Origin of the sequence: Sulfurovum zhangzhouensis (assembly GCF_030347965.1) — a bacterium.
GTDB classification, from domain to species: Bacteria; Campylobacterota; Campylobacteria; order Campylobacterales; family Sulfurovaceae; genus Sulfurovum; species Sulfurovum zhangzhouensis.
In genome coordinates this window covers 1-56,232 of record NZ_JAQIBD010000002.1, presented here as the reverse complement: position 1 = coordinate 56,232, position 56,232 = coordinate 1, and the positions used below count along the sequence as shown (strand labels likewise).

The window sequence follows — 56,232 nt, the reverse complement described above, 5'->3', positions numbered from 1 at the left end:
GCCACCAGAGTATGTACCAAATAAACTTTGGATGAAGCAATTTGACAATGTAGAATCATCTGCATCTTTAACAATGGGAAAAGATATCCCTACAATAAGTGGTGCTACCTTATCGGCCAGGGCTATTAGTGATGGTGCTAGAATAGCTAGAGCAATATTTAATATTGTTTTGAAAAAGTAGTCTTATGAAGTTTTTAGTTACTAAAGATCTAAACTATTCACGGTTATATGCTTATCTTATAGCATCAGTTATTAGTGTTATTTTTATATATTTGATTCTTGATACAGTTTTACATGCTTATGTTATAGGTACAGATATATCTAGTATCAAAACTACTTTGCTTGGAAATGAAGAAAGTTTTGAGGAGCCTATACTCATTGATTCTATTTTGCTTCAAGTACATATCGATCTTTTTATGACACTTTTTTCCTTATTGATACTATCCTCAGTCTATATCCGTTTTAATGCTAAAAGTCCCATTGTGAAACCTTTAGTACATATACTTTTTTTACTAGGGGTTTTTACTCCAATTTTCTTACTTGGAGTATACTTTTGGAATGAAGTATTTATCTATTTATGGATAGCTGGCTTTTTGTTATGGCATGGTATGGGTACCATACTTAGCATTATAATACTAAGAAGTTTGGACTTTAAATGAAAAACATATCGCTATACAAGATCCCCATCATTTATATGCTTCTCTATATTATTTTGATTTTATTTACAGGGGTATGGCTCTTTCTTCTATCTCAAGGGTTAGATGGAACTGAAAGTGTTATCAAGACATTAAGAGGTAGTATCAATGCCCTTGAACCTAAAAGTCTACAGAACTTTATAGAAGTTACAACACCACATATATTTGCTATAGGCGTGAGTGTATTTATAGTGTCACATTTTATGTTATTTAGTACTAAGATATCAGAAAAAAAATCACTTGCAATTTTTTTATTGTTGTTTATCTTTGCATTGGTAGATATATTTTCTTACGGCCTGATCATTTTGGGATTGTTAGTGTCGGGATGGATAAAACTTCTGTCAATGTTTGTTTTTGTTTTCTTATTCTTACTTATGATTTCCATGGTTGCAGTATCTTTATAGTCTAAAAATTCAATGTTGACGAATTTATCCAGCTTTCCATAAATGATGCTGCTTTGAGCATCAACAAGGATAAAACCTATCTCATCCAAATTCTTTAAAAATGCAATAGCTTTTTCCTTTGGCATAACAGAGATCGCTGTTGCATACGCATCTATTTTTGCATTATTGCCTGTAGTGATCAAAGAAACGGAAACAAAATCATTTCCTTGTAAGGCGGTTTTGGGATTTATGAGATGGTGCTCTTCGGGTATCGTTGCATATCTTCTATATGGTCCGCTTGTTGAAATAGATAGATATTTGTCCTTACTGGTTATTTTTGCAAAAGTCTGAGGTGAATAGGGGGATTGCAAATATACTGTACAAGTATCCAAACACTGAATATCTCCGCTTAAAGCGATAATACCCTTAGTGATATTTTGCTCCTTTAAATAACTTGTTGTTTTATCAACTGCATAGCCTTTTCCCATACCTCCTAGATCTATGATGATATCTTCATCGCTTTGTATGGATATTTGATCTATATGGATACCTTCTATATTCAAGTGTGCTTTCTTTAGCTCTTCTTTTGAGGGAGAGTAGGTTTTTTCTTCACCAAAGTGGTACAGTTTTTTAGATATAGAACCGATTGTAATATCAAAGAAACCATCAGTTTCTACATAGTATGACTTTGATAACTTGATGGATTCTGCTAAAAAGTCATCATAAGGAACTTTATGGTTTTTGTTGAGTTTTGCTAAAGTTGCGTTTGGATCATATGTTGATAAAGAATTCTCTATACTTTTTATCAAGTCAAACGCAGATGAAATTTGATCATTGTATTTTGATGATAGAGAAATAGTTGCATAGGTTCCCATCAGGGATCTTGTTCTATTTATATAGTTTTCTTTATCTTCTATGGAATTATCTGGATTATTAGAAGAGGTATTTGTATAACTGGTATTTTGTTCACTAAAAGAATCAAGTGCAAATACAATATTTATTTGCATAAGAAAAAAAATCAGTAAAAACACAATCCTTAATTGCATATTTACCTCCTTCTTTCTACTTATACTTGTTCTTTTTGAATTTGTAGCTTATTTTACTAGATTTTAGTGTTTTTATTGCAAATATAGCTTCTATATAAAGATATTCTTTTGGCAGACTCTGCCAGATTTATCCTGGTTTTTGCTAGAAATAAAGAAATATTCTGTCATTGGAGGTTATACACCCTCCATTAGTCAGTATGGGATCTCTGGGATTTAGTAGAGGAAAAGTAACATATAAGGTTCAATTGGATGGGTAACTATACCTTTGGTTCATTTGTTATTATGTTTCATCTGATATAGTGGCGAACAAAGATAAAGATACGAGTAAGCAGCTGGATTATATATAGAGACGGTTATTGTAATATTCAAATATGTGTAAGTTTTAAAAAAAGGAAGATCTATGAAAGAACTAAATAAAACCTCTGCAATGGTAGAGACGCTTCACGAACTTGCGATGTTGGCAGATTATTCACTCATGGATACACTAAGCGCTAATCCAGAGGCTACTTCAGATGGAGTAGATTACTCACCGAGAGAAGTTTTTTCTGGACACTATGTTCCTGTAAATCCTACTCCCATTCAAGAACCGCACTACATTGCACATAGTACAACTTTTTTTAAAGAACTTGGGTTGGATGACAGTTTGGCAACATCAGAGGATTTCATCCGGATGTTCTCTGGCGATACCTCACAGCTGCCAGAACCGTTGCGTCGTCTTGGTTGGGCAACAGGATATGCACTTTCCATCTACGGGTCCGAATACTATGAGCAGTGTCCATTTGGAACAGGTAACGCATATGGTGATGGTCGTGCCATTTCCATCCTTGAAGCAGTGATCAATGGGCAGCGCTGGGAGATGCAGCTTAAAGGTGGCGGTAGAACACCATACTGCCGTGGTGCTGACGGTCGTGCCGTCTTGCGTTCAAGTATTCGTGAATTTTTAGCACAAGAGCATATGCATGCCCTGGGCGTACCGACATCACGCTCTTTGAGTCTGTACACCTCAAAAACAGAGACGGTAAGGCGGCCATGGTTTACAAATGGATCATATTCAAGAGATCCTGAAGTGATGATCGAGGAGGCTGTTGCTATAACAACACGGGTTGCACCTTCGTTTATTCGAGTGGGGCAACTCGAACTTTTCGGTCGGCGTGCCCGTAAAAATGAGCATCCAAAAGCAATGGAGGAGCTTGAAAAAATTGTGTTGCACCTGATCGATCGTGAGTACAGTGATGTCATTGATGAGTCTTTACCTATCCAAGAAAAAGTGATCTTCTTAGCACGTGAATTTGGAAGTAGACTTTCCTCTCTAGTGGCAAACTGGATTCGTGTTGGCTACTGTCAGGGAAATTTCAATAGCGATAACTGTGCCGCAGGTGGCTTCACACTTGATTATGGACCATTTGGATTTATCGATATGTTTGATCCGAGATATCAGCCGTGGACGGGTGGCGGTGTTCACTTCTCATTTCTTAACCAGCCGCAAGCTGCCGAACGTAACTTTCATATGTTCTGCATGGCGTTGAAACCGCTGCTGAAGTCAAATAAGGATGCTCTGGATCAGTTGGATAAGATAAGAGAGGACTTTCCTCAAGTCATGCAGGAGCAAATGATAAAGATGTGGGCTTCCAAGCTTGGATTAAAAACTTTTAATGCATCACTCTTCAATGAGCTTTTGACGCTGATGATAGAAACCTCTGTCGATTATACGATCTTCTTTCGTGAGCTCTCTACGGTACCTGAAGATATCTTTCCGCTTACTAAAAGCTTTTACGGTGACTCCATATTAAATGAAAATATTATAAAAAGATGGTCGGAGTGGCTGGAAAAATGGAAATCACTCATCCATACTACAAACCCTGCCGACATCAACGCCACTTCGGAAGAATCACGTGAAAAGCTTTCTACGAAAATGAAAGCGATTAACCCAAAATACACTTTGCGGGAGTGGTTTCTTGTCCCTGCCTATCAACAAGCCACCAGTGGAGACTATACACTTATTAAAGAGTTGCAGAAAATTATGACAAACCCATATACTGAGCAATCTAAAGAGATAGAGGAGAAATACTATAGAGTAAAACCCTCTGAGTTCTTTAAAATTGCCGGCATATCCCATGTCAGCTGTTCGTCATGATTTTAAACTAGTCTGGATTTTATAAAAAATAGCAAAACAGGAGCATGTCAGGAGAGGGATGGAATACGTTTTCCAACCCTCGCTGTATGCCGGCAAAGCCCGAAATCATGGGTACTTCAATTCTTCACATTTAGATACTCTGCCAAATGTTTTATTAACGCTACCATGTATATAATATTAATAAATATATAATTGCCATAAGGCGTATTTAGACAGCATTGAGATAGTTGCTATTCCTTCTTTTATGTTTAGGAATGATTTATGTATATATCTACTTAAAACAGTCTGTAGTAGGGAGTCCATTTTGAATGCGTGTTTGGTAAATATATGTGAGAGATTTGAAGAAACAACGGATTTTTTCTCAAACAGGTCTCAAGAAAAAGAGGAGATCGTGACAAAACTCTTTTTTGATTTTTTAGAGTGTTTTTCATCTTTGAAAGCAGAAAAACTTGAGTACCCTAAAGAGTTTCAAAACGATGTAAAACTCTATTTGGCAGGTCATGTGATCTTAAAGAAAAAATTTGAAGATGTAGAGATCCGTTATTTGATGTTAAGTGATTTTTACGATTTTTGCAGATTAACAAAAAGGTATAAAAAATAGAAGAAGTCTTCTTTACTATTGAGAATCTTACCCTATGTGGTAGAGTTTTGAAACAAATTAAGAAAGGAAACAGATGTTAAATTTTGGGCCGTTTAAGTCTCTTTCAACGAAAGAGTTTCAACAAAAAAGAGAGGAAGGATTTCCAGTAATCGATGTTAGAAGAGCTGATGAGTGGGAAGAGTACGGTATCATCGAAGGCAGCCATATGATCACATTTTTTGATGAGATGGGGCAATACGACATTGATAAGTTTTTTGAAGCATTTACGAAGATAGTCGTGGACAAGGAACAGCCTTTTATCTTAGTATGCGCACATGCAAACAGAACAAAAACCATTGGTGAGTTACTGGGCTTAAAATATAAATATAAAAATGTATATGAGTTAGACGGCGGGATAAATTGGGGCTGGATCGATAAAGGTTTGGTAACAATAAAATAAATACAAAAAACGGATAGATATCGCAAGTGTTAAATCTGGTCTGGGTCTTAGAATTCTACGTACTCGCCAAATGTATACTACATTCCCATTGCAATAATGGGAAAGAATTAAGGTCATTCTAGATTGATATCTGTATCAGTATCGCTTATGTCGGTATCACTAGTATTAATATCATTTGAGTCAGTATCGTCTGTATCAGTATCACTTGTATCAATATCGTTTGTGTCATTTTCAGCCGTCTCAATATCATTTATATCGGTATCACTTGTGTAAACATCTTTTGTATCAATATCGCTTGTGAAGGTATCATTTGTATCATTAAGAATGACCGCATTACCATCATCCGAACTGTCTAGGCTGCTAGCATCACATCCAATCAAGAACAATGCACTTAATGTAATAATCAATAACTTAATTTTCATTTTTACCTCCTAACAAATTAATTAAGAAAATCATCTTAATTCAGCTTGTGTTCTCTCTAAGAAATACCTTATATAACAGAAATCCGGCTTAAAGAGTATTGTTAGATATATTTTTCAGGATTTCGTTTTAGATGTTCTTCAAAGAAAGACTCTGCTTCTTCTTTAGAGAATTGTTCTGCTAAACTTGAACGTACACACAGAATAATATCTTCATCATCTACTACCCCATATAATCGCCCAAATTTTTGATGACTATTGCATTCATATTCATAAACGGCAAACATTGCTTCATAGATATCATCAGTCATTTGAGCTCCTTATTTCAAAAATCACAATATGTGTGAAGAAGATCGTTACTGTGAAGTATGCATTTTTTACATTCATCTCAAGAAATAAATACTTTTAGTATGGTTTGTAGTTACGTTTTTTATTGATTACACAAAAAGGATATATTAAAATTTTAAAAACTATACTGTAATAGGGCATAGATCTAAAACATTAGATTTTCACTAAAAGAACTTCATTAAAATTATGACGTACTACACTATTGTTATCAAACCAAATACAAGTAACTTCGCTCTCATAAACAGCTTCTATAGTCATCAGAGGGCCACCTGAATTCAATTGAACAGTATCACCTATAAACATAATATTCTCCTATTCATTTTCATTATATAGTATAATAAAATGTAAATAGTGTCAATAAAAATTATTAATAAAGAAAACTTTTTTATAAATATATTTTAAAAACATTTGATAGTAATAAATATAGCTACTATCATTAATTTGTAAAATGATATTAACTATATAGAGAAGGCTTTTTCACTCCCTCGGCTACAATTGGTAAGTGTCCGATTCTTCTGAAGATAAAGCGATTATCAGAGCTAAGTACTTTATCGCCCAAAATGTACATCTGCTTTTGAATTACACGTATGATTTTGACGTACATCCTGACAATGATAAAAATCATCTACTTATCATACTCCATGTAGGATTTTAGAACCTGTACCTAGCAAAATAAAAAGTGGTGATACTGGTATGAATAGAGTATCACCTTTTTGAAACCTTATAAAATAGGGCGATCAGATATTTAATCATTTGGCAGAATCTGCCAAAATTATACGTCATTTTTTTGCTTATAGCGAACTAATCTTTTAGAGGGGCACAAAATAGGGTATTGTGTGAGAGATAGCAAAGTTTTCTAATCTCTCACTGTCAGCCAGCAAAGTCTTAAGTAGTAGACATTTCAAGCCTTTTAATTTAGACAAATAGCCAAAAAGACTATGTGATTAGATTGAAGTCTTTACTCCAAAAGAGAGAAATACTTTTAGTTATTTTATTGAAGATAATTAAGATGTAAGAAGAAAGTAAAGTCAGCCAGAAAGACTCCGGTTGACTTTTATTATATTAGAATTTGTAAGTTACACCATATGTTGTTGCAGTAAAGTCCAAATCACCATTCCAACCATAATATTCTCCTGGTTGAAATGCACCAAGGTCATTATGCATATAGTCTACAAAAACTGAAATATTTTCTGTAACGCTATAGCTTAGGCCTAGACCATAACCAAGAGTTGTTTTGCTTTCGTAAAAATAAGAAGGGTTATTAGCCAAATCAAGTTTTGTATTAGCAGCACCTAGATAAACGTATGGTGAGAAATCACCGATAGCATACATTCCTTTTACATAAAAACCTAAACTTTTGATTGACATATCATAGTCACCTTGAGTTGAATGGTCAGCATCTCCAGAACTTCTGATATATCTAACTTCTGCTGCAATATTTTCATTAAACTCATAACCTACTTGAGCAGTTAGACCTTGTGATTTGATTGTACAATCATCATACTCACAAACATTAGAAATTGTCATTGGTTTAGTATAACCAAGTCCAACATAGAAGCCATCAAAAATAGATGACTGAGCTTCTTGAGTTTCTACTACTGGTTCTACTGGAGCAATGTCACCACCTGCAAATGCGAATGTACTTACTGCCATAGCAGCTACGAATGAAGATGTAATCTTTTTCATTTTTAATCCTTTTTTCCTTTTATCCTTTTATGGATGTGAATAATATTTATTTTTTTCATAATAAGAACTTAAATATTAACAAAACATTAACAAATATTTAACCAAAGCATAACGTGTCCAAGAAAGTACCATAATAACCTGTTCAGCATCTCTTGGCAGAGTCTGCTCATTTAGACGTCATTTTTTGCATGCAGATGACAGTAAAATCGTGTATGACCTAGATAGAGCATGGAGAGAGGGATACCAAAACTTTCGAATCCCTTACTGTCTGCCGGATATAAAATCTTTAACTCAATCATGGAATCCATTTTACTATTCAGTATTAAGTCTACTGTCACTATAATCTCGGAAAAAACAGCATGATAAAAACTCTTCTGGACAAAAACAATAACACTGCCATACTTCTCGCCGGTATACTGGCTATCGTAGTAGGTATAGGTGTGGCACGGTTCGCTTTTACTTCACTTCTTCCTTATATGCTTGAAGACTTTTTAACCCTTTCTTATGCAGGAGTTTTAGCATCATTAAATTTTGCAGGCTATTTGGCAGGTGCTGCTTTTTCTATATTTATCAAAGATATCAATACCAAAGTAAAGTACTTTAGGATAGGTATGGTCCTGAGCATCGTTACGACACTGGTATTGGCTTTAAGCACTAACGAAGCACTATGGCTGGTTTCAAGAGTGATCGCGGGTTTTGGCTCAGCGATGGTCCTGATAGTCGGTGGTGCTATCGTCATGGTCAAGTTGAATTTTGAAAATAAAACAAAAGCTATGGGAATACACTTTAGCGGTATTGGTTTTTCTATCGTTATTTCTGAATTCATAAGCCAATATATTCTCAGAGACAGTACCTGGCATGAAGCATGGCTAGCCTTATCAATATTTGCTTTTGTGGTTACTTTTTATTCTCTTTATATTTTATCTTTTGATAAAGCGATAAAAAAAGAGTCTGTTAAACATCCACTGTCTAAATCCATCTTTTCTACCTATGTCATTCTTCTGATCTTGGCATATTTTACTGAAGGGGTAGGTTTTGTGGTCCAGGGAACTTTTCTGCCGGATATCATTAACTCGCTTGAAGGACTGGAGGGATATGGGAACCTTGGTTGGCTTATTGTAGGTATTTCGGGGATCCCTTCGTCAATACTCTGGATGCGATGGGCTCACAGATTTGGAAGTCTTAATATTATTATTGTCGCTATGGCACTGCAGATCATTGGTATTCTCATTCCTGCATTTACTACAAATATGATACTGAACTTACTTAGTGGTGCGCTTTACGGAAGTACCTTCATCGGTCTTGTAGCACTTTTTTTAAATCTTGGCGGTCTACTTGCCGGGAAAAACCCAGTAGTACTTATGGGAGCGATGACAGCAGCTTATGGGATAGGACAAGTGGGTGCACCACTCTATAGTGTAGCTTTGATAGATTATTTCGGTAATTATAATTCTACATTGTATGTCACGGCATTTATTGTCTTTATCGGGATATTACTTCTGGTGTATGCAAAAAGAATTGAACCGGTGAAGGCGTGATAAAGGCAAGGCTTTAAAGGGATTTTATTCCCTTACTCTCAGCCATCAAATTTTAGTATTTTAAGACTTGGTACTCTGCCCAAAATCAAACTTATTTTAGTTGTAAAGTTTATATGATTATTGATATAGAAATTATCTGTATGTGTGGATATGCAGGTGAATGATTTATATATGAATTATTGTTTCATTAGGTCTATCGTTTAAAAGTTTTTTGGCATTTTTTATTGCTAATCCTGATTTTGAACAGGCAATATCAAATGGTTCATTATTCTTTAAAAGTCTAACTAAAACTTTCAGTCTAGTTTGTGTTGATATATTATTTATAGACATATTTTCTCCTTTATTAAAGTATTGGTTGCGGAAGATGGATTTGAACCACCGACCTTTGGGTTATGAGCCCAACGAGCTACCAAGCTGCTCTATTCCGCGATAAATGTAATTGTGTTGGATGTAAATTATAGATAGGAAAGCTACAAAATAGTAACGAAGTATATCCATATAAACTTAGCTAAGAATAAATATTAAAAAAGTTTATAAATTAGTAGGTCAAGTCATTGCCAGAGTCTGTCATATTTTGTATGTGAGAGCACTTCTTCGATAGTTATTAGATATGTCTCAATAGCATGCATCCCATACAAAGACAACTAAGTATGTTTTTTATTTTATATGCTTTTTATATCTCTTTTTGCCTGTGCCCAATCATCAGGATTTTACTACACAGATAATGCACATCTATCGTATTATACTTTGAATTATGAAATCATTACAAGGAGAAGAAATGAAAAAGATTACACTATCACTAGTCCTACTAAGTACAATAAGTACATTTTCGATAGCAGGTGGTAATATCCAGCCTGTGGAGTCTATTGTAGAAGAAGTGGAGGAATCACCGGCCGGTAATTTCTATGTTGGTGCAGGTTATTCTCATTTGAATATGAATATTGAGGGATCACAAATGCTCAATAGTGTTTTCCATCCACCTGTACTAGGAGAAACCGATATTACCGGACATTCATTACTCTTACTTGCAGGGTATAATTTTAATCAATTTCTAGCTTTGGAAGGCAGATATAGTTTTTCGATGGGTAATCTGGATGTAGAAAATGATGCCGGCGACAGCGAACTTGATGCTGATATGTCTAATCTTGCTTTGTATCTAAAACCAATGTATCCAATAGGAAGTCTGACGCTTTATGCATTGTTAGGATATGGTCAAGTTACTCTGGATGATGGAACAGAGTATTCTGAGAACGGTTTCCAATGGGGAGTAGGGGCTACATATGATGTTTATGAAAATATTGGATTATTTATTGATTATACAAGACTTTACGATGATAAAGGATTTGATAATACCTGGATAGATCAAGACGTCGTTGTCGATGCTATAAATATAGGTGTAACCTATAAGTTTTAAACTTTTCTAATCTGGCAGATATTGCCGGATCCGTACATCATTTGTTTGTCCTATTATCTTAAAAATCACAATTTGACATATAAATGACCTATCCTTTTTTTTCATGCCACAATACTAAAAAAGTATTGAGGCGAACTATGAAAACTTCATCAAAAGAGATGCTTGAGAAGATGAGTGGACTCTTTTATGCCCGTTCAACTCATTATAGGTATAGTAAGCATCCGGAATTTAGTGAAAAATATCGTAATGGAAGATTAGCTGCCTATGATTATATCAGTGATCTTTGTTTTTATTTCCTCCAGGAAGAGAAGCATATCAATGACCGCTTTAAAGAACACATAGTAGAGCAAATGGAGAAATACTCTACTATGAACGATAGTGAATATAAAAAAGGCTTGTATGATGCTTTGAATGATGTATTGGATGAGCTTCACAAAATAAGTAGCATATAGTTTAACTTATACACTACAAATGTGAACTAATTGAAGTGGGGAAAAGGGGGATAAACCTCTTTTCCTTAATCTCCAGCCGGTCCGTCATGACAGTCGTAACAACTGACCTGGTGACCTTTGGTGAAGGCTTTATTATATAATGTTCTATCTGTAAACATTTTAGAGAGTACTGACCCCCGGTAGTCAGATCCATGACATGCTTTACATTGACCTGGCATATCTCCTCCTACATCTTGATGCGCGCTTACCCAGGATGCTCCAACCGGGTGCATTCCATGCGGCCCTCCTGTCACAGTATTTGGTACGGTGTTGTGACATGCGGTACACTCCGCGATAGTCCCGGTATGCCCCTGTATAGTCATACTGAGACGATTATCTGCTTCATGTGCCGGATAGATTGCATGAGTTGATCCATGACATGCTTCACACTGAAGGTTACCGTGTCCTGTACTGAATCTATAAAGACTTAAGCCGTTCATCGGTGTATTTGGATTAGTTGCAAACTTTGTATCCACAGCATTTCTCAAAGTATTGGTTGCAGGATCGATAGCACTTGTTTCACGCACACCGTCATGGTGACATGCTTGACAATTCGGTTCATTCAGCCATCCTTCTCTGTCTGTAGCTCCTACAGCATGCATAGATCCGTGACAGCTTTGACATTGCATCTGTGAACTTCCGTCAGGATTTTGTGCATCACCCATAGCACCTCTTAGACATTTTGTTGCTGCTCCGGGGTGGCAGGCATAACAAGCTGATCTATTTGTACTGTCACCAAGTTGAAGACCGGTATTAGGGTCTGTAACATTTGCATGGAAACCATGCATTGCCTGAGTAAATGGCTTAAGTCCGATACCGACACCCGGTAATGCATTGGATTTATGGCAGGCAACACAGAGTACCGGAGTACCGCTTCTTGCCGTCATTTCAAGCCCCTCACTATTATATTCATAGCCCTTGTTCGCAAGTTCCGTAGCATGGTCGCTTACAGCGCTAGGTTGTTTATCATCATGCAGTCTAAGAATATTGTATTTGTAGTCTTTTTCAGCATCTGGATCACCAACCCAGCCTGCATTCGGCTTGGCTGCTGCAACATTGTTACTGGTAGAATGACATCGTTTACAGTCCATTTCATCACTGACAGGAAGTACGGTTTCTACCTGTGCAAGTATATTTCCTTGTGTGTCTTTTGCCGTGACTTTAACCAATGGATAGTAATTTTTTGTACCGTCATCATTGTATGGTGTGAGGGGGATACCTTCAGCCTCCCACCAATGATGATCGTTGTTAAATGTCATTTGGGCAGGTGTTTTACTTGCCATAGGGTTGCCGGTAAGACCAATATCAGGTGCCAGATTCGCGCCAAAAAGATCGATGACATAGTCCCAGAAGTTTGTTTTGCTCTTTCCATCTGTTGTCTCTATACTGGTTGTATTCCATTTATTGTCCACACCCGGTGTTGCTTCATACGTTAGAATGATACCGGAGGTTACCAGATCACCGTTCTTATCTTTGATCTGTGCATGCAGGTTATTATATGGAGGGAGCACAGAGAATACTGAGAAATCTTTCCCATCCATACAGTGCATACCAAGATCATTCCACGCAGAAAGTACATAAGCACTTCCAGTAGTACCGCCACCGGTGCCTCCAGTATTTCCAGTATCTCCGTCATCACCGCTATCGCTGCCGGTACCTCCGCCTCCACACGCGATCAAAAAAGGTACTGAAAGTATCATTATGAATGTAGAGAGTTTTTTCATTCCAATCTCCTAGACTATTGTGATATGATGAATTATAAAATTGTATTATGAAGATTTGATGAACATTTGCATTTAGAGTGTCAATACCTCTCCAGTTGATAAGAGGCAAAAAGTATCATCTTCTTTTTCTGCAATATGCTGTATCCATTGAAATGGTTCATCGAGCGGTTCGTCACTGAGTTTGAATGTACCGTAGTGCATTGGAATCATGGTTTTTGCACGTAGTTGTTTGAAGGCCTCATAAGCTTCCTGTGGATTGAGATGATTTGCTTTCATGATAAAGTCTGGTTTATATGCACCGATGGGAAGCAGGGCAAAATCTATATCGTAGCGTTGGCCGATTTCTGTAAAGTGTGTTCCAGATGCCGTATCCCCGGCAAAATAGATAGTTTTATTCTTATAGCGAATAATATAGCCGCCCCATAAGATACGGTTGGTATCAAGTACCCCGCGTCTGCTCCAGTGTCTGGCCGGTACAAGTGTGATTGTAAGATCATCAATTTCAAAGTCTTGATACCAGTCCAGTTCCTGTGTAGATACCTGTGGAGCGATCTTATTGACAAGTGTACTCATTTTAAGAGGGATGATGGCTTGGGGAGATTTGGAAGCAATAGTTTGGATCGATGTTTTATCAAAATGGTCATAATGTGCATGAGAGATCAGCAGGTAGTCTACGTTACCTAACTCTTCTACACCATAGGGAAAATCAATCTGGCGTTTATAAAAAGGGATATTTCCAAAGACAGGATCTATCAGTATACGTTTCCCGCCTAATTGGATCAGAAAGGAAGCGTGTGAGAGCCAGCAGATAAAGTCCTCTGTTTGTGTGAGCTTATCAGGTTCACGGTTGACCTTTAGCGGTAATGTTTCAGGATTTTTAATAGTTTTCCGTGGTGCCTGAAGGACCTTCCATCGGAAGATATGCCAAAGATTAACTTCCTTGGAACTATCCAAAATACCGCCAAAACGTCCCTTTATATAGTGCTTCATTATTTCTCAAAAAGTGTTGAGAGTGTATCGGGAGCGATGAACTCGATGTCAGTGATCTTTTGGTTTTTTAGCTTATAGACCGTGATCTTGCCTTCTTGCTTGTCAAACTGTCCGCCAAAATCATCGTTGATCAACATGACGGAGAATGGATATTTCTTCATCTTAGGCATGGCAAACATTGAAGTAATGAAAGAGGGCATAGTGCTAATATCAGAGATATACTTGGTATGGTGAGTTTCCAAAAAAGCAGATGGCTGCTTTTTGAGGTAATCACTGATGGCAACTGATATATCCTTTTCAAATGCCATAATGATCATGGTATCTTTGTTTGAAACCGTGAACTCTTTGTCGAACTGATCTTTTAAAGTGATCTGCGGAAGTGTATCACCGATATTGAACTGGGCAAAGAGACCCATCGTTGAAAACAGGCTAATAAGAAGCAGCTTTTTCATAAGAATCCTTTTTTAGATAGAGTAAATAGACCAGTGCAAATGAAAAGTCCACTGCAGCGATGGCCAAGGCGATCCATCCAAGTATATTCGCTTGATAAAGAGCGAAAAATCCACCGGTAGTAATGATACGTATCGCCGAGGTCGAAAGAGCCATAGGGTGTGCATAGTGGTTATAGAGATAACCTATCAGGTGGGTAATACCTACTGCAGTTACAAATCCGAAGACAATGTACTGGTAGCCGCCGTAAAATGGTTGTTCGATGATATCATAAAGTGCCTTTCCAAAGAACAAAAGCATCGCACCTCCCAATCCGTCTGAAGCAAAAGCGATCAGATGATAGAGCTTGAGAGGTGTCAGTGTAGAGATCACATTTTGCACTGTACTGCGACGGAGATAGACACTCCAGAACAGAAGTGCTGCCAAAAAGAGCGCACCAAACAGGGCACGCCATTTCCACATCGTTTCAATATCTACATGGATGAAACCTGCCTGTGAAATACCGCTGATACTTAGTACTATTGCCATCAATCCCAGTAGCATAGTGAGGGTATAACGCATAGCTCTTGAAAACTTCACATAAGGCTCTATGATCGAAAGTGCCAAAAAAAGTACACCGATACCTACAGCGATATGGGCATGGCCTACCACAAGGTCGTTACGGTGAAAGAGTGCACGAAGTTCGGGGATAAAAAGGATATTACCCTCGATATCGACGAACAAAAATGCAAGTATGGATATCAATAGCGTCAAATCTGTCTTTATCGAGAGTCCGGCATCCTTCCACCAGTGGTAGAGTGTCGGAATATAAAACAGGGTAAGGTACTGTAAAAACCATTCTGCTTCATAGCTGAGTTTACCCACAAAACTGCGGTAGAGTACAGAGAGCAGATAAAAGCTCAGCGGAATGATCCAGAGGATATGCCATCTGGTTGTAAAGCTTGTATGAGGTGAGGCAAGTTTGATCGCCAGATAGTAGATCGCCATCAATGCAAAGCTCATCCCAAGGGTATTGTCCCCATGAGGTCCCAGATGCATCTGCTCTACCTGTCCATAGTTAGGATTCATCAAAAGCAGAAGCGTAAAGGGGCTGATGATGACCAGTGCCAATGATACTTTGACCCATTGGGGTTTGATCGTGTAATTTTTGATACTTTTAAAAATAGCAATAATATAAAACAGCCCTGCAAATGCAAGAATACCGTTGAGTTCGTAAGGAAAATCGTAAAATGGAAGTGACCTTGTATTGCCTGCAAGCAAAGCAAGTATCATAAAAACCAGAAAGATATACCAGAGTATAAAATACTTTTCCAGATAGTCTAGACTTTCAGCAGTCAGTACGTTTTCTTTGTCAAATAATGCAAAAGGCAGTAGTGAAAGCATCAATGGTATAAAGCCGTACAGCATGAGCGAGATATGCAGACTTCGTGCGATATCAGGACGTATCAGATCAGTAGCTATACCTATCAACTGTACAGCATAGATCACGCCGAACATCGCTCCCAGTATCAAGAAAAGATAGGAGATAGAGATATGTCTTTTTAGCATAAACGGCCGTCCTTAAGAGAAATGATCCTGTCACCTGGCTGGATGCGGGAGTGATCATGGGTGGCAACTACCACTGTTGCAGCCATACCGCGCAGGAGCTCAAAGACGATTTCGGAGTTTTTGGAATCGAGGTTTCCTGTAGGTTCATCGGCAAAGATAAACTCTGGTTGATTGATCATCGCTCTGGCGATCGCTGCACGCTGTCTCTGACCGCCGGAGATCTGATCTGGATACTTTCCTTGAAGATGTCCGATATCGAGTTGATCGAGAAGTACTTCAATCTCTAGTTTTGGGCGTTTTGTTACCATAGCGATGTTCTCATAGACATTCAGATGACTGATCAAATAGTGAAACTGAAAGATAAAACCTACCTTCTGATTACGGAAGCGGTTGATATCAGGTATCTCTTTACTTGAGACATCATTATAATAGATCTCACCTTCCGTAGGTTTCAGAAGAGTAGAAACGATAGAAAGCAGGGTTGACTTTCCGCTGCCGCTCTCTCCTGTAATAATATTGAAACTGCCTGTTTCAATCGAAAGATTGATATCATGCAGTATCTTTTCGTCTTCATAGGAGTGTGAAATATGTTCGAGTTGCAGCATTTAACTTCCTCTGTTTATAAGAATGATCGGATCGATACGTGAGGCGATCACAGCCGGGATTAGTGCACCTATGACGGCCATGAGAATAGAGCCTATCAAAAGTTTTACAAAGAGCATGTGATCGATCTCTCCACTTAGATAGCCCTGGAATTTTTCTACTTGTTGCAGTTGATCAAGCAGTACCAGACTTATCCCGTATGCGATAAAGAAAGCCAACAGTGTAAGGCCAATAACTTCGGTGATAGTCTCTATGATGATCTTTTTCTTGGAAAAGCCCATAGCACGTTTGATTCCAAACTCATAACGTCTGTCATTGATCATCATACTCATCAAACTTACTATGGCCAAAAATCCCATAAAAAAAGAGATAGAAGCGATCACACCGCTTGAGATACGGATGATCTTGAACTGGTTATAATTGTCAATGAACTCGGTTGTAGATTTGACATCGATATTTTGACTTAGCAATTTGATCTTTTCTATGATGTCGTTACTACTTAGGCTGATATCTTTGAGTGAGACAAGAAGGAACGATGCACTTTTTTTGAAAAGTTTCTCTGCATCTGTGATCGGGATGACAACACCGCCGTTTTCAAACCCTATCTCACTTTTGTAGATACCTGAAACATGAAAATCTGTGCCCAGCAGCTGGATATTTTGAGGGAAATCCAGAATCGAAGCGATGGTTTCACCAAGGATCACCTCGCCGTCCATCGGGTAGTCGCCTTTGCTCAACTGATAGTTTGACATTCGGTTTTGGGTGACACCGTATATACCTGCGATAGGAACTATATCTATTGCTCCGGCACCTACGATCACACCTTGTGCAGATGCTACACCGTCAAGTTTTGATATGGGCTCTATCAGGGTACGGTTAACGTCACTGAAGAAAGTATCTGCCACTCCGCGCTGCATGACGATGATATCACCGTCAGTTTTGAGCATAGAGGCATACATACTGATGATCCCGTTTCCAAGCGACGTGATCAGAAAGATCGATGCAATAGCAGAGATGGCTGATATCAGTATCAGCATCGTTTTGTACTTATAGCGTAAAAAGGATTTGAACATTGTTCTTTACTTGTTTTTGAAATCTACATTGATTGTAAGATCTACTTGGTCACGAACCGTTAAAAAAAGCAATTTAGGCGGTTTAACTCCATAATTTGACATCAAAAACGATGACTTTCCGCTGATATGTACTTTATTACCTTTTTGCATGATATTTGCATCAATACTTAGAGGCTTCTTTGTACCGTGAAAATCAAGGATCCCATTAATTTTATAGCTATTTGCTTCTTGAGCTACTTTTGTGATCGTGTAGGTTGCTTGAGGAAACTTCATACTATTGATAGCTTCATACATATGCTCATCCCTATCAGTATTATCACTTTTCAGTCCTTGCATCGAGATATCGATAGAACCGTTAAGTGTTAGGGGGTCGCTTGCCATTTTCAAATGTGAGTTCAATCCGGAAGTTGAAGGTTCTATGGCAGAATCACCGAATACTTCAGTATGTGCTTTAACGCTGCCTTGAGTGACACTTAGATTACCGGCATTTAGCCATGCTGTAACGAGAGATAAGAGTAGAAGTGATTTTTTCATAGGTTTTCCTTTTTGTTGAATTTTATGATTTTGGCGTGACTATCCATAAAGATAGTGTTTTACGCAACTTATGGTTGTTGACAACAATATACTTAGCAATATAAGTAAGCAGCAGAATGAACCAAAGTGCCCAGGCAACATAAAACGATCCTTTCAGTGCGATAAGCAGTCCCATCCCTGAAGCTCCCCAGAGACTGAGTGCCATGACTGCGAGCAGGGCATAAGGAAGCTTCATCAGTTCTTTTAGGATAATCACGTTGTAATATGAGATCACAAACGGATAGATAAGGCTAAGCATCCATTGCCATCCTGAAGCATAAGCACTGTAAGCCAAGAAAAAGAGTGCCACCATCACGGCGTCATTGTGCTTATACTCTCTGGCTTTGTAAGCAGCTATGAGTCCAAGTACGTGAAACGCGATAATGTTCAACGTATAGGAGTGTTCTCCCCATATATGCATGATCTCATTGCGGGAAAGTGACTCAAAGAGTGCCGCATCTAACAGCAGCCATAAAAAGATAGCGCCGGCACCATAAAGTGATATAAACCGGGTGCTCTGCTTTTTTAGATCTATTTGTGAAAAGAGTGATGCTCCAAATGCTACAGCTGATAAAAAGAATGCAATAGAAGTTCTCTCAACTGCGGGTACACTAAAATAATAAGTCCCGTAGGTATAAGAGAGTGCCAGTGCCAAAACTGCCAGCCATAATCGGTCAATACGTGCAATAAGCATAGGTGCGGTCAATCCGCTAATAAGTCCCATTAAAAACAGTTCTATTCCATTGGCACTGGCATAGTGAAGTGAAAGAAACAGTTGTAACAAAAGCAGTGGAGGGATTAACCATCTACGTTTCTGATAAAGAAAGATCGAAGCGATGATCCCCAGGATACCTCCTGTAGGTACCATCCATACTTGTAGGAGATCAGAGTGGTGATACTCGACAATGCCTGTTTGAAGTATCAAAAGATAGAAAGTAAATTCTGATGCAAATAAAAATAAAAATCCAACTTGCATAAAGTGAGTCCAGGATAATGATTTCATGATTTGACTCCGTGAAATTTATTGTCAAAGTCTAAAATAGAATTATGAAGATTTGATGAAGAGATGTTTTATACCTATTAAGCCGAAACAACTTATAATATTTCTTCATAAGGAGTAGCTAGATGCATTTACTTGTAGTAGAAGATGAACATACTGTAGCAGATCAACTCAAGCAATTGTTGGAGCAGGAACGTTATAGCTGTGATGTGGCATATAACTACCGAGATGCGCTGGAGTTGATCGATGAGAAAAATTATGATCTGATTTTATTGGATTGGAATCTTCCTGACGGTGATGGTCTGTCCTTGTTGAAACTGATGAGAGAGGAGAATACCAATACTCCTGTCTTGATGCTCTCAGCGAAATCAGAGATCGATGACCGTGTAGAGATACTGGATGCCGGCGGAGATGACTATCTGAGCAAACCTTACTCAAATATCGAGCTTTTTGCACGTATCAGGGCACTGTTACGTCGGGATACAACACAGAAAAATACGCTTTTACAATGCAAAGAGTTAACACTTGATACCAGAAGTCACGAGGTAAAGGTATCGGGTAATCCTATTCATCTGAGCCAAACTGAGTATAGCCTGCTTGAACTGTTGATGCAAAACAAAAATATTGTATTGACACGTTATCAGCTTAATGAGCATATCTGCCGTGAATACAATAGTCTTAAGCAGAGTAATCTGGTGGATGTGCATATCAAGAACCTTAGAAAAAAGATAGGCATTGAAGATTGTATCATGACGGTACGTGGAGTAGGGTATACGATCAAAGATAAATGATCTTATGAGAGATAACTTTTTTTAGAATAAGGGTAGCTTTCGTACCGTATCCTAACCCTCGGCTCTCCAGTATGATATCTGCGTCAAAGAGATGTGCAAGCTTTTTGCTTATCGCTAGTCCCAGTCCACTTCCTTTTTGATGTATATGGTCTTTACTCTTGGCCTGTGTGAAATCTGTAAAAAGCCGTGAGAGGTCTTCTTGCGTGACACCGATACCACTGTCCTCTATCACTATGCACAGGTTTTCTCCACATGTTTGTATAAAACACTCTATCGATCCCTTTTCGGTAAATTTTATGGCATTGTTAAAGAGATTGATAAGTATCTGTTTGAAAAATCTTTCATCGATACGAAGTTTCATCGGTGTTGAGAGTTTATCTATTAGTGTGATAGATAGCCCTTTTTGTTCTGCAAGTAATTCGAGCATGTCAATGACATCTTTGGTGATCTGCGTGATCTGCTCACTTGTTTTGTCTATCAAAGTAGTTGTGACCTTGCCGGCTTCGATCTGTACCAGATCAAGTACATCGTTGATCATACCTAGCAGATGGTCTGCAGATATTTCGATTGTAGCTATTTTGTCAAGCTGTTGATCGGTAAGATTCTCATAAGCGAGCAGGTATTGTGTAGAACCGAGTATGGTATGAAGCGGTGTCCTAAGCTCATGTGACATATGAGAAATGAAGGTCGATTTTGCATGGGAGACCGCTTTTGTCTGTTCTATCAAACGTATTTGGTCCAGCTGCAGCATAATCATCGTTGCAATAGAATGGTAAAATTTTGATTCATAAGGATCATCAGAGATATTAGATGAAAGAATGGAAATACTACCGTAATAATCACAGGTTGTCTGCTGAAAATTTCTGATATAAAGTAGCATCTGCTGGGTTGTTCCATTCGTTTGCATACTTGGATACTCCGAAGTGAAGACAAATTCCTTATCCGGCATTAGAACTTTTAGTTTTTCAATAGCCGTTTTGATACACTCCTCTTCATTTTGAGTTTGGATCAGGTGATTGAAAATATCAATAAGCTGAATAAAACGCAGCAAACGGAGTTGATTTTCTTTTTCAAGTTTCTCAAATGCGCTGTTGGTTTCACGTATCAGCAGGTTAAAGTCATTAGCCAGTTCACTGATCTCTTCTTCTGCCTCAATCTCTACTTGGGTAGTGTAATCTTGTGTAGAAGTGATGGATTTTGTTGCTCTTGAGAGTTTGGCAATAGGCTTGAGGGTACGTCGGCTTATCCAAATGGATATTACCGCAATGATCAAAAACCCTGATATAAAGAGTATCCATATAAAAAGTATAAAGTCATTCAAAAATTTTAATGCCACCGTTTTATCGATGCTATAGATGATGGACCAGTGTGAAAGTACGCCCAAAAGAGGCTCTTTGATAATCAGATATTTTTCACTGATCGTTTGGTGGATATCAGCATAATCGGAAATATAAAATGAGCGTTTTCCCCCTATAATTTGCTTACTTTGAGCATTGAGCAAAACCGAGTGTATACCAGGTTGATAGGTAGTATAAGCTGAGAGATTGGTTAAATAGTATTCAAAGACCAGGTAGCCTATTTGACGGTTGTTCTGCATGGAGGAATATATCGGTGAAAATATGATGACACTGTTTGGTGTTTCATAGATACCCTCTCCGGCTGCCTGCACCTCTTTAAGTTTTTTCAAGGAAAAAAAAGTATGGTTTTTAGAAACATTTGATGTTGCAATGATCTTTCCATCTTCAGAGAGTGCGAAAAGATCTATATCAAGTTCAAGATCTGTCTGTTTCTGCTCTAAAAGTTTTGCAATTCGTTTGTCGATATCCTCAACGATCATATCGTTCATCAGATCCAGTGAAGCTAGAAAATGAACCTCTTTTTTTAAGTAGTTTAACTCCTGATCAATTTTCTTTTTTGTTTGGTCTAGCTGAGTATGATAGGTCGTTAGGGTATCTTCGAGTATTTTTTTCTCACCAAGATGATGGCTATAAAGCAAGATCAAAAGATAAGGCAGGAATCCAATGGTAAAGAGGGCGATAAGCAGTTTGTTTTTCAGTGTTTTTGGCAGCAGGTTCATGTAACTCATCGTTTGTTGCCTTTATAGATGACTTTGACATCATCAGTTACGGCACGTTGAGGGATATATCCTATGGCACCTTCTACTTTTTTGACAAACATCAGTATACTTTGTACGGATTCTACTCGGTAAGGGGGTCTATGCCCTCTATAGTGTTGTTTCATCCAGTAGCTGTCAAGCTCTCCTGGTGTCATTTCAAGAACATCACTTTCAAATGCTTTACGCAGCGGATTATCAGGAGGAAGATTGAGCGTTGTAAGTTTTGTATCTCCCCAAAACCGTCTTTCTTTAAGATAGATCGATTTTGCCTGCGATTTTGTAAGGTTTTTGATCGGACTTTTAGGGTGTGTGACCAGTACAAATGACTCTCCATGCAATATCAATAAGGAGAAGATCAATATACAAATGATTCTAAACATCCCCATCCTTAATCCTTAAAAGAGTATAGAGAGAGATAGAAGCATTTGATTCTTTTCGTTGAAGGAATGCCACTGGTATTCAGCTTTGAGTGCAACAGGGAAGTAGGGTCTATAGGTATATCCGAAGACTAAAAAAGTATCTTTGGAACTTTGTTCATTGTCTTTATAACTTTCCACTCTTAAAATAGTCTCATGTTGTTCCGTTAGAGTATGTATCCATTGCAGGTAACCTATATAAGAAAGTGTATTTTTACCGTCTTTCCATTGTGTTCCGAGCTCTCCTTGTATCTTTTCATTTGAAAGATTCGTGTTGAATGAACCTAACAAATAGTTATATGATGTTCCTGTAAGCATTTGGAAATAACCGGTATTGAACTGATAAGTGATATCATCATTTTGGAAAGATACTCCTAATCCAAAATGCTGATCAATTTCAAAGTTATTATAGATATCATCATTAATTGTCTTATCAAGATCTTCACTGTGCTGAAACATCGTATTGATTGTAAGCATATTTTCGTTTTGTGTTTGATAAGTAAATTCTAAACCGGTGGTATATTCGGGAAACAGTCTTTCAACGATAATTGGACTGGAAGTAGTATCTCTTAGGACATTGATAGGGTTTTTGTTCCAAAAGCCGATAGGCGAATTATATTTTCCCGCCTTGATAGCATAGTTTTCATCAAAATCATAGTTGAAATAGAGTCGTTCGATATGAAAACGTTGATGTTGTTCTTCCATCGCTTCATTACCGAAGACTTCGGTATACACATCTTCAGCTTCCATTTCGATCATATAGCTAAAACGGTCTTGTTCTCCATAAAGCATCAGTGCCAACTCTTCAAGTTTAAGTACTCTGTTCCCCTCTGAAGGCCTGCTATACTCAAGTGAGGTATATCCTCCAAGATAAAGTGGCAGATCACCAAGCTGTAGCCCCTGTCCAAGCTGATACTTAGCATCTGAAGCGAAAAGCGATGAAATGAAAAAAAGAGAGTATGTGAGGATAGGATGTTTCATCTAACTAAGCACCTGATACGTTGAAATTAATAAATTGTAGTATAACATTTTATAATTAAGTGATTTTCAAAATATTTTTATTATTGATATATGATAAAACAGATGTTAAATGTTACGAAGTGTTTATTATCTGTATACAATTGTTAATGTTTGGTTTGTCGTTTGTTTATAAGTTTAAACTATCATAATGAAGAGCTTGAGGCTTCTTACTTCCTCTTCTTCCCTTTTTTCAAGCCTCAAACTCTTTATTTTATCTTCTATGAACGTTAAAGGGTTAGATAAACTCTTGAAGTGTAGTATTGTTCATGATAGATTCATCCCAAACAACATAATTATTTCTGGTCATATCATGATATTTTGTTTGTGCACCGTTTGATATTCCGTCTTGTGTGGCTTTGGTTCCTTTTGCACTTTTTTCTGTCCATCCAAGATCCACAAATGTCTTCTCCAGTTTTCGTCTATCAGTACCAAGCTTTTCAGCTAGTTCATGAGCTGTTAAGACTTTAACGGGTTTTTTTTGTATATTTACAGGTGATTTATTTGTACTTTTGCTTTCTTTACTTTTTAAAAACTTTTTTAAAATTTTCATACTTCCTCCTCAACTCTTATAAGAGAGAAGTATATCAAATTTATTTATATGAGACATATATATAAATAAAAATAATTAAAATATTATTTTTTATGTCCATAAAATACTCAACAATGATATGGCAAACGCATTACAGTAAACAGGGGTATGTGATAGATGTGTAGGATATATCAAAACATCGATATCATTAATTTTAGTTTGTTTGATCGAAACTAAAATTTTCTTCGTGTTATTTGAGTGTCTCTAATTATTTTGATTAACTAAGTATGTAAAAGGGGAGGTAGGAATTTAAAGTTTTCCTATCTTCCAACCTTTTATCATATGATTTAGCTTTTGCTGAACTATCTTATAAACGGACCGCGAATATATCCCCATGGATTCATATGTAGTTCCATCTGATTTCCGTTTTTATCCTCAATGATTGCCCAGTACATCGTTCCCATCGGTACTTTTTCTGATGCCATTTTGGTAATAGTGAAGCCTTTAAGATGTTTTTTTACAAAAACTTCGAATTTTTCTCTAGCTTCTTTCTCCTGTATTGTTTTATCTCCATCATAATGTCCGCGCATGTGATATGTTCCACACTCATCACAAAACTCATAGTTTCCGGGTCCCATCATATGATATCCTGGCCCCATATTCATTGGATACCTTGGAGCTTCTTCCGCCATCAAACTAAATGGCAGCATGCACAGTCCTAGAATCATTGATGCACGTACTAACTTTCTCATCTTTAATCCTTTCATTCTATTTTTTTTACTATATCCGTTATCTGTGTAATGGATATGTACTGCGAAAAGCATATAGATATAAAAAGGTATAAAATTACATTATGAAATTTAAACAAATAAGTCTATAAGGGACATTGACAACTTATGAAAAATGATCTATGATTTAAATAATTAAACAAGGATTTTTGTCTAATGTATCTCTTGCCATAAAATAAAAGAAGGCAATATGAATTCTGAAAATACTGTTGTTATCGTAGCTGATCTGGTGAAAACCGATAATAATAAGATTTTATCCCATTTTGAATAACTTATTTGTTCCAGCAATAAATGGGACAAATAATGCTTATCAATTTTTTATCTTTCTAACTCTTTAACAAATTAATCAAATTATTTTCATAATGGTGCGTTTTTCTTATACAATATAATATGATATTCTAATATATTAAGTAAAAAGGATTGAACATGGCAACGATTACTTCTCATGGTGCAGCAGGAGTTGTGACAGGTTCTTGTCATTTGTTTGCGATAGAGAATGGCCCTCGAATTCTTATAGATTGCGGTATGTATCAAGGCCCTGAAGAGGAGCAAAATTTCGGACCGTTCCATTTTGATCCTAAAGAGATCGACTACCTGTTGATCACCCATGCACACTTAGATCATATCGGGCGCATTCCCAAACTGGTAAAAGAGGGCTTTAAGGGTACGATATACACAACAGAGGCAACTGTAGAGCTAGCTGAGATCATCTTAATGGATAGTGCCAAGATTATGAAAGAAGACTATGAGACCAGATATAGGAAGGCCCAAAGAAAAGGTAGCGAAGATGATGAAAGGCTGCCACTGTATGAAGAAGAAGATATAGAGGCAACATTTAATCTGGACTGGTACATTTGTGAATATGATAATCCTGTATCCCTACAGGAAGGAATAAATGTGACATACCGTGATGCCGGTCATATCTTGGGATCAGCATTCATAGAGATCTCTTACAAGGAGAGAGGTGTTGAACAAACGATTGTTTTCTCAGGAGATATAGGTCATGACAATAATATAGTACAACATGATCTCGCAGAGTGTACTCATGCCAATACACTTTATGTAGAATCAACCTATGGTGATCGCAACCATCAGAGTACAGAAGATACGATCAATGAATTTAAGAAAGTCGTGATAGAAACATTAAATGACTGGGGAAACGTACTTATCCCGTCATTTGCAATAGAGAGAACCCAAGAGATCTTGTGTATTCTTAAAGAGATGCATGATAGAAAAGAGCTGCCTCAATGCAGGATCTTTTTAGACAGTCCTATGGCTACCCGTGCGACGCAAGTATATAATAACTATTCTCACCTTTTGAGTAAAAAATGTCAGGACTTCAAAGAACGTGACGGTACCATTTTTGATTTTGAGTGGTTGGTGTATACCCCGGATGTCGAGGCATCAAAACAGATCAACGAATTTGACCGACGCACCATTATCATTGCAGGTAGTGGTATGTGTACAGGAGGCAGGATCTTACATCATTTTAAAAACCGTCTTTGGAACAGAAAAAATACATTGATATTTGTCGGTTATCAGGTTGAAGGTACCTTGGGAAGACATTTGGTCGATGGTGCCAGATGGGTAAAGATCTATGGTGAAGATATTCTTGTAAAAGCATCAATCCATACGATCAACGGATTTTCGGCTCATGCTGATCAAAATGCTATCATAAAATGGATTTCCAATATAGAGGATCTTAATCGTATCTTTTTGATCCATGGTGAAAGAGATAAACAGATCATACTCCGCAGTGTCTTGGAAAATGTTTTTAACCAGAAGGTACATATTGTAGAACCCGAAGAGGTGATCTACCTATAAATATTAAACCGGAGTGAGGCAAAAGCCTATCAGGTTTTTCTTCTACTCGCTTTCTTCATAACACTCTGCGAGGCTATCTTGAGGAGTTGTGTTGAGTTGAAAAACTTTGTTTTTTTTACAAACACAAAAAAGAGCTAATAGTATAAACCATCCAAATATTATTCCAGAACCCATTTTATCCCCCTTTCGAGATTTCAATGTTTCTTTTTTATATGTCTCTCTTACGCACCTGTGTGAAATCTTTCATAATGAAAACTTTATTTTTTACTTTATCAACATTGTGTGCACTATATATGTACTGTAAGATTGTTTCTTTGTTTATCATTTAGAGACAGTTTGTATCTAATCACACTCTTTTAAGCTATAGACGGCATCATCCATGCAAAGCATTGCATATTTATTTTGTATACTACTACCATGCTCCAGGATGAAATTTTGTAGTCGATTTCTATTGACACGTGTATTGTCTGACCCATAGATCTCTTTCATCGTATCATGTGGCCTTCTGTATTTTTTTATTTCAGGATGTTGTTTGTCGCAGTTTACGATACATTGGAGCTGTGTATAAATGTTTGTGCCCTTGGCAAACAAGGCTGACACTGCTAAGATATTCATTTTGACCTCTTCTTCCCCAAAAGAATTTTATTATAATGAATCTATACTTATGTACTCTAGGAGAAGATAGAAGTAGGATTTATCTAATAGTAGCTATTTGGTCCATCGAATGCGTATCTGTTTTTCGAGTTCAATGATTAAGAACATTAGGACAGAAATCCCTAGGATGACAAGCATATCAAAAAGTCCCACTGCTTCAGTTTCAAAAATGCTTTGCAGCCAGGGTAGGTAAGTAAGTGCAAATTGACCGAAAACCACCATACTGATAGATATCCAAACCGTAGTAGTTGCACGTATGGATTTCCATCCCCAGATAATATTGTGCATATTACGGATGAATAGCAGATGAAAGATCTCCATACATACGAGTGTATTCATTGCAATGGTACGTGCAAGATTTTCTGTATACCCCTTCCAAAGCGCATATTCATAAATTCCGAAGATCCCTACTAAAAATAGGCTTGCCACCAGTATGATATGCCATACGAGTCCGCCACTAAGTAGTGATTCATTACGCGGGTGCGGAGGGCGTTGCATAGTATGCTCTTCAATAGGCTCAAATGCAAGGGCGATACCGAGAGTGACTGCTGTGATCATATTAACCCATAATATCTGTATAGGTGTGATAGGAAGACTGAGTCCAAATAAGATTGCTGTAATGATTGTCATGGCTTCCCCTGCATTGGTAGGAAGAGTCCAACTGATTACTTTTTTGAGATTATTATATACGGTACGTCCTTCGCGCACCGCAGCGACAATTGATGCAAAGTTATCATCGGTTAGAACAATTTCGGCAGCCTCTTTTGCTGCTTCTGTACCGGTCCGTCCCATGGCAATACCTACACCTGCACGTTTGAGAGCAGGGGCATCATTGACACCGTCTCCAGTCATGGCAACGGTCATCCCCGATGATTGCATAGCCATCACTAGGCGTAATTTGTCTTCAGGGCTTGTTCGCGCGAATATTCCTGTTTGCATGATAGCGTCGGGTAGGGCTTTATCATCGATTTTTTCAAGTTCTATTCCGGTAAGTACTTTTTCGCTATGGTGCAATCCTAGTTGCTTGCCGATCGCAACTGCAGTAAGAGCATGATCACCTGTGATCATTTTAACTTCGATGCCCGCACGGTGGCACTCAGCGATCGCTTCTATCACTTCTGCGCGTGGAGGGTCGATCAATCCCACGAGCCCGAGAAAAATAAGAGAATCGGTTATATCATCATGTTCAAGCACCGTATGCCCTGGCATTACCGGTTTGAGAGCGAAAGCTAGTAATCTTTGTCCTTGAGCTGCGATGGAATCAGCTTGTTCCTTCCAATAAAATTTATCGATTGGTTCATTTTCGTGATTGCTGCAGCGTTGCAAAGTACACAAGTCAAATAGCACCTCTGGTGCACCTTTGACGAAGATAAACGCATTATTATCATGGTCGTGGTTAAGGGTGGCCATGTATTTGTATTTGGTATCAAACGGAATTACATCCGTACGTAACCACTCTTCTCTTGTCTTGATAATATTAATCCCGGTTTTACCTGACAGGGCAAGTAATGCACCTTCCATAGGGTCACCTTCTACACTCCAGTGTTCATTATCATGAAGTAGTCGGGAGTTATTGCACAATGTAGCTGCTAGTCCGATCTCTTCGAGAAGAGGGTATGCAGCGACATTAACTGTTGTTTTATCGACTTTTATCTCTCCGGATGGTTCGTAGCCTGTTCCGGTGATTTCAAATTGATCTTTGCCGGTAACAATGGAGACTACATTCATCTCATTGCGTGTCAATGTTCCTGTTTTGTCTGAACAGATCACAGAGACAGATCCAAGTGTTTCAATGGCTGGAAGGCGACGTACGATGGCATTTCTTTTTGCCATAGCCTGTACGCCTACAGCAAGTGTGATGCTAAGCACCGCGGGTAAACCTTCCGGTATGGCAGCAACAGACAGACCCACAACAGCCATGAATATTGTTGTAAAATCCTGGTGCAAAACATAATAACTGAAAAGCAGTATCATCGCTGCTACAGTCAAAATAAAGAGTGTAAGTAATTTAGCAAAACGTGCCATTTGTATTACTAATGGCGTATTGAGTGTCTCCACGCTTGAAAGCAAACCGCTGATACGACCAATTTGAGTTTGTGTGGCTGTAGCAACTACTACTCCTATGCCTTCACCGCTTGCTACCGTAGTTCCGCTAAATGCCATACTGAAGCGATCACCTAAAGAGGATTCTGCTTCAGTTGCCTCAATATGCTTCTCAACGGTGATCGACTCCCCGGTGAGAACAGCTTCCTGAATCTTCAGTCCATGGATACTTAACAGGCGTAAATCAGCAGGTACTTTATCTCCGGCTTCAAGTAGTACGATATCTCCGGGGACCAATGATTCGGCTGAAATACTTTGATGTTTTCCCTCACGGATGATTTTGGCTTTTAATGCAAGCATATTCCTGATAGCATCCATGGCTTTTTCAGCTTTTCCCTCCTGTAAAAACCCGATCAACGCATTGATGATCACCACGGAAACGATCACAGCGGTATCGACAAAGTGTTCAAGAAGTGCCGTGATTACTGCTGCTGATAGAAGAACATAGATAAGTATGTTATGAAAGTGAGAAAGAAAACGCATTAGAATATGAGGACGTACAGGTTTTGGTAGCTCGTTAGATCCAAACTCCAGTGCTCTTTGTTCGGCACTTTTCTGACTTAAGCCTTCTGTGCTAGTTTTGAGTAATGAAAGTGTTTCATCAGGGGATTTATGATGCCAGTCATCAATCGACTGAATGAAGTTTTTGTCTATCATGGGAGAATCCTCACTCTTTCTAATAAACTTCTAGGTATGTAACTATTATTCGGTTCTGAATCTACTGAGTATACAAAAATTATCTTTTTAAGACAAGTTATGATTGGTATACCTTAGCTGCTGAAAAGCCCTTGGTTGCAAGCTAACTAATTAAAATAATGTGATGATACCATCCCTGCTTAAGCTAAAACTATCAAAATCATGTGCGATAAAAAGTCTTCCTTTATAATAACGTACTATCTCTTTAATGACTGTTTCGATATTGATCTTTCCACTTTCATTATAACGGGGGTTGATATGTGTAGCGATCAGGTTTTTGACAAAGTGGTCTTGAGCACATTTACCTAGGTCTTTTGCTGTAGTATGCTGTACTTTGATCGGTAGGTTGTCATAGGTCTCCTGCAGGTAGGTACACTCATGGATCAAAAGGTCTAGCTCATCAAGATAACCGCCTAGAATCTCCGGTTTATCATTGTCTCCTGCAATGATCACTTTCCTACCTATTTGGGGTTCAAGCATAAAGGATTCCGGATGGAGTTTTTCTCCATTTACTATGATGGTTTTCCCTCTTTTCAGTTCTCCATACAGCGGTGAAGGCTCCACACCTATCGCTCTGAGTTTTTCTTCATCAAGACGGTTGCAGGTATCATTTTCCCTGATATAAAATGCATGGCTATCTACAGAGTGCACCAGTGGCAAGACCTTTAAGGTGAATTTATCAAAGGTATATTCATCTTGAGATGTATACTCAATGATAGTTAGATCATAGCCAAGTTTCTCGTAACTGATATCATTCATCACACACTCTATGAACTTTCTGATCCCTTTTGGACCATAAATGCTCAAAGGATTCAGTGCTTTGTCGAGCTTTTTTGAGGAGAGTAGTCCGGGTAGACCATAGTAATGATCTCCATGCATATGTGTAATGAAAATCGTACTAAGCTTACCTACAGATAGTCTGCTGTGTAGAAGTTGGTGCTGGGTTCCTTCTCCACAGTCAAAGAGGTACCATTGTGTGTCTTGATCAAACTCCAATCCTAATGCAGTGACATTCCTTTCTCTTGTCGGTTTTCCGGCACTTGTACCCAAAAATGTAAACTGCATCTTAATCCTTGGTCTTTAGTGCATGCCAAATAGAGTGAATATTACTTTGCTGTTCTTTGATCAACAATGTGATAGTAATATTCTCTAGCGTTTCAAGAACCAAAAAATAGACGGCCCAGTGAAATAACAACGGTTCTTTCAAGAGCAACAGTAATACTACACCAAGAGCCATCATCACTGCAGAGATCTTGGTGATCCAAGTATGATAAGAGGCAAGTTCTCCAAACTTCATGAAGGAGATAAGGGCAGGTATCGTATAGAGAACGGCTGCGGAGATAATGTAGTAAAGTTCATTTTGAATAAGATCAGGCCAGAGCCACCAAACTGCCCCGAGGGTAGAGATATAGGTTAAGATGTCGCCATAGGTATCCAAACGTGCACCGAGGGCACTGGTTTGATTGAGTATTCGTGCTATAAAACCGTCTAAAGCATCAGAGAGTAGCATAAAGCCCAAAATAATATAAAAGAGTATCGGCATTCCAAGCCAACCGCTAAGCAGCAAAAAAGGTGCTGCAATGATACGAAACAGGCTTAACAGGTTGGGTATATTCCACTGCATCATACTTATTTACTTTAGAAACTTACCAAATAGATAAAAAAGAAGAGAAAGCACAACACTAATGATTATCGTAGTAGTGATGGGAAAATAAAAAGTAAATCCCTCTTTTTTGATCATGATATCACCGGGCAGTCTGCCAAAATTAAATGGAAGTTTGTTGCTGACAGTGAGTAAAAAACCGATGATGATAACAATCAGACCAATGATCATTAATACTCTTCCGAACTCTGCCACATATGCTCCTTAAGTATATTATAACAAAGTGGGATCAATATCAGATAGAAATGTTAGACAGAAACTTAAATTAAAAAAGTAAATTATCGCTACGATATAATGTCATCTTTAAATTTCAATATACCATCTACCAAAACAGCATACCATAAAGAGATATGCTGATAGTATAGAGGAGAAAAGATGAAAAAACTAATGCTATGGATTGGAGGTGTTCTGTCACTCTTTGCCTCAGAGGGAGCAGAACTGTTTGATACACATTGTGCTTCGTGTCACAGTTACTATATACCGATGAGTAAGGTGATTGAAAATGCAGAACAGAACAATACTATACTGCACCTAAAAGCTCCTACACTGAATCAACTTTCATTTGGCGTAAGGTTGAATGTCGGTGATAGAAAAGCTGATGAAGAGTCTCAGCGAATGGAAGTGGAAGAGTTCATCGCAACCTATATCGCTTCACCAGAAAGAGAAAAAAGTGTAATTCCCCAAGAACTGACACATTTTTATCAGGACATGCCATCTATGCAAGATCTGCTTGATGAAGATCAGATAGAGGCACTTAGTACCTATATTTTTGATTATGGGGAAGACATGATACAAAAACACAGTGCAAAAATTCATACTTATGAAGAGGCAGTGAAACTAGCAAAAGAACAAAACAAGATCATCATGATAAGGGGTGTATTGCCTTTTTGTAAATGGTGTATCAAAATGGATAGAGAAGTAATGGTGGAACCAGAAGTACGTGACGCATTGGATAAGGGATTTGTTGTGGTAAAAACTAATGTAGTAACAGAAAAACTGCCATTAGGAATGAAGTCTCTGGGGACACCGTCATTCTATTTCATCAACAGTGATGGTGTAACGATCATTGATCAGCTGAACGGGTATGGTAATAAAAAGGAGTTCTTGGAGCTTCTTAAAGGTATACAGAGCAAAGCCAAATGATCATTTAGATACATCATGGTGTTAGCTCAGCGAATCACTAGAAGAGTTCTCTTTCTTCTCTTCTTCGCTCCTCTCCATTATATGTTTTATTATTGATCTGAGAGAGGTCTCTAAAGTCATTTTGGAGACTTATCCCTGACATATTTTCAAACTCTTCAAAGTCTGTAGATTGTACACAGAATGAAACCTCGGTAACATGTACCATATTCCATTTTTCATCAAAAATCTCTTTTTGAAAGACCACGTATGCAGCGGTGATTTCTTCATTATTGTTATGTTTGAACGTGTATCGCAAAAACTTTGGTGCAAGTTCCAATGCTTTGATCTGATCGATTTTATTCTGTTTTGCTTTAGCAATATTCTCTAGCTCTTCGGGAGGATACTCTCCTTCAAAATATTTACTGGTAGGCACTCGTTTAAACGTTCTACCCGGTGGATCAGGGATAAACTCTTTCTCTTCTATTTTTCCAAAGAGTTTTTTGATCAGTCCTATCATTCCTATTACCTTTGTTTTGATATTTAAAAATCTTCCATTTTGAATACTTCATAGGCCACCTCTTCATAAGGATGAGCCTTTTTGAGTGTTTGAATCGCAAGAGTGATCAGATCATCTTGGCATATCATCTCTACTTTATACTCTTCAACTCTCTCAACTTCTCCGATCGTTCCGATGTAAGGATCCGCATTGTTTATTGGCTTGAATTGTCCCATTCCTAAAGCTTCAAAACTGCAGTGTTCATAGTTCTCAAATTTTCCTACACCGATATTAAAGAGTGCATATTTTACTGCTTCTTTTTCTTTTACGGGTACATAAAAATTCAGTTTATACACGTACTCTTCCTCTATTTGTCACTAGTTTGACGCATCTGAAATACTTTAGCATAATGTTTGTAGAAAAAAAAGTTAATCAGTGCCCCCATAATAGCAACAAGTGTATCTTTTTGTGCATCCCATATATCACCCTGCGTACCCAAAAATGCCAGGCCAAGTTCAGGGTGAAAGGTCACTGCCGCGATCCATTCAATCATCTCATAAATTGTAGAGATAGTGATAACAGTGGTAAGTGTAAAGATAAGCGCTGTTTTGAGTGAACTGATGCCATACGTGATCATTTCAAAGAGTATCCTGAAAACAAGTAGACCAAACAAAAAATGTACGACTCTGTCGTAATGGTTGCGTTCAAATCCAAAGAAGTGTGTGATGGCATCAAAGTGCTCCATCTCCGCATAAGTATAGTGTGATCCCAGAGAATGCAAAGAAGCGAAGATAAGAAGCAATACAATACTGGTAAGCGAATAATGGTGTTTGATATCCATCAAGACAATAAAAGGGAAAAAGATAAAAACTAAAACATTTTCAAGCAACCAGTCTGCACGATACTTGGGATTGATGGCCATAACGATCCATACAACAACATAAATACTATAGACAATCTTATGAGATTTCGACACGCTTTAACTCCTTGTTGATATATTATACCACTTATCATTGATTTGTTATAATGAATATTATAAAGAAAGTGGGGAGATAATGCAAACACTTTTATTTAAAGGTATTATATTTTTATTAGGTACATTGATGAAGTGGGTAAGTGTAGACAAGCATACTGAAATGGCTACAAGTTATTTGGTAGGACCTTTTGTTACAAATTATGTATTGAAATGATCAGGAGAAACACATGCATAATCATATCAAGATAAAAACTGGCGATATCACAAAAGAACAAGTCTGTGCAATCGTCAATGCTGCAAACAGTTCACTATTAGGTGGAGGAGGTGTCGATGGTGCGATACACAGAGCAGGGGGACGTACGATATTTGAAGCATGTAAAGAGATCAGAGCAACTCAATATCCAGACGGTCTACCGACAGGTAAGGCTGTTGCTACTACGGCTGGAGTAATGGATGCATCTTATGTGATCCATACGGTTGGACCGATTTTCGGAAGCTGTGGAAGTGAGTGTAAAACGCTGTTGGCATCATGTTATAGCAATTCACTCAAAACCGCTTTAGAGCTAGGATGTAAGGATATCGCATTTCCAGCGATCTCAACAGGAATATACGGGTATCCTAAAGAAGCTGCTGCACGAATTGCTTATCAAAGTGTAAAAGAGTTTTTGGATGAAGGGCATGATATCACTGTTTATTTTGTCTTTCATAATGATCTGGATAAGAGTATATTTGAAGAGAGTATCCAGGGACTTTAGGAGCTGTAGCGTTTATCCCTGATACTCATTTGTTTGCTGTTCTCATCTACATAAATATCAAATAGATCTATCTGGTCGATCAGTTGACTCAGCTTTTTATACCCGTAATTTATCGGAGAGAAAGAGGAGTTGTTGTTGATATACTGTCCGATGTCAGCTAAGTTTGCCCATCCATCATCCTCCATTGTCTGTTCTACGGCATTTTGAAGCAGATTGACCAACCAGCTATCCTTACGCATCTCATCTCCGGTTTTACGTTTAGGTTGCTGTATCTTTTCTTCCAGTGTAGGGCTTTTACTAAATGCATCACTCATCAGGTTTTCTGTAAAGATGAACTGAGAACAAGCCGCCATAAACGGTTTAGGAGTTTTCTTCTCACCAAATCCGTAGACTTTGATCCCTTCTGCTTGTACACGCATCACCACAGGTGTAAAATCAGAGTCACTCGTCGCAAATGCAAATGCATCGATCTGTTTGGTGTGCAAGAGATCCATTGCATCAATGGTCATAAGGATATCTGTAGCATTTTTATTTTTAGAGTAGTCAAACTGCTGGATCGGTTTGATCGCAAGTTCCAGAAGTTTAGCTTCCCAGTTCTTTAGGTTGTCTTTTGTCCAGTTCCCGTAAGCTTGGCGGATATTTACCACTCCATATTTACTGAGTTCGTTGATGATACCATCCAATGCACGGTGTGAAATGTTATCGCTGTCAATAAATAGGGCGATATGTGAGTCTTTGTTTTTACTTGCCACGGTCAGTTACTCTCCATTTTGAAGTAGCCAATATAGTTCTTGATCATTTTTCCTGATTGTACCCAACTTTCAATACCCCCTTCAAGGTTTGAAACATTGTTAAATCCAAGGTCTTTTAGGGTTTTGGCTCCGAGTATTCCCCTGGCACCCTTAAGACAATAACAGACTATTTGGCGGTCACTCAGATCAACAAGTTTATCATCGATGGCAAATTCAAGTTTTCCACGTGGGATAGTAAATATGGTCTTGGCAGGGATAACTCCTGAGGCAAATTCATCTGCTTCACGCACATCGATGAGTACCATCTCTTCCAAGTCGATCTCATCTGCGGTGATTTGAGGGATCTCTTTTTTAGCTTTTTCCAGAAACTCTTTGAGATGCCCCTTTATCTGGCTCATATCACATCGCGCGTAATAGTGCTCCAGCTTGACGTTTTTATCCATGCTTCTTCTCCTTCCTTTGATAAGATAGTATAGCGACTATGGATCAATATGTAAAGAGAAAATAAGTCTTAAATGAGCGTTGATTACAGGAGAGTTATTGGATAACAGGGAGCTGCTTTGGCACCCTGTATTGTATTTATAGTGAAGGTTGATAATAAGTGAGCGTACTGCGACCAAACTTTTTACGTTTGGTTTGTGTGAGTGCACCGATCTGTTCTGGCATCTCAAGGTTACTCATATGTTCCACGATCACCATCTCACAGACATCAGGTTCGATCGTTTCTATTAAAGCTACTGTCTTATCATACACTTCATCCATTCCATCACGTGTAGAGAATGGCGGATCAAAATAGAAGTAGGTTTTAATACCGGATCGTTTGACCATATCGTAAATGATTTCAAATTTCTCAAAGCTGTCTCCAAAGAAGAGATGTGTATGTGCCGGATCGATATTTCTTGCATTATTCTCAAGTATACGAAAAGCAGTTTTGTTGTACTCACTAAAGTAAGCATCACTGGCTCCGCGGCTTAGAGCCTCAAGTCCTACAGAACCTGATCCACCGAATACCTCGACAAAGTTTTTATCGATGACATCAAACTGCAAGGTATTAAAGAGAGATTCTTTGAGAATACTTTTTGAGCTTCTTGTTGTGTCAATTGCAGGGATCTCCAGTTTTTTACCCTTGTGTTTCCCTGCATTGATCGTAGTTGTAAATACTTTTATACGTTCTTTTTTCATAACGGAATTTTAGCGTAACTCCGTTAAAACGTTACAATATTCTGTAAGGTATTGATCAATTTGCTTTCTTCACGTACATCGGTACGCTCTTTACCCGGTTCCAAAGATGTAATGATGGTACGTCCGGTGATGAGTTTAGTGGTATCTTTTTTACGGATACCCCAATAGGTATGCATCACTACAGGTTCTCCCTTGTATTGTCCCAAATAAAGTACGATATGACCCGGTACATAGAGCAAAGAACGGAAGGGTTCTGCCTCTTTGATGATCTTGCGTTTTTTGAAAGGCTTTTCGAGTCCTTGAATAGAGATTCTATGCCCGTCTTCTGCCTGTTTTCCCGAATTTCTGCGGAGGAAAATACCAAAGACACCTAAGAAATCACGTGTCGTTGCAGAACAGTCTCTACACTCGTAGCTTCCGCCCCATCCATAAGGTTCATTGTAAAACTCCTTAGCAAGTTTCGTAACATTTTCAGGGGTGAATGCCAGTGGTTTTTTGGCAATGAATTCCGGGTTCTCTGCTCTGAGATTTTCTATATGGGCATGGCCTTTATGATCACGCGAAGCGATCAGGTAGCTTGTTTGATCTTTTGAGATCGGGAAGAGAGCCCCCACTTTTATCAGAGAGTAAGGATTGTTATCTTTGAAGATACGTAGATTATCTTTGATAGTCATCGCATAGTTGTCGTTTTTAAATGCCCGTATAAAATCATTTCCAACCAGTGCAATATCTTCTACTTTGACCCATCCAAATGCATATGAACCACGAACGAATGCCCATCGCTTATCTCTGGAGAAATGTGAGACATAGAGAGGTACATTGATATGATAGGATGAGTTTTGGTTATAGTCAAAAGGGAAGCCTTCTCCGGTTTTGCTTGGATCACGGTAGAAAGCTGATGCTGTCGGTAGTGCTTTTACATTGGTATGCCTGATCGTAATCGCCTTATACCTTTTGGTATCAATTTCTCTCATATTAGCATTGTCGATCCATTTGTTATATACAGATGGTGGAATGGTTTTCCCATTTTCTTTATAGATGGGTTTTTTTGTGATAAAACGTACTTCCCATCCAAAATCCTCTTCGGGAATATCGATCTTGGTTAGCTCCCACGGCATGAAATATTTTTCATTGAAAAGTTTATCCAGCTCCTTTTGCTCATGTTTGCTGAATGGTTTGATTTGTTTTGCATAGTATCCGGGGTCTTGTGGGATACGTTTCATATCAGCTACGACATTTTTGGGCATATTGTCTATACGTGATTTTTCACGATGACCCTCTTTGAGCGTATACTCAGCATGAATGACAGTGATAACAAATAGGCTAAGCAGTATCAATTTTCTCATCATAGTACTTTTTGTTTTATTGTAATAGAGATTGATTAATAGACGGTATATGGGTGAAAAATAGTGTACAAAATTACTTGGTCTGTTACTTTATAGAGTCAATACCCAGACCACTATCCAGTGAAAGCATAAGGTTACTTTCATCAAATATCACACTGCCGCTTGTAGGGTTGTTTGCTAGGAGTGCTACACCATCAAGATCTATCATTGTGATAGTCTCTGACCTCGCAGAGGCAACATGCATTGCTCCGGCAATGGCGATAGGTCCTTCAAGCATACATCCAAGCATACACTTTACTCCATATCTTTCACAAAGATCAGCAAGTTCGAGGGCTTTGGATATCCCTCCGCACTTATCCAGTTTGATATTGATATAGTCCACGGCATCAAGTTCCAGCAGCCTTTTTGCATCATTTAGCGAGAAGACAGACTCATCGGCAAGAACAGGAGTTTTGACTGCATCTTTGATCTGTTTAAGCCCCTCTATATTATCTGCTTTGACCGGCTGTTCTATAAACTCTGCGATGATTCCATGTGATTCGACTTTCTGAAGCAGTGTGATCGCTTCATCGGCTTCCCATCCCTGGTTAGCATCAAGTCTTAATGTGATCTCTTTAGGTAAAGCATCATAGATAGCGATGATGCGTTCACTGTCTTTGATAGGGTCATCTCCAATCTTGATCTTAAGTGTATCATAGCCGATACTTACCGCATGTAATGCATCAGCGATCATCTTTTCAGTTTGGTCCATGCTGATAGTAATATCTGTTTTAAATGTAGTCTTTGTACCTCCAAGCAGTCTATATAACGGTATATTCTCTGCTTTCGCTTTCAGGTCAAAGAGTGCGATCTCCAGGGCAGATTTTGCAGTAGTATTATGTAAAAGTTTAGAGTGTATATTTTTTAATATAATATCAAGCTCAGATATCTCTTTCCCAATGATAAACGGTTTGAGATAGCTAATGGCAGCCTTCATCGTATCGATTGTCTCTCCAGTGATAACAGGTGTTGGTGCACCTTCGCCATAGCCTACGGTACCGTCATCACATGTTATGATGACGACAAGATCTTCAAGCGCATCAACACGGCGTAATGAAGTAATAAATGGAGTCTTAAGCGGAGCACGGAGAAGGGTGGTTTTGATATCAACGATTTTCATAAAAATGATAATACATTAGAGTGACTTAATTATAGTTACTTAATTATAGTAAAGCTATAATGATTATTATGCAAATTAAAAAACTCTCATACATTTCACTACTGGCTTCATCATTAGTTGTAGCAGAGTCTACCAACAGTTCATCCCTCCTTACTGACATACTTTTTTACAGAGAAGACAACCTGATCCTTCTGCCATTTGCATATAGTTCTGAATCTATGGGAACCGGTGGTGGAATGGCTGCGATCGTACAAGGTTTTCTACAACCTCAAACCACTCTGATACTTAGTGCATTCGGCGGCCTGAAAAAGGATGTAGTGATCAACGGTACAAAAGAGAGTGAATATACACGGGGTGGTTTTTACTATCTGGATAATGTAAGGATACCAGGTAGTGAACGGTTCTTTTTCAGTTCATACGGGTATCTCACTACAATAGCTGAGCAAAACTTTTATTTTGACAGTACGCATGAGTCCAGTGATAAGGATGTTTTGAACAGCCCAGCAACTAACAATATGCTTACGGGAACTTTTAGTTATGTGCTTCCCTGGGGTGAGGGGATAGATAATCCGGGTGGTCTATATGAGATCAAAGACGGATTTGTAGTAGGCCGTGAAGATGCAGGCGGTGGGATGCCTTTTGTGACAGGAAGAACAAGTGTAGGATTCACTGCTTTCTATCATCATCAAAAGATCGATAATTATATCGACGCACTTGGAGTAGGTATCGATGTACCCAAAGAGTGGAACAGTACAGGGCTAAGAGTATTTATGTCTCATGACAACACCGACTTTGATGATAACCCCTCAAGAGGCTACAGCTTTTTCCTTCAGTACTCAAAAGACTTCGGTAAGTATGAGAGTCTGCAAAGCTGGGACTTTTTAGAGTTTAAGGCCAGTAAATATTTTGAATTGGATACCTTCTCTTTTACACGCCAAAATGTACTGGCCTTGAACTTCTGGACAGCATACTCTTTTAGCTGGGAGAACAACAATGAGTACCTCCCGGGTATAGATGCACACAGACCGCCTATGTGGGAAGGGCCGAGACTTGGAGGCTTTGTCCGTATGAGAGGGTATGATGCTAACAGGTTTGCTGATAAAGCAGCGATCTATGCCACAGCAGAGTATCGCGCAGTACTTGACTATAATCCTATCAAGGACGGAACTTTTGGAGAGTGGGCTGCGGAGAACATACCGATAGACTGGTTTCAAGTAGTCGGGTTTGTAGAAGCAGGACGTGTACATGACCGCTACAACACTGAACTGCTGAGTGATATGAAATATGATGTTGGTATCTCACTGCGTGCCTTGGCTGCAGAGTTGCCTGTACGTATCGATGTAGCCTATGGGGATGAAGGCGTAGAGGCATGGGTGATGGTCAGACACCCGTTTGATTTTTAGATATTGCATCATATAAGCAGAAAGGAGCAACTAAGATGACTACATTCATTATGTTTGGCAAATATACGCCTGGGGCTATGGAGAAGATAAGCGCTAAGAGAACCGATATCGCCAACGATATTATCAGTGATTGCGGGGGTGAGCTTAAAGCCGCATATGCACTTCTTGGGGAGACAGATATCATCGCACTTGTTGAGTTTCCGAATATTGAGATGGCACTAAAGGCCTCTGTCGAGCTAAGTAGACAGCTTGGTATCACTTTCACGACTACACCAGCGGTGAGCATGGATGAATTTGACAAGTTGATCCCTGGAAAGTAAGTGCGAGTGAAGCCATGACTCATCTATAGGGGAGAGAGAAACAAGACTTAAAATTGACTGACATCTTAAAATAGAAGAGACTTTTGATATACTTTGGATACTTCAATAAGGGGAAGTATATGAAATTATTTAAAACAGCGTCTTTTTTCTTATTTGCTTTATCATCTTTATCGTGGAGTTCAGATCTTCAAAATGAGAATCTCATTCAAACTTTGCCTGAAGGATACAAGGTTGATTTTCAGAGACAACAGGGGAATATGATGATCACAGAGATGGTACCTCAAAGTGAGACAGTCGAGAGTTGGACAGAGATGGTAACCACGCAGGTTTTTCTAGGGATGAACGATGTTACTCCTAAAGAGTTTCAGGCACGTATAAATGAGCTTTGGAGTGCTTCATGTAAAGACAGTAAGGTGTTTTCGATAGCCAAGGGTGAAGAGAACGGCTACTCATTTTCATTTTGGATGCAGTCCTGTCCTTTGAACAAGGAAACAGGAAAGCCGGAAATCACCTTCTTTAAAGCCATGAAAGGCAATGACAGTTTCTATGTCGTGCAGAAAGCATTTAAGTCTGAGCCAACAAAAGAACAAATTGTACAGTGGTCAAACTATTTCAAAGAGATCACGGTTTGTGATACGCGGATTCCTGAACGTATGTGTCCAAAGGTGAATCAATGAATGAAAATAAAGAATTAAAAGGACTTGGCGGCTGGCTGATCCTGGTTGGACTGGGAGTGGTTTTTGCTCCTGTCAGATTGTTAATCATGTTGATACCGCTTTATGAGCCGATCTTTGAAGACGGTATGTGGGAGGCATTGACCACCATTGGTTCAGAAGCATACCACCCACTCTGGGGACCATTGCTCATTGGTGAAATGGCATTCAATTCCATTATGATTTTTGCTTCGATATATCTCATTTATCTGTTCTTTTCAAAGCACTATCTGTTCCCAAAAGTCTACATTGCCATATTGCTACTATCGCTAATTTTTATACCATTAGATTCATGGCTGGTTACCTTTATTCTTCCTGATGAGCCCATGTTCGATCCGGATACTACCAAGGAGTTCGCACGTACTCTTATTGCTTCTATTATCTGGATACCGTATATGCTGGTTTCAAAACGTGTTAAAGCCACATTTGTTGAGAAAATGCCCCAGCAACAGATACAGCCGACTTCCAAAAGTGTCAGTTGATTTGGAGGTTTTAAGTAATTTTGCTGGTTTCCAAATTGTCTTTGAGAATCTTTGCGGAAAATTTAATATAAAAGTTGACTATACACTCCCAAACCTAGTTTAGGAGCGAGAAAAGTGAGTGCCATGAAATATCGTATATATTTATTGATTTTCGCTTTTGTATTTGCCTTGACGATGTTGTGGGGTGTTGGGTGGTATCTTTCCAAACCGGCTAACGAGTTAATTACAATGCCAAAAGAATATGAGTCTGTTGTAATTAATGGTACTCATGGATCATTTCTAAAATCCGATAATAACCAAATTTGTGCGCTGCTTATACATGACAAGCTCACCATGAACGGTATTTATGGAATCACGCTAAATATCATCCGCCAATAATCTCCAACACCTTACCCACCATCAAACCGCCAAACGTGCCCAGGATATATCCCATCATCGCCATCAGGATACCGATAGGGATCAGGGCTTTGGAGTAGGCTGAGGCGAGTATGGGTGCTGAGGCTACTCCGCCGATGTTGGCAAGGGATGCTACGCCGATGCTGAAAAGGTCAAGTCTGAAAAGTTTGGCAAAGAGTACCATGACAAGAGCATGGACTGCTATGATGATAAAGCCTGCCATGATATAGAGCGGAGCTTCGGTAAGTTCGGCAAAGTCTGCACGGCTTGCGATCAGTGCTACAAGTAAATAGAGCATCATATTGCCAAGTTTCATCGAACCTGACATTTTTGCTAGCGGTGTCATCGCCAGTCCAATTCCAGCCATTGTTGCAATGATCACAACCCAGGTCGTATCGGTCAGAAAATCCGTTGCCGGAAGGAGGGCAGCCAACCACTGTGACGTCACAGAGATAAGCCCTGCAGCACTGAGTAGGGTAAAGAGTGAGAGGGGAGAACTTTTTTGTTCTTGTTGATTGAGTGAGAGTTTCTCTCCTACTTTATCGATCACCGACGTATCAGACTTGCTCCAGTGGTTAAACCTGTTTGCAAAGGGTACGAGGGCAAGCAGTATCATCACCCATATCGCATAGTCTATTGAGTCGATCAGCAGGGCATATCCCATTTTGCTGTCAGGGATATCCAGTGCCCCCTGGATCGCCACCATATTGCCCGTGCCACCCATCCATGATCCGCTAAGCGCTGCAAATGCTCTCCATGAATCAGGTTCGAAGTAGGTATGCAAAAGTGCGAACATCGCGATGAATCCTATAGAGATGCTGATAGATGCAAGAAGAAAGGTGAGTATCATCTTTTTGCCAAGTCTGGCGATATGACGTATATCTGCAGAAAGAAGCAGCAGAAAGATCATGGCAGGAAGCAGATTGGCTTTGAGTGTTTTATAGGTAGCGGTGATCTCAGGGGTTCTTTGCCAGACTCCTAGTGTAGAGAGTAGCATCACCGTAAAGTAGAGGATCACGATAGAGGGAAGATACTCAAAAAGCTTCGCTTGTGTCTTTTTCTCTATCAAAACGATAGATGATGCGACCATTACCAGCAGTACGATATACTCCCAACCATTCTCTATCACTGTATCCCTTTATACGATTTAGAGCTATTATAGCGTGTGTCGTGTTATTTAAAAAAGATTAACCTAACTTTTTTATAATTTTTTAAATACCAGTAAGGAGTATCAGATGTTCAAAAATAAAATTACGTTCTTGCTTGTACCGATCTTAAGTGCAATTACCTTGCAAGCAAATGACCCCGTTCTTGATGATCCGTTCGGTGATGATCTCTTTAAAGAGATGTACGAAATGCAAAAAGAGATGGATAAAGTGTTTGAGCGTATGAACCAACGGATGCAGATGCGTTCACAACAGCTTAGCCAGCCAAATATGCAATATCATATGCCATCACTGACACCTACGAACGAGAGTATATTCATAGATAGCGGAACTCAATATCTATATAACACCGGCATAGAAGCCAACAAAGATAATGAGATAAATCTTTCTGTCCGGGATAGAGTACTCACCTTTAGGGCTAAAGTAACACATACTTCTAACACACAACAACAGGGAATACAGTCACGGCAAAGTTTTACCTCAGTGATGCAGCGTTCACAGAGACTTCCTGATGATGCTGATGAACAAAGTATTAAAATGGAAGAAGACAACGGTATGATCGTAGTAACGGTCCAGAAGCAAAAAAACTCTCATATACAAATACCTACACCTAAACCTATGGAAGAAAAGAGGGCAACTGACCCGAATAAACCTACTTTGATGCCTTCACATAAGCCAGAGGACAACAATAAAACCTATCATAAAGTACCCCATTCAGTGACTGAGGCCTAAGTGGAATACAGGTTTTTATCCTATAAGAGCCCGATACCAAGGGCTCTTATCTCCAAAGTCTTATGAAAATGATATGTTTTATATTTTTTAGTATTAGGCTCTAGAAGTATGATGTTTTTTTCTAGCTTTTTTAGATTCGACTGTGTTTGATTATAGATCAGTAGTCTCATAGATTTCTCAAACATCTCTAAAACATTATTGGTTTTGAAAAAGTTATCGGGAAGATCATGGTCAAATGAGTTTTTCCCTAGCACGTCAACTGCCAGGATCGTTTCATATGTCGCTTCATTGAGACCAAGGTTCTCGCATAAAAATCCATCTGCATAGGCAGTATCACTAATGATATGTTCATCAAAGATGCCGGGTATCGCCATCGTACAGAGTAGAGCATCTTTGATCAATACGTTATCACTCCTGTTAAAGACTCTTTTTTCACCTGTATGAAGATTGGTAGCTATTAGTTTGAGCGGTATAGTTGTATCACACATCTTTTTATCACCAAATATATTTGCAAAGATGCGTTCAATCTTATCATTGGAGACTACTGCATTTCCACTCCATGAGAACTTGACCCAGTTGAGAAGACCGGAAAAGTTACTTATATGTTCATAGATAGCAGCTTCACTAAGGCCTATAGCTGCACATGCACCGATAATCCCACCCATACTGGTACCTATGATCTCTTGTGGTTTGATCCCTTTTATCTCAAGATCATGAAGTACGCCAAGATGTGCGATACCCAATGCACCACCCCCTGCTAGCACTAAAGAAAAAGGAGTATTTTGAAGGTTATTTTTCATAGCTTTATACTTGATTCTCCCAGCTTTCTATCTCTCGTATCTGTTGTCCGAGTGCTTTGATCTGTACTGCCAGATTTCCCCTTTTTGCTAAGACTAAGCCTTTTTCAAAGTCATTTTCTGCAAATTCAAGATCTTTCTGATAGCTTTTATACTCTTTTAGAAGCTCGGCCTTCTGTGCAATAAATGTATCTTTGTGTGCATAAAGTTCTTGCTGCTCTTTAGTAAGAGGTGTGTGCAAAATTGATCCTTCTTATTTTCTTCGACGGTTATAACTGCCACGTTTTGGTGCACCAAAACCGCCTCTGCTACCTTTGCTGTGACACTCGTCACAGATGGAAAAACGGTAAGAGAAATCCAGTACTTTCCCACATTTTCTACAAGTTTTGGTGAAGCTTCCTTTTTGCAGTGATTTTTCTATAAACTGGTTGAGTCTTACTCTTGCATCGACCGCTTTTTGTGTATCTTCAAAGAGATCAGGGAATTTGAAACTAAGCCATAAATAGAGAGATATCTCACGAACACGATCTTCAGCATTAAGCAGCATGTCATTGGTCTGTGCAAAGGCCGGAAGGTCTCTTGGCGGAATGTATAGCACTTTTTTACCTGCTTCGATCTGTCTGATATAACGGTGAAAGACCGACTCTATATACGGGGAGGATATACTTGCCGGTGCACATGAAAGATAGTAGCGTGTTTTAAGATCCAGCTCATATTCGCTTACGATGGTTGCGATTTCAAGCATTGAATCGATATTGGCTGCGACAAACGGTCCTTCAAACTCCATATTGTCTGCAAAGAAGCCCAGGATTTCAAGGATATTGTCAGTCTCCAATATTTCTCCGATCAGCATGACATGCTCCAAGCTGGCCATCACTGTAAATGGAAGTTTCAGGTCTGGCAGGGGAGAGTGAAATGCTTCATCTATCGTATAAAGTATCGTCTCATCCAGTGCTCCAACATATCCTTTTTCTTCGATACCGTAACGACCTGCACGGCCGGCGATCTGTTTGACCTCTGTTGGCATCAGTTCACGTCTTCTTAGCCCGTCAAATTTATTGTCTTTAGCAAAGAGTATCGTTTTAATAGGAAGGTTAAGTCCCATAGCAATCGCATCGGTTGCAACCAGGATATCACTCTCGCCTTCTCTAAAACGCCTTGCTTCTTCACGTCTGACTTCCGGTGAAAGGTTTCCGTATACTACAGAGACGCGGTAGCGTTCACTGAGCCTCTGTTTGAGAGCCAGTACCTCTTTCCGGGAGAAAGCAACGATCGCTGTTTTAGGTTCTATTTGCTTGATAGAAGTAGGGTCGGTCATCACTACGAGTTCATTTTTGCGTTCAAAGTGTTTGACTTCAAGTTCTTCTTCAAGGTATTCGCATATTTCTGTCACTGCTTCAAGTGCATCAGAAGAACCTGTCAGGATAACAGTTTTGGCCGGAGCACCGATGAGTGCGTTTGCCCATGCCCATCCTCGGTCTCTATCCGCGATCATCTGTATTTCATCGATCACACAGACATCCACATCTACGCTACTGTTCATCATCTCTATAGTAGAGGAGATATGAGTGGATGCTTCATCGATGATCTCTTCTTCTCCTGTGATAAGCGAAGTGTGTACACCCTCTGCTTTAAGGTTTTCATATCCTTCCAGAGCAAGTAGACGCAGTGGGGCCAAGTAGTATCCTGTTGTTGCATCTTTGAGTGCTTGGAGTGCGCTATAGGTTTTTCCTGAATTTGTAGGACCTACATGGAAAATAATCTTCCGTTTAAGTTCACGTGCAAGAGGGAAGAGCCTTTTGAAATCACGGATTGTTTTTGCCAACAGCTCTTCACGTTTCTGTTTCGCGAGCAGCGGTTTGAGGTATTCTCCGAAATGAAAGAGTATACGGCGTTTGGACTTCTCTTTGACCCTCAATGTACGTGATGAGAGAACCTGTGCTTCTAGATATCGAACGATAAATCCTTCTATCACTTCTTCATCTACTTTGAGCGTACCGCACATTTGACGCATCTCTTCGTAAACCTCTTCGACCGCAAGTTTAAAGTGTGCAAGCAGCCTGTCGTTGACATCGTTGAGTTCATCTTTGACAGGGAGCTCTTCACCGCGCCAGATAAAGCTGTAAAGAAGAGTTTTCTCATAAGATACAGAGGTCATATAGAAGAGGGTTCTGCCAAAAAGTACATAGTTCTTTTCTTTTTCTATAATGATATGATCAATACTTTCAAAAACATCATATTTTTTACTAATATTACTTAATATTTTTTCAATAGTTTCGAACTCTATAGGTGCATGATACAGGCTGTCTTCGGGAGCCATGCGCTTTAACGCTTTGCTCATCTCTTCTTCCGTGAGGTAAGGATGGTGGTACTCTTTGAGGTGTGCAAGAAATATATCCAGCGATGTTTTTTTCTCCTGATAGACCTTCTCTTTTATCTCACTGAGCAATGCAGTGATCTCTTCATCACTCTTTTCCCATAGCTCTTCTAAATGGATAGGATCTGAAGTACACAACAGTTTTTTGGTAAAGTCATGCTCTTTTAAACAAAAGGTAAAACTCTCATAGAATGTCATTTCATTGAGACTGTTAAACTGTACATCAAGTGATTTCTCCAAAGTATGCAAACGCCCTTTAAGTCGTAGATAACCAAGTTTTGCAATGACCTTGTCTTTAGTGATCTTGGAAGAACGTACATCAATAAATGATTCCAGGATCCTGTTCTCTTCATCTTTTGTATATTCTACACCTTCAAGCAGTTGAAGTATCCTTTCCACTTTATCTATATAGGTAGGTACGTTTTCACCTTTTGGTACTGCTCTATAGGGTTGGGTAAGATAAGAGACGATCTGTTCTCTGGTCTTGTATCCCTCTTCACTCCAGACTCGTCTGAGTGCCCTGATCATCTCATCCCGTTCCAGTCTTGCCATTGGTATCTCTAGAAACATGACCAGTTCGATAAGCTTGTCATCATCCATCATAGTGATACCTTCGTCAAAAGGGAGTCCCTGAAAATAGTTTCTGATTTTATTGTTGAGTTTTATAAAGTGTTTCTTCTTTTTTTTGGCCATAGGAAAGTCTTAGTAAATAGTTTTAGTTAAGTATAACATAGATGCGTTAGTCTAACGTTACGATATCTACCAATTCTACACCTTCACACTCTTTTTTGATACGTTTATGTTTACGTGCATCTTCCTCAGCCAATACAAGGATATCTGCAAAATCATTTTTATCAACGATGAACTCATAGACCTCTTTTTCTGTTTTGATAAAAAGTGAGGCTTCAGTATTTGTGGTGAGAGTAAGATTTCTAAGACCTTTGGCAAACTCACTTTTGATTACTTTAGTTACTTTTTCATTGGATAAGATCTCCGAGAGAGTAATCTCATGGTTGACATCGTTGTTGCACATAATGGTATAGCTGACTTTCATAGTTCCTTCCACCTTAGACTCCTTGATATGTTTTGTGGATATACGATAATATAGTATATTTTACGGTCAGTTATAAAATATGTCAAATAGTCATATTATTAATGTTTATATGCTTTTTTATGATTCTCTACAAGTCTACCGATCCCCACGGGGTAGGGAAACGCTAGGGCAGTTGAAAACTTATGATATAATCGCGTTACTATATGGGCAATGCCCGACAAAAGGCGACACTGAATGTCATTTTCTTCATTGGGACTTTCCCAACCACTACTTAAAGCCATCAAAGAGACTGGATACACAAAACCTACTCCGATACAGGCGAAAGCGATTCCACTCATCATCCAAAAGAAGGATGTTTTGGCTGCTGCCCAGACAGGTACTGGCAAGACGGCAGGTTTTACTTTGCCACTTCTAGAAAGGCTCAGTCAAACTAAACCTAATATGAATAAATATCAAATACGGGCTTTAGTCTTGACTCCTACTCGTGAGCTAGCTGCACAAGTAAATGAGTCTGTTAAAACCTACGGGAAGCATCTTCCTTACCGTACAGCTGTTATCTATGGCGGAGTAGGGATAAATCCACAACTTGCTACGATAAGAAAAGGGGTGGATATCGTCATTGCCACACCGGGAAGGTTACTGGATATTGCCGGGCAAAAAGGGATAGACTTTTCCAAGCTTGAGTGTCTGATACTTGATGAGGCGGATCGGATGCTTGACATGGGTTTTATCCACGATATCAAACGTTTAATAAAGCTGATGCCGACAGACAGACAGACGCTTCTTTTTTCTGCAACTTTTTCTAATGAGATTAAAAAACTTGCTGCTACACTGCTTAAAGACCCTGTTCATGTAGAAGTGGCACGCGAGAACAGTACTGGTGAGAAGATATCACAAGTAGTACACTATGTGGATAAACACCGTAAAAGAGAACTGCTTTCTCAGCTAATCAAGACAAAGAAGTGGGAGCAGGTACTGGTATTTACACGAACAAAACATGGAGCAAACAGACTTACAAAGCAGCTTGAAGAGTCCGGTATCAAAGCTGCTGCTATCCACGGTAATAAGAGTCAGGGTGCTAGAACCAAAGCACTTGAAAGCTTCAAAGCTAAAGAGATACAGGTGCTTGTAGCTACGGATATCGCAGCACGCGGGCTTGATATAGATCAACTGCCTCATGTCGTCAACTATGAACTGCCGAATGTACCGGAGGACTATGTACACCGTATAGGTAGGACAGGGCGTGCAGGGAATGCAGGGGAAGCAATTTCTCTTGTCTGCATCGATGAGTTTGATCTTTTGGCAAATATAGAAAAGCTTATAAAGACAGAAATCAAAAAAGTAGATATACCGGCTTTCACTCCGGATCCTAATATCAAAGCTGAACCGATACAAAAAAGCAAATCACAAAAATCAAAATCTTCTTATAATAACAGTAGATCACGTTCCAACAGATCCGATAATAAAGAGAAGAGTGAAAGAAAAGATGGGCGTAGAAGTAACAACCGCAATAGAAATCGCAAGAGTAACAGAGGAGATAAATCATGAAAAAAACATTTAAATTACAAGATGAGAAACGACATCCGGACCGTATCGTAGAAGCGATCAAACATGAGATAAGAAAATATATCAAAAGAGAACGTGGGAAAAAACTTCCGGATGCAGAGAAAATGTTCTGGAACTTTGACTGCAAGTTCGGTGATAGTGCCCAGAATGCAGAAATAGTTACGTTTAACAGTATCATAGAAGGATTAGATAAAGTTGTAGAAGCAGGTTGGACGGAGTGTTATATAGAGATCATTAGCAGGGCTGAAGTAAAACCTCCAAGAGACACTGCCACGACTACAAATGAAAATGCAGATACGCTATAATACTTCAAAAAATTAAGAGGATATAGATAATGAAAAAACTTATGTTAACTATTTTAGCACTTTTTATAGTTGGCGCATTGAGCGGTTGTTCAAAAACATGGTCAGGTATTAAAAGTGACAGTAAATCAGCATGGAAATCTACTAAACAGACAGTACATGAAGCCACTGCAGACTAGGGTGGTGTAGGTGCAGGATAGATATGTCGCTGATGTAGGGGACTTTGGAAAGTTCCAACTTTTTAGATATCTCTTCAACCATCAAGAGAGTCCGCTTGACGGTAAAGCATTGGCTCAGATATGGTTCATGCATAAGGGTGAAGATGAAACTAACAATGACGGCAGACATATCGACTACTTCGAACGTATGATGGGAACTGATGAGTATTTGGAGTACTCATTGATGGATATTTTGATGCGTGACAAACGTGAAGTGACAGAACTTGAAGAGATGAAGCTCCTTAAAAATGCGATCTTCTACTATAATGAAGTCCCTAAAGCATTAGAGGATCGGTATCTATGGCTTAATAATGCCCTGACCTTTGCTTCAAAATCACAGATCGTAGCGGTAGCTCCAGATAACGGTATGGCTCTTAAGTGTAATAGGGCAGACAAGTGTTTCGAGTATCTCACATTAAATGATCACTACCAACAAAAAGTCTATCCGCATAAATATATTTTTGCGGATGAAGTAAGCTACTTTTATAGACTGCCGTATCTTGAGATATGCATCGTTTATCAGCATTTGAGCCGTTGTTTTTCTCATGATGAACAGATAGAAAGTTTACTTGTTTCACTTAAAGATGAGTATCGACATGTGATAGCGATAAAACACAAGCCGTATTCTCCGAGAGTCTTTTTCTTTTTATGTAAATCAGATATCATCCTTGATGCCCTGAAGTTGAGACTCAAAGAGTTTGAAAATAGTTTCAATGAATTTTGGCAGTTGTTTGAATAATGGGCAGAAAATGATATCGTTGGTTAACCTTTTTTATCTATGATATAGATAAGGCTAATGCAATATAAAGGAATTAATCATGAATAAACAAAACTTTATCACGATAACACTTATCATTACTGGATTGGCACTGAATCCTCTCATGGGTGAAACAGTAGAAAACAGGATAGGTTATAGTAAAGTTAACCATTCTTCTATCATATCAAGCATTGCAAAGATCTTACTCAACCGTGGATTGGAAGAAGATGCTGCTAAGTTAATAGCATCAGAACTTATAGATGAAGAAGATGGGGTTTTGTTATCAATGATGATAAACAGTCTTGAAAACCATGACATCGTTACTAAAGATGAAGTATTGTCATATTTGAGTCAGGCAGCACTGCACAAACAAAAATTGGATTTTAAAAGTTATGACCAACTTATAGGTATGGTTGAAAAGATCAAACAAAAACCGATAGATGATATTACTCGTCATAAATTAAGAGAATTGGCAAAAGTCAACCAACAGTTATTTGTGTAGCAATACACAAATAATTATCAGTATCGGGTTAAAAATATATATTGGTTAACATAATATAAAATATATTAAAAAAATAAATATACAATCTTCAAGTAATATGATAGACTAAATATTCATCTATTTGGAGAAAAAAATCCATAAGTAATGCAAACAATAAAACTCACTATATTAAATCATTGCAGATTGGTATCTCCATCTTTTCAAACTAAGTACATTTCTTGATATGTCCTAAATAAAGAGTTTTATTTTTTATTATCCAAGGTTTAAAACAAAATATTAATGGTTTAAAAGAGATAATAAAAATTTTCTCATAATAATGTTATTAAAGATAACGATCTATGATCTATATATTTAATTATATTATTAAATATTAATTTTGAATAGCAAAATACGTATTTAAGCAAATCACAAGATAAGTATCTAATATTTAGAAATATTATTATTTATTCTCTCTCTTGAATACGTTTTATTACCTATTGTGCAATATGCGTCATCACTCAAGCCAATAGCATAATCTCAATTGTCTGTACGTGCACACTCTACCCAATTAAAAATATTTATATCCCAAACAATATGCCTATTTCAGGTCTTTGCAGAGGATTTAATTAACAAATGTTCATTTTATATTTGATGAATAATAATAAATATGAACGTTTGTTCATAAATAATAATTTGATTGATTTCTTAAATGAACAATTGTTCATAATATTGAAATATAATACTCTTGACAAATGAACAATTGTTCACTATAATGGCATGCAAAGGAGCCTCAATGTCCGAACAGAACGTTAATACAGCCCTATCCAGGGGTAATAATACAAAGAATAAAATACTCAAAACATCACTAAAACTCTTCTCCTCTAAGGGATATAAAGCAACAACTGTAAGAGATATAGCCGGAGCTATGGGATTGAAGCAGAGTGCACTCTATAATCACTTTAAAAACAAGGATGAGATACTGGAAACACTGGTTTCCGAGCTAACTTCTTCAGCCATTGTCCAGATATTTGCCGATAAAGAGGCTCAGGAGCTTCATAAACAGGGAAAATCGCTTTTAATGAGTATTGCCACTACTTTTAAGCTTATAGGCTTTGACGGGCAAAATGAAGCTCTTTTCAAACTTTTGATGCAGGAGATATACCGTAATGAACGTATCAGAGAGATCTACAATGAACATTTTTACCAGGAAAACGTAAAAAAGCTCTCAGGAATCTTCTTTTCTATGATGCAAGATGAGATGATAAAGTCTGGTGATCCTCTTTTACTGGCTAATGAGTTCTTTTCACCCCTGTTTTTCTATCAAATGCAGGTTTCTTTGCTAAAATTAGACAAAAAATCGACCTCTTCGGTAGTGTCAATGTTCGAAAAACATGTAGATCTCTTCTGGGACAACATAAAACTCGAGAAACAAAATACGCTATTTTAGGCACATACTAATTAATATTAAGGAATATGTATGAAAAATAAAGATCTTTTTGCTGATAAATCAAAAAATTGGGATATGAACAGTAACCGTGTCAAGAACGCAAAAGCGATCAGTGATCTGATAGTAAAAAATATTAATCTTGAAAAATCAATGAATGTTATGGATTTGGGTGCAGGAACCGGCCTTTTAAGCTATTTTATCGCTCCTTTTGTCGATAAAATTGTTGCAGTTGACAGTTCGCCTTCCATGCTAAAGGAATTTGAGAGTAAATGTGATGAATTTGCCTGTAGAACAGAGGTAAAACATATTGATATTGTTCAGTATGATGCTCCTGAACGTTATGATGGTGTGATCTCATCAATGACGATACATCATATAGAAGATACCCCTGCACTTCTTAATAAGCTTTATAATATGGTAGATGATGGAGGATTTATCGCTTTGGCGGATCTTGATAGTGAAGACGGAAGTTTTCATAGCGATAATACAGGGGTATTCCATTATGGATTTGATAGACATAAACTTGCGCAGTACGCTGCTGAAGCAGGATTTAGTGACGTGACATTTTCTACAGCCAGTACTATCAAAAAACCGCATAGGGATTTTACGGTTTTTTTGATGACTGCAATAAAATAATATTTAAAAATATAAAAATAAGGGGTTTCCCTTATTTGTCTGACTTCTTAATGATCTCAGCTACAACCACACCTCTTAGATCACCCTCTTTAAAGCCCATTGCTTCATCTTTAGGATAGCTGGTAATGATCATCTCTTGAATTTCGGTACTCACATTTTGACCATGGCATTTGAGGCAAACACCATCAGTAAGAAGTGGTTTATAAACTCTTGTCGTATTACCCTCTTCTACGATTTTGATATCTTGCGGAGTAAATCTCTTCTCTTCAATTGCTTTGAGATAGCTCTCCATCACTGCTATATCCGTTGCATCTGGCATATTCATCTCATTACGTGTTTTGAGTGCAGTTCTTCTTACTTTTGCATTAGCAGGAAGCTCTTTGTTTACCTCTTCAGTGATCTCCATAGCTTTTGCTGTACAAAAACCAAAAGCAGCAACACCCGTAGGATCTACTTGCATGTGTTTTTGAAGCTCACTCTTAAGCGTACCGCCTAGCTTCTTTATATAGCCGATTCCTTCCATTTTGACATTCATCTGCTCGCTAGATGCATTTTGATCCACTGCATATAATGATGTAGTAAGCAATGTTGAAAGTAGTAAAGTAGGAAATTTCATAGTAGAGTCCTTCAAATTATAAAAAAACTTTATTGGAATTATAAGTATAGTTTCTTAAAATAAAATATATCACTCTGTTTTTGAAGTGATTTTGGTAGCCGTAAGAAAGATATACTCTTTACCTGTTAATGTTACACGAAATTTATGCTGTTGTAGATATTTTTTTGCAAAAATGACATCATTAAAAAGTAATGAAAGTTCACTCATCGCGTAATTTGGAGCTTTTGCACCATAAAGCATCTCTCCTCCAATCCATCGGCAGTTTGGAAAACCTAGGATCAAAGCACCCTGCTCTTTATCTATGTAGTTTTGTACAAGATTCATCAAAAAAGGCTTGAAGTTTATGGAAGGGCTTTGCAATGTACCAATAGAGACAATCAGGTCAAATCTTCCAAGATTCAAGGAATCCAGTGCATTGATATCTTCAGCATATAGTTCTACATTCTTTTCAGGAAGTAACATTTTTGCATAAGTGATGGCACTTTGTGAATGGTCAATGCCCACTAGCTTTATCTTTTGATAAGTAATGTTATCCAGATGAGATTTGAGGGCTATAAACTCATCTCCCCTGTTGATACCTAGATTCAAAACACGCTTTTTTTGTACCAGTTTGACATTATCCAACGCCTGGAGATAATAGTAGAGGAATGCAGGCTCTTCCATTTTATTAATATTGAAAAATATAGAATCAATGCCGTACTTCTCTTTTTTATCCTCTGGTAGTATATTATGAAATGTGAATGTCTGAAGTTTTTCAAAGTGTAGTGTAATAAATGGATAGGTACTGCCATGCGGTGTCAGCATCTTGCACTGTAGCAGTTGTGCAAGGTCCGTCCAACTTTTATACCCATGATAGAGAAATACATTTTCTTCTATGATCACCTCTTCCCCGGCGTATTTACCGCCTTCATCGGGATCAAGTACATCAAATGAGATCACATCCCCTGGTTGTAAAGATGTGATCTCTTGGCTCAACTCTGCAATAATCTCTTGCATCGTTTGGTTAGTAAATTTCAAGTTTATGCCTTATTGGATAGATGAACTAAAATGAATATCTTTTTTAAAAGATTATCTACCGCATTTACCCTGAAGTGGTTTGTTCTTCATTCTATTTTGTTGTTGGTGAGCCTGAAACTCTTCTGTAGTGATCTTCCCGTCACTATTGGTATCAATATCTGCAAAAGAGGGTGCATTTCCTGCATTTTTGAGCATCCTTCCCTCTTCGG

At 38.4% G+C, this 56,232-nt stretch carries 67 protein-coding genes and 1 tRNA gene (1 of these 68 only partly in view); 27 read left to right on the top strand and 41 right to left on the bottom strand.

The annotated features are described in order from the left end of the window. The 3 genes in view from PGH07_RS05430 to PGH07_RS11465 are tightly spaced (at most 4 nt apart) and all read left to right on the top strand, a layout consistent with a single transcriptional unit that may run on beyond the window. Positions 1-181, top strand: the end of a protein-coding gene (locus PGH07_RS05430; RefSeq protein ID WP_289413219.1) for an FMN-binding protein. It extends 350 nt beyond the left edge of the window; 181 of the gene's 531 nt are visible here — the last part of the coding sequence; its start codon lies beyond the left edge, outside the window; the stop codon is at positions 179-181. 4 nt (positions 182-185) lie between these two features. Next, positions 186-659: an Aq_1264-related membrane protein gene (locus tag PGH07_RS05425; protein ID WP_289413217.1), complete on the top strand. Its 474-nt coding sequence runs from the start codon at positions 186-188 to the stop codon at positions 657-659. After that, on the top strand, positions 656-1,099 hold the full coding sequence (locus PGH07_RS11465; protein WP_491630902.1) for an Aq_1264-related membrane protein: 444 nt from the start codon (positions 656-658) through the stop codon (positions 1,097-1,099). The genes PGH07_RS05425 and PGH07_RS11465 overlap by 4 nt, the downstream gene beginning before the upstream one ends. On the opposite strand, the gene PGH07_RS05420 is transcribed toward PGH07_RS11465, so the two are convergent. Further along, positions 985-2,124, bottom strand: a complete 1,140-nt coding sequence (locus PGH07_RS05420) for an FAD:protein FMN transferase (protein ID WP_289413214.1) — start codon at positions 2,122-2,124, stop codon at positions 985-987. The two genes, PGH07_RS11465 and PGH07_RS05420, sit on opposite strands and share 115 nt — an antisense overlap. A 400-nt stretch (positions 2,125-2,524) precedes the next feature. Between PGH07_RS05420 and PGH07_RS05415 the strand changes: the two genes are divergently transcribed. From PGH07_RS05415 to PGH07_RS05405, 3 genes are all read left to right on the top strand, one after another. After that, positions 2,525-4,258 (top strand): protein adenylyltransferase SelO, encoded by a 1,734-nt coding sequence (locus tag PGH07_RS05415; RefSeq protein ID WP_289413212.1) that lies wholly within the window; start codon positions 2,525-2,527, stop codon positions 4,256-4,258. A 304-nt stretch (positions 4,259-4,562) separates the two neighbouring features. Beyond that, the gene (locus PGH07_RS05410) at positions 4,563-4,859 is read left to right on the top strand and encodes a hypothetical protein (protein WP_289413210.1); all 297 of its coding nucleotides are present in this window, start codon (positions 4,563-4,565) and stop codon (positions 4,857-4,859) included. A gap of 73 nt (positions 4,860-4,932) precedes the next feature. Continuing rightward, positions 4,933-5,298 (top strand): rhodanese-like domain-containing protein, encoded by a 366-nt coding sequence (locus tag PGH07_RS05405; protein WP_289413208.1) that lies wholly within the window; start codon positions 4,933-4,935, stop codon positions 5,296-5,298. 113 nt (positions 5,299-5,411) lie between these two features. On the opposite strand, the gene PGH07_RS05400 is transcribed toward PGH07_RS05405, so the two are convergent. The 4 genes from PGH07_RS05400 to PGH07_RS05385 all read right to left on the bottom strand — a co-directional run bounded on the left by PGH07_RS05400 (position 5,412) and on the right by PGH07_RS05385 (position 7,751). Beyond that, positions 5,412-5,720: a hypothetical protein gene (locus PGH07_RS05400; RefSeq protein WP_289413206.1), complete on the bottom strand. Its 309-nt coding sequence runs from the start codon at positions 5,718-5,720 to the stop codon at positions 5,412-5,414. A gap of 101 nt (positions 5,721-5,821) precedes the next feature. Beyond that, positions 5,822-6,028, bottom strand: a complete 207-nt coding sequence (locus PGH07_RS05395; protein WP_289413204.1) for a hypothetical protein — start codon at positions 6,026-6,028, stop codon at positions 5,822-5,824. Positions 6,029-6,218: 190 nt separating this feature from the next. Next, on the bottom strand, positions 6,219-6,368 hold the full coding sequence (locus PGH07_RS05390; protein ID WP_289413202.1) for a YodC family protein: 150 nt from the start codon (positions 6,366-6,368) through the stop codon (positions 6,219-6,221). Positions 6,369-7,127: 759 nt separating this feature from the next. After that, entirely contained in the window at positions 7,128-7,751 is a 624-nt protein-coding gene (locus PGH07_RS05385; protein WP_289413201.1) for a porin family protein, read from the bottom strand. Positions 7,752-8,110: 359 nt separating this feature from the next. On the opposite strand from PGH07_RS05385, the gene PGH07_RS05380 reads away from it, so the two are divergent. Then, positions 8,111-9,289 carry a YbfB/YjiJ family MFS transporter gene (locus PGH07_RS05380; RefSeq protein ID WP_289413199.1) on the top strand — a complete coding sequence of 393 codons (1,179 nt, stop codon included), beginning with the start codon at positions 8,111-8,113 and terminating at the stop codon, positions 9,287-9,289. Between the two features lie 165 nt (positions 9,290-9,454). On the opposite strand, the gene PGH07_RS05375 is transcribed toward PGH07_RS05380, so the two are convergent. Both PGH07_RS05375 and PGH07_RS05370 read right to left on the bottom strand, forming a co-directional pair. Then, the gene (locus PGH07_RS05375; protein WP_289413197.1) at positions 9,455-9,619 is read right to left on the bottom strand and encodes a hypothetical protein; all 165 of its coding nucleotides are present in this window, start codon (positions 9,617-9,619) and stop codon (positions 9,455-9,457) included. Positions 9,620-9,641: 22 nt separating this feature from the next. Further along, positions 9,642-9,718, bottom strand: a tRNA-Met gene (locus tag PGH07_RS05370). A gap of 349 nt (positions 9,719-10,067) precedes the next feature. Between PGH07_RS05370 and PGH07_RS05365 the strand changes: the two genes are divergently transcribed. Together PGH07_RS05365 and PGH07_RS05360 are read left to right on the top strand one after the other, a co-directional pair. Beyond that, positions 10,068-10,703, top strand: coding sequence for a porin family protein (locus PGH07_RS05365; protein ID WP_289413195.1), 636 nt, complete (start codon positions 10,068-10,070; stop codon positions 10,701-10,703). Between the two features lie 137 nt (positions 10,704-10,840). Further along, on the top strand, positions 10,841-11,155 hold the full coding sequence (locus PGH07_RS05360; RefSeq protein ID WP_289413194.1) for a hypothetical protein: 315 nt from the start codon (positions 10,841-10,843) through the stop codon (positions 11,153-11,155). A gap of 65 nt (positions 11,156-11,220) precedes the next feature. On the opposite strand, the gene PGH07_RS05355 is transcribed toward PGH07_RS05360, so the two are convergent. The 8 genes from PGH07_RS05355 to PGH07_RS05320 form a co-directional block, all read right to left on the bottom strand. After that, entirely contained in the window at positions 11,221-12,918 is a 1,698-nt protein-coding gene (locus PGH07_RS05355) for a cytochrome c3 family protein (RefSeq protein WP_289413192.1), read from the bottom strand. Positions 12,919-12,990: 72 nt separating this feature from the next. Continuing rightward, the gene (locus tag PGH07_RS05350) at positions 12,991-13,908 is read right to left on the bottom strand and encodes an MBL fold metallo-hydrolase (RefSeq protein WP_289413190.1); all 918 of its coding nucleotides are present in this window, start codon (positions 13,906-13,908) and stop codon (positions 12,991-12,993) included. Then, a complete protein-coding gene (locus PGH07_RS05345) occupies positions 13,908-14,360 on the bottom strand; it encodes a hypothetical protein (RefSeq protein ID WP_289413189.1) in 453 nt (150 codons plus the stop codon). Before PGH07_RS05345 ends, PGH07_RS05350 begins: the two co-directional genes overlap by 1 nt. Beyond that, complete coding sequence (locus PGH07_RS05340; RefSeq protein ID WP_289413188.1) at positions 14,338-15,906, bottom strand: hypothetical protein; 1,569 nt, start codon at positions 15,904-15,906, stop codon at positions 14,338-14,340. The genes PGH07_RS05345 and PGH07_RS05340 overlap by 23 nt, the downstream gene beginning before the upstream one ends. Continuing rightward, positions 15,900-16,511 carry an ABC transporter ATP-binding protein gene (locus PGH07_RS05335; RefSeq protein ID WP_289413187.1) on the bottom strand — a complete coding sequence of 204 codons (612 nt, stop codon included), beginning with the start codon at positions 16,509-16,511 and terminating at the stop codon, positions 15,900-15,902. The genes PGH07_RS05340 and PGH07_RS05335 overlap by 7 nt, the downstream gene beginning before the upstream one ends. Beyond that, complete coding sequence (locus tag PGH07_RS05330) at positions 16,512-17,582, bottom strand: ABC transporter permease (RefSeq protein ID WP_289413185.1); 1,071 nt, start codon at positions 17,580-17,582, stop codon at positions 16,512-16,514. A gap of 6 nt (positions 17,583-17,588) precedes the next feature. Beyond that, positions 17,589-18,116 (bottom strand): YceI family protein, encoded by a 528-nt coding sequence (locus PGH07_RS05325; protein WP_289413184.1) that lies wholly within the window; start codon positions 18,114-18,116, stop codon positions 17,589-17,591. 22 nt (positions 18,117-18,138) lie between these two features. Beyond that, complete coding sequence (locus PGH07_RS05320) at positions 18,139-19,158, bottom strand: hypothetical protein (RefSeq protein ID WP_289413182.1); 1,020 nt, start codon at positions 19,156-19,158, stop codon at positions 18,139-18,141. A 122-nt stretch (positions 19,159-19,280) separates the two neighbouring features. Here PGH07_RS05320 and PGH07_RS05315 point away from each other — a divergent pair, with 122 nt between their 5' ends. Continuing rightward, on the top strand, positions 19,281-19,946 hold the full coding sequence (locus PGH07_RS05315; protein WP_289413180.1) for a response regulator transcription factor: 666 nt from the start codon (positions 19,281-19,283) through the stop codon (positions 19,944-19,946). Here the strand turns inward: PGH07_RS05315 and PGH07_RS05310 are convergent. From PGH07_RS05310 to PGH07_RS05290, 5 genes are all read right to left on the bottom strand, one after another. Then, positions 19,933-22,032 (bottom strand): HAMP domain-containing sensor histidine kinase, encoded by a 2,100-nt coding sequence (locus PGH07_RS05310; protein ID WP_289413178.1) that lies wholly within the window; start codon positions 22,030-22,032, stop codon positions 19,933-19,935. The genes PGH07_RS05315 and PGH07_RS05310 overlap by 14 nt on opposite strands. Further along, the gene (locus PGH07_RS05305; protein WP_289413176.1) at positions 22,029-22,442 is read right to left on the bottom strand and encodes a type 2 periplasmic-binding domain-containing protein; all 414 of its coding nucleotides are present in this window, start codon (positions 22,440-22,442) and stop codon (positions 22,029-22,031) included. The genes PGH07_RS05310 and PGH07_RS05305 overlap by 4 nt, the downstream gene beginning before the upstream one ends. Positions 22,443-22,457: 15 nt before the next feature. Continuing rightward, a complete protein-coding gene (locus PGH07_RS05300; RefSeq protein ID WP_289413173.1) occupies positions 22,458-23,459 on the bottom strand; it encodes a hypothetical protein in 1,002 nt (333 codons plus the stop codon). Positions 23,460-23,733: 274 nt separating this feature from the next. Continuing rightward, complete coding sequence (locus PGH07_RS05295; protein WP_289413172.1) at positions 23,734-24,048, bottom strand: hypothetical protein; 315 nt, start codon at positions 24,046-24,048, stop codon at positions 23,734-23,736. A 341-nt stretch (positions 24,049-24,389) separates the two neighbouring features. Beyond that, positions 24,390-24,779: a hypothetical protein gene (locus PGH07_RS05290; RefSeq protein WP_289413171.1), complete on the bottom strand. Its 390-nt coding sequence runs from the start codon at positions 24,777-24,779 to the stop codon at positions 24,390-24,392. A 462-nt stretch (positions 24,780-25,241) separates the two neighbouring features. Between PGH07_RS05290 and PGH07_RS05285 the strand changes: the two genes are divergently transcribed. After that, positions 25,242-26,639, top strand: a complete 1,398-nt coding sequence (locus tag PGH07_RS05285) for an MBL fold metallo-hydrolase (protein WP_289413169.1) — start codon at positions 25,242-25,244, stop codon at positions 26,637-26,639. A gap of 342 nt (positions 26,640-26,981) precedes the next feature. Here the strand turns inward: PGH07_RS05285 and PGH07_RS05280 are convergent, their stop codons facing one another. The 5 genes from PGH07_RS05280 to PGH07_RS05260 form a co-directional block, all read right to left on the bottom strand. Then, complete coding sequence (locus PGH07_RS05280) at positions 26,982-27,254, bottom strand: hypothetical protein (protein WP_289413168.1); 273 nt, start codon at positions 27,252-27,254, stop codon at positions 26,982-26,984. A gap of 93 nt (positions 27,255-27,347) precedes the next feature. Beyond that, positions 27,348-30,053: a cation-transporting P-type ATPase gene (locus tag PGH07_RS05275; RefSeq protein ID WP_289413166.1), complete on the bottom strand. Its 2,706-nt coding sequence runs from the start codon at positions 30,051-30,053 to the stop codon at positions 27,348-27,350. A 150-nt stretch (positions 30,054-30,203) separates the two neighbouring features. Then, positions 30,204-31,157, bottom strand: a complete 954-nt coding sequence (locus PGH07_RS05270) for an MBL fold metallo-hydrolase (protein ID WP_289413164.1) — start codon at positions 31,155-31,157, stop codon at positions 30,204-30,206. A gap of 1 nt (position 31,158) precedes the next feature. Continuing rightward, positions 31,159-31,719, bottom strand: a complete 561-nt coding sequence (locus PGH07_RS05265; protein WP_289413162.1) for a CDP-alcohol phosphatidyltransferase family protein — start codon at positions 31,717-31,719, stop codon at positions 31,159-31,161. A gap of 6 nt (positions 31,720-31,725) precedes the next feature. Further along, a complete protein-coding gene (locus tag PGH07_RS05260) occupies positions 31,726-31,950 on the bottom strand; it encodes a DUF2905 domain-containing protein (protein WP_289413160.1) in 225 nt (74 codons plus the stop codon). Between the two features lie 180 nt (positions 31,951-32,130). On the opposite strand from PGH07_RS05260, the gene PGH07_RS05255 reads away from it, so the two are divergent. Continuing rightward, a complete protein-coding gene (locus tag PGH07_RS05255) occupies positions 32,131-32,898 on the top strand; it encodes a thioredoxin fold domain-containing protein (RefSeq protein ID WP_289413158.1) in 768 nt (255 codons plus the stop codon). Between the two features lie 37 nt (positions 32,899-32,935). On the opposite strand, the gene PGH07_RS05250 is transcribed toward PGH07_RS05255, so the two are convergent. The 3 genes from PGH07_RS05250 to PGH07_RS05240 are packed head-to-tail and all read right to left on the bottom strand — an operon-like array spanning position 32,936 to position 34,349. Continuing rightward, complete coding sequence (locus tag PGH07_RS05250) at positions 32,936-33,394, bottom strand: hypothetical protein (protein ID WP_289413156.1); 459 nt, start codon at positions 33,392-33,394, stop codon at positions 32,936-32,938. Between the two features lie 23 nt (positions 33,395-33,417). Further along, complete coding sequence (locus tag PGH07_RS05245) at positions 33,418-33,729, bottom strand: YqfO family protein (protein ID WP_289413155.1); 312 nt, start codon at positions 33,727-33,729, stop codon at positions 33,418-33,420. A gap of 11 nt (positions 33,730-33,740) precedes the next feature. Continuing rightward, entirely contained in the window at positions 33,741-34,349 is a 609-nt protein-coding gene (locus tag PGH07_RS05240) for a DUF2238 domain-containing protein (protein WP_289413153.1), read from the bottom strand. A gap of 79 nt (positions 34,350-34,428) precedes the next feature. Here PGH07_RS05240 and PGH07_RS05235 point away from each other — a divergent pair, with 79 nt between their 5' ends. Both PGH07_RS05235 and PGH07_RS05230 read left to right on the top strand, forming a co-directional pair. After that, on the top strand, positions 34,429-34,563 hold the full coding sequence (locus PGH07_RS05235; RefSeq protein WP_289413150.1) for a hypothetical protein: 135 nt from the start codon (positions 34,429-34,431) through the stop codon (positions 34,561-34,563). A 13-nt stretch (positions 34,564-34,576) separates the two neighbouring features. Continuing rightward, positions 34,577-35,104, top strand: a complete 528-nt coding sequence (locus PGH07_RS05230) for an O-acetyl-ADP-ribose deacetylase (RefSeq protein ID WP_289413148.1) — start codon at positions 34,577-34,579, stop codon at positions 35,102-35,104. Here PGH07_RS05230 and PGH07_RS05225 read toward each other — a convergent pair. From PGH07_RS05225 to PGH07_RS05205, 5 genes are all read right to left on the bottom strand, one after another. Next, entirely contained in the window at positions 35,101-35,856 is a 756-nt protein-coding gene (locus tag PGH07_RS05225; protein ID WP_289413147.1) for an NYN domain-containing protein, read from the bottom strand. The two genes, PGH07_RS05230 and PGH07_RS05225, sit on opposite strands and share 4 nt — an antisense overlap. A gap of 2 nt (positions 35,857-35,858) precedes the next feature. Continuing rightward, positions 35,859-36,299 carry a rhodanese-like domain-containing protein gene (locus PGH07_RS05220; protein WP_289413145.1) on the bottom strand — a complete coding sequence of 147 codons (441 nt, stop codon included), beginning with the start codon at positions 36,297-36,299 and terminating at the stop codon, positions 35,859-35,861. A gap of 136 nt (positions 36,300-36,435) precedes the next feature. Beyond that, on the bottom strand, positions 36,436-37,038 hold the full coding sequence (gene rsmD / locus PGH07_RS05215; protein ID WP_289413143.1) for a 16S rRNA (guanine(966)-N(2))-methyltransferase RsmD: 603 nt from the start codon (positions 37,036-37,038) through the stop codon (positions 36,436-36,438). 23 nt (positions 37,039-37,061) lie between these two features. After that, positions 37,062-38,384, bottom strand: coding sequence for a C40 family peptidase (locus PGH07_RS05210; RefSeq protein ID WP_289413141.1), 1,323 nt, complete (start codon positions 38,382-38,384; stop codon positions 37,062-37,064). A gap of 85 nt (positions 38,385-38,469) precedes the next feature. Continuing rightward, positions 38,470-39,543 carry a dipeptide epimerase gene (locus PGH07_RS05205; RefSeq protein WP_289413138.1) on the bottom strand — a complete coding sequence of 358 codons (1,074 nt, stop codon included), beginning with the start codon at positions 39,541-39,543 and terminating at the stop codon, positions 38,470-38,472. Between the two features lie 68 nt (positions 39,544-39,611). Between PGH07_RS05205 and PGH07_RS05200 the strand changes: the two genes are divergently transcribed. From PGH07_RS05200 to PGH07_RS05180, 5 genes are all read left to right on the top strand, one after another. Further along, positions 39,612-40,946, top strand: a complete 1,335-nt coding sequence (locus tag PGH07_RS05200) for a BamA/TamA family outer membrane protein (RefSeq protein ID WP_289413136.1) — start codon at positions 39,612-39,614, stop codon at positions 40,944-40,946. A gap of 35 nt (positions 40,947-40,981) precedes the next feature. Beyond that, complete coding sequence (locus PGH07_RS05195) at positions 40,982-41,266, top strand: GYD domain-containing protein (protein WP_289413134.1); 285 nt, start codon at positions 40,982-40,984, stop codon at positions 41,264-41,266. Positions 41,267-41,385: 119 nt separating this feature from the next. Beyond that, positions 41,386-41,943 carry a hypothetical protein gene (locus PGH07_RS05190; protein WP_289413131.1) on the top strand — a complete coding sequence of 186 codons (558 nt, stop codon included), beginning with the start codon at positions 41,386-41,388 and terminating at the stop codon, positions 41,941-41,943. Beyond that, entirely contained in the window at positions 41,940-42,461 is a 522-nt protein-coding gene (locus PGH07_RS05185; protein WP_289413129.1) for a DUF2569 domain-containing protein, read from the top strand. Before PGH07_RS05190 ends, PGH07_RS05185 begins: the two co-directional genes overlap by 4 nt. Before the next feature lie 123 nt (positions 42,462-42,584). Further along, positions 42,585-42,839: a hypothetical protein gene (locus tag PGH07_RS05180; protein WP_289413126.1), complete on the top strand. Its 255-nt coding sequence runs from the start codon at positions 42,585-42,587 to the stop codon at positions 42,837-42,839. Here the strand turns inward: PGH07_RS05180 and PGH07_RS05175 are convergent. Beyond that, positions 42,826-43,986, bottom strand: coding sequence for a DUF819 family protein (locus tag PGH07_RS05175; RefSeq protein ID WP_289413124.1), 1,161 nt, complete (start codon positions 43,984-43,986; stop codon positions 42,826-42,828). The genes PGH07_RS05180 and PGH07_RS05175 overlap by 14 nt on opposite strands. Positions 43,987-44,092: 106 nt before the next feature. On the opposite strand from PGH07_RS05175, the gene PGH07_RS05170 reads away from it, so the two are divergent. Then, positions 44,093-44,755, top strand: a complete 663-nt coding sequence (locus PGH07_RS05170) for an Hsp20/alpha crystallin family protein (RefSeq protein ID WP_289413123.1) — start codon at positions 44,093-44,095, stop codon at positions 44,753-44,755. Between the two features lie 20 nt (positions 44,756-44,775). Here PGH07_RS05170 and PGH07_RS05165 read toward each other — a convergent pair whose 3' ends face one another. The 4 genes from PGH07_RS05165 to PGH07_RS05150 are packed head-to-tail and all read right to left on the bottom strand — an operon-like array spanning position 44,776 to position 48,995. After that, positions 44,776-45,555, bottom strand: coding sequence for a patatin-like phospholipase family protein (locus PGH07_RS05165; RefSeq protein WP_289413122.1), 780 nt, complete (start codon positions 45,553-45,555; stop codon positions 44,776-44,778). 4 nt (positions 45,556-45,559) lie between these two features. Beyond that, positions 45,560-45,793, bottom strand: a complete 234-nt coding sequence (locus PGH07_RS05160; RefSeq protein WP_289413121.1) for a hypothetical protein — start codon at positions 45,791-45,793, stop codon at positions 45,560-45,562. A 12-nt stretch (positions 45,794-45,805) separates the two neighbouring features. After that, on the bottom strand, positions 45,806-48,622 hold the full coding sequence (locus tag PGH07_RS05155; RefSeq protein WP_289413119.1) for a helicase-related protein: 2,817 nt from the start codon (positions 48,620-48,622) through the stop codon (positions 45,806-45,808). 46 nt (positions 48,623-48,668) lie between these two features. Then, complete coding sequence (locus PGH07_RS05150; RefSeq protein ID WP_289413117.1) at positions 48,669-48,995, bottom strand: hypothetical protein; 327 nt, start codon at positions 48,993-48,995, stop codon at positions 48,669-48,671. Between the two features lie 222 nt (positions 48,996-49,217). Between PGH07_RS05150 and PGH07_RS05145 the strand changes: the two genes are divergently transcribed. The 7 genes from PGH07_RS05145 to PGH07_RS05115 all read left to right on the top strand — a co-directional run bounded on the left by PGH07_RS05145 (position 49,218) and on the right by PGH07_RS05115 (position 54,390). Continuing rightward, positions 49,218-50,531, top strand: a complete 1,314-nt coding sequence (locus tag PGH07_RS05145; protein ID WP_289413116.1) for a DEAD/DEAH box helicase — start codon at positions 49,218-49,220, stop codon at positions 50,529-50,531. Next, entirely contained in the window at positions 50,528-50,854 is a 327-nt protein-coding gene (locus PGH07_RS05140; protein ID WP_289413115.1) for a DUF6172 family protein, read from the top strand. The genes PGH07_RS05145 and PGH07_RS05140 overlap by 4 nt, the downstream gene beginning before the upstream one ends. 41 nt (positions 50,855-50,895) lie before the next feature. Next, a complete protein-coding gene (locus tag PGH07_RS05135; protein ID WP_289413114.1) occupies positions 50,896-51,030 on the top strand; it encodes an entericidin EcnAB in 135 nt (44 codons plus the stop codon). A gap of 10 nt (positions 51,031-51,040) precedes the next feature. Then, entirely contained in the window at positions 51,041-51,808 is a 768-nt protein-coding gene (locus tag PGH07_RS05130; RefSeq protein ID WP_289413113.1) for a hypothetical protein, read from the top strand. 79 nt (positions 51,809-51,887) lie between these two features. Further along, a complete protein-coding gene (locus PGH07_RS05125; protein WP_289413111.1) occupies positions 51,888-52,328 on the top strand; it encodes a hypothetical protein in 441 nt (146 codons plus the stop codon). A 772-nt stretch (positions 52,329-53,100) separates the two neighbouring features. Then, positions 53,101-53,754 carry a TetR/AcrR family transcriptional regulator gene (locus tag PGH07_RS05120; protein WP_289413110.1) on the top strand — a complete coding sequence of 218 codons (654 nt, stop codon included), beginning with the start codon at positions 53,101-53,103 and terminating at the stop codon, positions 53,752-53,754. Positions 53,755-53,784: 30 nt separating this feature from the next. Continuing rightward, positions 53,785-54,390, top strand: a complete 606-nt coding sequence (locus tag PGH07_RS05115) for a class I SAM-dependent DNA methyltransferase (RefSeq protein ID WP_289413109.1) — start codon at positions 53,785-53,787, stop codon at positions 54,388-54,390. Between the two features lie 31 nt (positions 54,391-54,421). Here the strand turns inward: PGH07_RS05115 and PGH07_RS05110 are convergent, their stop codons facing one another. The 3 genes from PGH07_RS05110 to PGH07_RS11450 form a co-directional block, all read right to left on the bottom strand. After that, entirely contained in the window at positions 54,422-55,006 is a 585-nt protein-coding gene (locus tag PGH07_RS05110; RefSeq protein WP_289413108.1) for a Tll0287-like domain-containing protein, read from the bottom strand. Between the two features lie 69 nt (positions 55,007-55,075). Next, positions 55,076-56,023 (bottom strand): class I SAM-dependent methyltransferase, encoded by a 948-nt coding sequence (locus PGH07_RS05105; RefSeq protein ID WP_289413105.1) that lies wholly within the window; start codon positions 56,021-56,023, stop codon positions 55,076-55,078. Between the two features lie 51 nt (positions 56,024-56,074). Continuing rightward, positions 56,075-56,218 (bottom strand): EF-hand domain-containing protein, encoded by a 144-nt coding sequence (locus PGH07_RS11450; protein ID WP_353049833.1) that lies wholly within the window; start codon positions 56,216-56,218, stop codon positions 56,075-56,077. Positions 56,219-56,232: the final 14 nt, after the last annotated feature.

Excerpts from the sequence above, each read along its gene's own strand:
- PGH07_RS05425 (WP_289413217.1), top strand. The coding sequence starts at position 186 with ATGAAGTTTTTAGTTACTAAAGATCTAAACTATTCACGGTTATATGCT.
- PGH07_RS11465 (WP_491630902.1), top strand. The coding sequence starts at position 656 with ATGAAAAACATATCGCTATACAAGATCCCCATCATTTATATGCTTCTC.
- PGH07_RS05420 (WP_289413214.1), bottom strand. The coding sequence starts at position 2,124 with ATGCAATTAAGGATTGTGTTTTTACTGATTTTTTTTCTTATGCAAATA.
- PGH07_RS05415 (WP_289413212.1), top strand. The coding sequence starts at position 2,525 with ATGAAAGAACTAAATAAAACCTCTGCAATGGTAGAGACGCTTCACGAA.
- PGH07_RS05405 (WP_289413208.1), top strand. The coding sequence starts at position 4,933 with ATGTTAAATTTTGGGCCGTTTAAGTCTCTTTCAACGAAAGAGTTTCAA.
- PGH07_RS05400 (WP_289413206.1), bottom strand. The coding sequence starts at position 5,720 with ATGAAAATTAAGTTATTGATTATTACATTAAGTGCATTGTTCTTGATT.
- PGH07_RS05395 (WP_289413204.1), bottom strand. The coding sequence starts at position 6,028 with ATGACTGATGATATCTATGAAGCAATGTTTGCCGTTTATGAATATGAA.
- PGH07_RS05390 (WP_289413202.1), bottom strand. The coding sequence starts at position 6,368 with ATGTTTATAGGTGATACTGTTCAATTGAATTCAGGTGGCCCTCTGATG.
- PGH07_RS05385 (WP_289413201.1), bottom strand. The coding sequence starts at position 7,751 with ATGAAAAAGATTACATCTTCATTCGTAGCTGCTATGGCAGTAAGTACA.
- PGH07_RS05380 (WP_289413199.1), top strand. The coding sequence starts at position 8,111 with ATGATAAAAACTCTTCTGGACAAAAACAATAACACTGCCATACTTCTC.
- PGH07_RS05375 (WP_289413197.1), bottom strand. The coding sequence starts at position 9,619 with ATGTCTATAAATAATATATCAACACAAACTAGACTGAAAGTTTTAGTT.
- PGH07_RS05365 (WP_289413195.1), top strand. The coding sequence starts at position 10,068 with ATGAAAAAGATTACACTATCACTAGTCCTACTAAGTACAATAAGTACA.
- PGH07_RS05360 (WP_289413194.1), top strand. The coding sequence starts at position 10,841 with ATGAAAACTTCATCAAAAGAGATGCTTGAGAAGATGAGTGGACTCTTT.
- PGH07_RS05355 (WP_289413192.1), bottom strand. The coding sequence starts at position 12,918 with ATGAAAAAACTCTCTACATTCATAATGATACTTTCAGTACCTTTTTTG.
- PGH07_RS05350 (WP_289413190.1), bottom strand. The coding sequence starts at position 13,908 with ATGAAGCACTATATAAAGGGACGTTTTGGCGGTATTTTGGATAGTTCC.
- PGH07_RS05345 (WP_289413189.1), bottom strand. The coding sequence starts at position 14,360 with ATGAAAAAGCTGCTTCTTATTAGCCTGTTTTCAACGATGGGTCTCTTT.
- PGH07_RS05340 (WP_289413188.1), bottom strand. The coding sequence starts at position 15,906 with ATGCTAAAAAGACATATCTCTATCTCCTATCTTTTCTTGATACTGGGA.
- PGH07_RS05335 (WP_289413187.1), bottom strand. The coding sequence starts at position 16,511 with ATGCTGCAACTCGAACATATTTCACACTCCTATGAAGACGAAAAGATA.
- PGH07_RS05330 (WP_289413185.1), bottom strand. The coding sequence starts at position 17,582 with ATGTTCAAATCCTTTTTACGCTATAAGTACAAAACGATGCTGATACTG.
- PGH07_RS05325 (WP_289413184.1), bottom strand. The coding sequence starts at position 18,116 with ATGAAAAAATCACTTCTACTCTTATCTCTCGTTACAGCATGGCTAAAT.
- PGH07_RS05320 (WP_289413182.1), bottom strand. The coding sequence starts at position 19,158 with ATGAAATCATTATCCTGGACTCACTTTATGCAAGTTGGATTTTTATTT.
- PGH07_RS05315 (WP_289413180.1), top strand. The coding sequence starts at position 19,281 with ATGCATTTACTTGTAGTAGAAGATGAACATACTGTAGCAGATCAACTC.
- PGH07_RS05310 (WP_289413178.1), bottom strand. The coding sequence starts at position 22,032 with ATGAGTTACATGAACCTGCTGCCAAAAACACTGAAAAACAAACTGCTT.
- PGH07_RS05305 (WP_289413176.1), bottom strand. The coding sequence starts at position 22,442 with ATGTTTAGAATCATTTGTATATTGATCTTCTCCTTATTGATATTGCAT.
- PGH07_RS05300 (WP_289413173.1), bottom strand. The coding sequence starts at position 23,459 with ATGAAACATCCTATCCTCACATACTCTCTTTTTTTCATTTCATCGCTT.
- PGH07_RS05295 (WP_289413172.1), bottom strand. The coding sequence starts at position 24,048 with ATGAAAATTTTAAAAAAGTTTTTAAAAAGTAAAGAAAGCAAAAGTACA.
- PGH07_RS05290 (WP_289413171.1), bottom strand. The coding sequence starts at position 24,779 with ATGAGAAAGTTAGTACGTGCATCAATGATTCTAGGACTGTGCATGCTG.
- PGH07_RS05285 (WP_289413169.1), top strand. The coding sequence starts at position 25,242 with ATGGCAACGATTACTTCTCATGGTGCAGCAGGAGTTGTGACAGGTTCT.
- PGH07_RS05280 (WP_289413168.1), bottom strand. The coding sequence starts at position 27,254 with ATGAATATCTTAGCAGTGTCAGCCTTGTTTGCCAAGGGCACAAACATT.
- PGH07_RS05275 (WP_289413166.1), bottom strand. The coding sequence starts at position 30,053 with ATGATAGACAAAAACTTCATTCAGTCGATTGATGACTGGCATCATAAA.
- PGH07_RS05270 (WP_289413164.1), bottom strand. The coding sequence starts at position 31,157 with ATGCAGTTTACATTTTTGGGTACAAGTGCCGGAAAACCGACAAGAGAA.
- PGH07_RS05265 (WP_289413162.1), bottom strand. The coding sequence starts at position 31,719 with ATGATGCAGTGGAATATACCCAACCTGTTAAGCCTGTTTCGTATCATT.
- PGH07_RS05255 (WP_289413158.1), top strand. The coding sequence starts at position 32,131 with ATGAAAAAACTAATGCTATGGATTGGAGGTGTTCTGTCACTCTTTGCC.
- PGH07_RS05250 (WP_289413156.1), bottom strand. The coding sequence starts at position 33,394 with ATGATAGGACTGATCAAAAAACTCTTTGGAAAAATAGAAGAGAAAGAG.
- PGH07_RS05235 (WP_289413150.1), top strand. The coding sequence starts at position 34,429 with ATGCAAACACTTTTATTTAAAGGTATTATATTTTTATTAGGTACATTG.
- PGH07_RS05230 (WP_289413148.1), top strand. The coding sequence starts at position 34,577 with ATGCATAATCATATCAAGATAAAAACTGGCGATATCACAAAAGAACAA.
- PGH07_RS05220 (WP_289413145.1), bottom strand. The coding sequence starts at position 36,299 with ATGGATAAAAACGTCAAGCTGGAGCACTATTACGCGCGATGTGATATG.
- rsmD (WP_289413143.1), bottom strand. The coding sequence starts at position 37,038 with ATGAAAAAAGAACGTATAAAAGTATTTACAACTACGATCAATGCAGGG.
- PGH07_RS05210 (WP_289413141.1), bottom strand. The coding sequence starts at position 38,384 with ATGAGAAAATTGATACTGCTTAGCCTATTTGTTATCACTGTCATTCAT.
- PGH07_RS05205 (WP_289413138.1), bottom strand. The coding sequence starts at position 39,543 with ATGAAAATCGTTGATATCAAAACCACCCTTCTCCGTGCTCCGCTTAAG.
- PGH07_RS05200 (WP_289413136.1), top strand. The coding sequence starts at position 39,612 with ATGCAAATTAAAAAACTCTCATACATTTCACTACTGGCTTCATCATTA.
- PGH07_RS05195 (WP_289413134.1), top strand. The coding sequence starts at position 40,982 with ATGACTACATTCATTATGTTTGGCAAATATACGCCTGGGGCTATGGAG.
- PGH07_RS05190 (WP_289413131.1), top strand. The coding sequence starts at position 41,386 with ATGAAATTATTTAAAACAGCGTCTTTTTTCTTATTTGCTTTATCATCT.
- PGH07_RS05185 (WP_289413129.1), top strand. The coding sequence starts at position 41,940 with ATGAATGAAAATAAAGAATTAAAAGGACTTGGCGGCTGGCTGATCCTG.
- PGH07_RS05180 (WP_289413126.1), top strand. The coding sequence starts at position 42,585 with ATGAAATATCGTATATATTTATTGATTTTCGCTTTTGTATTTGCCTTG.
- PGH07_RS05170 (WP_289413123.1), top strand. The coding sequence starts at position 44,093 with ATGTTCAAAAATAAAATTACGTTCTTGCTTGTACCGATCTTAAGTGCA.
- PGH07_RS05165 (WP_289413122.1), bottom strand. The coding sequence starts at position 45,555 with ATGAAAAATAACCTTCAAAATACTCCTTTTTCTTTAGTGCTAGCAGGG.
- PGH07_RS05155 (WP_289413119.1), bottom strand. The coding sequence starts at position 48,622 with ATGGCCAAAAAAAAGAAGAAACACTTTATAAAACTCAACAATAAAATC.
- PGH07_RS05145 (WP_289413116.1), top strand. The coding sequence starts at position 49,218 with ATGTCATTTTCTTCATTGGGACTTTCCCAACCACTACTTAAAGCCATC.
- PGH07_RS05140 (WP_289413115.1), top strand. The coding sequence starts at position 50,528 with ATGAAAAAAACATTTAAATTACAAGATGAGAAACGACATCCGGACCGT.
- PGH07_RS05135 (WP_289413114.1), top strand. The coding sequence starts at position 50,896 with ATGTTAACTATTTTAGCACTTTTTATAGTTGGCGCATTGAGCGGTTGT.
- PGH07_RS05125 (WP_289413111.1), top strand. The coding sequence starts at position 51,888 with ATGAATAAACAAAACTTTATCACGATAACACTTATCATTACTGGATTG.
- PGH07_RS05120 (WP_289413110.1), top strand. The coding sequence starts at position 53,101 with ATGTCCGAACAGAACGTTAATACAGCCCTATCCAGGGGTAATAATACA.
- PGH07_RS05115 (WP_289413109.1), top strand. The coding sequence starts at position 53,785 with ATGAAAAATAAAGATCTTTTTGCTGATAAATCAAAAAATTGGGATATG.
- PGH07_RS05110 (WP_289413108.1), bottom strand. The coding sequence starts at position 55,006 with ATGAAATTTCCTACTTTACTACTTTCAACATTGCTTACTACATCATTA.
- PGH07_RS11450 (WP_353049833.1), bottom strand. The coding sequence starts at position 56,218 with ATGCTCAAAAATGCAGGAAATGCACCCTCTTTTGCAGATATTGATACC.